47 protein-coding genes and 4 pseudogenes (1 of these 51 running past the window's edge) are annotated in these 57,671 nt (G+C 71.9%); 27 read left to right on the forward strand and 24 right to left on the reverse strand.

Annotated features, from left to right (window positions below):
* Positions 1-157: 157 nt before the first annotated feature.
* From ACIBAF_RS31240 to ACIBAF_RS31260, 5 genes are all read left to right on the forward strand, one after another.
* On the forward strand, positions 158-400 hold the full coding sequence (locus tag ACIBAF_RS31240; protein ID WP_399467525.1) for a hypothetical protein: 243 nt from the start codon (positions 158-160) through the stop codon (positions 398-400).
* A 217-nt stretch (positions 401-617) separates the two neighbouring features.
* A complete protein-coding gene (locus ACIBAF_RS31245; protein WP_399467526.1) occupies positions 618-2,057 on the forward strand; it encodes a hypothetical protein in 1,440 nt (479 codons plus the stop codon).
* Positions 2,054-3,205, forward strand: coding sequence for an ARPP-2 domain-containing protein (locus ACIBAF_RS31250; protein WP_399467527.1), 1,152 nt, complete (start codon positions 2,054-2,056; stop codon positions 3,203-3,205). The genes ACIBAF_RS31245 and ACIBAF_RS31250 overlap by 4 nt, the downstream gene beginning before the upstream one ends.
* Positions 3,206-3,303: 98 nt before the next feature.
* Positions 3,304-3,723 (forward strand): hypothetical protein, encoded by a 420-nt coding sequence (locus ACIBAF_RS31255; protein WP_399467528.1) that lies wholly within the window; start codon positions 3,304-3,306, stop codon positions 3,721-3,723.
* A gap of 115 nt (positions 3,724-3,838) precedes the next feature.
* A complete protein-coding gene (locus ACIBAF_RS31260) occupies positions 3,839-5,599 on the forward strand; it encodes an NlpC/P60 family protein (RefSeq protein WP_399467529.1) in 1,761 nt (586 codons plus the stop codon).
* An 81-nt stretch (positions 5,600-5,680) separates the two neighbouring features.
* On the opposite strand, the gene ACIBAF_RS31265 is transcribed toward ACIBAF_RS31260, so the two are convergent.
* The 3 genes from ACIBAF_RS31265 to ACIBAF_RS31275 form a co-directional block, all read right to left on the reverse strand.
* Positions 5,681-6,259: a dihydrofolate reductase family protein gene (locus ACIBAF_RS31265; protein ID WP_399467530.1), complete on the reverse strand. Its 579-nt coding sequence runs from the start codon at positions 6,257-6,259 to the stop codon at positions 5,681-5,683.
* A 189-nt stretch (positions 6,260-6,448) separates the two neighbouring features.
* Positions 6,449-7,297: a Rieske 2Fe-2S domain-containing protein gene (locus ACIBAF_RS31270; protein ID WP_399467531.1), complete on the reverse strand. Its 849-nt coding sequence runs from the start codon at positions 7,295-7,297 to the stop codon at positions 6,449-6,451.
* A 161-nt stretch (positions 7,298-7,458) separates the two neighbouring features.
* Positions 7,459-8,247, reverse strand: a complete 789-nt coding sequence (locus tag ACIBAF_RS31275) for a sugar isomerase domain-containing protein (RefSeq protein ID WP_399467639.1) — start codon at positions 8,245-8,247, stop codon at positions 7,459-7,461.
* Positions 8,248-8,437: 190 nt separating this feature from the next.
* Between ACIBAF_RS31275 and ACIBAF_RS31280 the strand changes: the two genes are divergently transcribed.
* The 6 genes from ACIBAF_RS31280 (at position 8,438) to ACIBAF_RS31305 (ending at position 17,920) form a co-directional block, all read left to right on the forward strand.
* Positions 8,438-9,322, forward strand: coding sequence for a MurR/RpiR family transcriptional regulator (locus ACIBAF_RS31280; RefSeq protein WP_399467532.1), 885 nt, complete (start codon positions 8,438-8,440; stop codon positions 9,320-9,322).
* Positions 9,323-9,428: 106 nt separating this feature from the next.
* Positions 9,429-13,694, forward strand: coding sequence for an NEW3 domain-containing protein (locus ACIBAF_RS31285; RefSeq protein WP_399467533.1), 4,266 nt, complete (start codon positions 9,429-9,431; stop codon positions 13,692-13,694).
* Positions 13,695-13,891: 197 nt separating this feature from the next.
* On the forward strand, positions 13,892-14,497 hold the full coding sequence (locus tag ACIBAF_RS31290) for a peptidyl-prolyl cis-trans isomerase (RefSeq protein WP_399467640.1): 606 nt from the start codon (positions 13,892-13,894) through the stop codon (positions 14,495-14,497).
* Between the two features lie 155 nt (positions 14,498-14,652).
* Positions 14,653-16,023 (forward strand): extracellular solute-binding protein, encoded by a 1,371-nt coding sequence (locus ACIBAF_RS31295; protein WP_399467534.1) that lies wholly within the window; start codon positions 14,653-14,655, stop codon positions 16,021-16,023.
* Positions 16,023-17,045 carry a carbohydrate ABC transporter permease gene (locus tag ACIBAF_RS31300; protein ID WP_399467641.1) on the forward strand — a complete coding sequence of 341 codons (1,023 nt, stop codon included), beginning with the start codon at positions 16,023-16,025 and terminating at the stop codon, positions 17,043-17,045. Before ACIBAF_RS31295 ends, ACIBAF_RS31300 begins: the two co-directional genes overlap by 1 nt.
* Complete coding sequence (locus ACIBAF_RS31305) at positions 17,042-17,920, forward strand: carbohydrate ABC transporter permease (RefSeq protein ID WP_399467535.1); 879 nt, start codon at positions 17,042-17,044, stop codon at positions 17,918-17,920. The genes ACIBAF_RS31300 and ACIBAF_RS31305 overlap by 4 nt, the downstream gene beginning before the upstream one ends.
* Here the strand turns inward: ACIBAF_RS31305 and ACIBAF_RS31310 are convergent.
* Positions 17,884-20,187 (reverse strand): glycoside hydrolase family 3 N-terminal domain-containing protein, encoded by a 2,304-nt coding sequence (locus ACIBAF_RS31310; protein WP_399467536.1) that lies wholly within the window; start codon positions 20,185-20,187, stop codon positions 17,884-17,886. The two genes, ACIBAF_RS31305 and ACIBAF_RS31310, sit on opposite strands and share 37 nt — an antisense overlap.
* Positions 20,188-20,209: 22 nt before the next feature.
* Complete coding sequence (locus ACIBAF_RS31315; RefSeq protein WP_399467537.1) at positions 20,210-21,232, reverse strand: N-acetylglucosamine kinase; 1,023 nt, start codon at positions 21,230-21,232, stop codon at positions 20,210-20,212.
* An 8-nt stretch (positions 21,233-21,240) separates the two neighbouring features.
* On the opposite strand from ACIBAF_RS31315, the pseudogene ACIBAF_RS31320 reads away from it, so the two are divergent.
* Positions 21,241-22,526 (forward strand): annotated as a pseudogene (locus ACIBAF_RS31320) (glycosyl hydrolase).
* A gap of 19 nt (positions 22,527-22,545) precedes the next feature.
* Here ACIBAF_RS31320 and ACIBAF_RS31325 read toward each other — a convergent pair.
* Together ACIBAF_RS31325 and ACIBAF_RS31330 are read right to left on the reverse strand one after the other, a co-directional pair.
* Positions 22,546-24,039, reverse strand: a complete 1,494-nt coding sequence (locus ACIBAF_RS31325) for a glycoside hydrolase family 3 N-terminal domain-containing protein (protein ID WP_399467538.1) — start codon at positions 24,037-24,039, stop codon at positions 22,546-22,548.
* A 108-nt stretch (positions 24,040-24,147) separates the two neighbouring features.
* The gene (locus tag ACIBAF_RS31330; RefSeq protein WP_399467539.1) at positions 24,148-25,941 is read right to left on the reverse strand and encodes a helix-turn-helix domain-containing protein; all 1,794 of its coding nucleotides are present in this window, start codon (positions 25,939-25,941) and stop codon (positions 24,148-24,150) included.
* Positions 25,942-26,103: 162 nt separating this feature from the next.
* Here ACIBAF_RS31330 and ACIBAF_RS31335 point away from each other — a divergent pair, with 162 nt between their 5' ends.
* The 4 genes from ACIBAF_RS31335 to ACIBAF_RS31350 are packed head-to-tail and all read left to right on the forward strand — an operon-like array spanning position 26,104 to position 30,805.
* On the forward strand, positions 26,104-27,861 hold the full coding sequence (locus ACIBAF_RS31335; RefSeq protein ID WP_399467540.1) for an FAD-dependent oxidoreductase: 1,758 nt from the start codon (positions 26,104-26,106) through the stop codon (positions 27,859-27,861).
* 18 nt (positions 27,862-27,879) lie between these two features.
* Complete coding sequence (locus tag ACIBAF_RS31340; protein ID WP_399467541.1) at positions 27,880-28,749, forward strand: dioxygenase; 870 nt, start codon at positions 27,880-27,882, stop codon at positions 28,747-28,749.
* Positions 28,750-28,759: 10 nt separating this feature from the next.
* Positions 28,760-29,839: a maleylacetate reductase gene (locus ACIBAF_RS31345; protein ID WP_399467542.1), complete on the forward strand. Its 1,080-nt coding sequence runs from the start codon at positions 28,760-28,762 to the stop codon at positions 29,837-29,839.
* Positions 29,840-29,893: 54 nt separating this feature from the next.
* Positions 29,894-30,805: a YceI family protein gene (locus ACIBAF_RS31350; protein ID WP_399467543.1), complete on the forward strand. Its 912-nt coding sequence runs from the start codon at positions 29,894-29,896 to the stop codon at positions 30,803-30,805.
* Between the two features lie 34 nt (positions 30,806-30,839).
* Here the strand turns inward: ACIBAF_RS31350 and ACIBAF_RS31355 are convergent, their stop codons facing one another.
* Positions 30,840-32,072, reverse strand: coding sequence for a PP2C family protein-serine/threonine phosphatase (locus tag ACIBAF_RS31355; protein WP_399467544.1), 1,233 nt, complete (start codon positions 32,070-32,072; stop codon positions 30,840-30,842).
* 362 nt (positions 32,073-32,434) lie between these two features.
* On the opposite strand from ACIBAF_RS31355, the gene ACIBAF_RS31360 reads away from it, so the two are divergent.
* Complete coding sequence (locus ACIBAF_RS31360; RefSeq protein ID WP_399467642.1) at positions 32,435-32,719, forward strand: SHOCT domain-containing protein; 285 nt, start codon at positions 32,435-32,437, stop codon at positions 32,717-32,719.
* A gap of 203 nt (positions 32,720-32,922) precedes the next feature.
* The gene (locus ACIBAF_RS31365) at positions 32,923-33,924 is read left to right on the forward strand and encodes an Acg family FMN-binding oxidoreductase (protein WP_399467545.1); all 1,002 of its coding nucleotides are present in this window, start codon (positions 32,923-32,925) and stop codon (positions 33,922-33,924) included.
* A gap of 99 nt (positions 33,925-34,023) precedes the next feature.
* Here the strand turns inward: ACIBAF_RS31365 and ACIBAF_RS31370 are convergent.
* The 3 genes and pseudogenes from ACIBAF_RS31370 to ACIBAF_RS31380 form a co-directional block, all read right to left on the reverse strand.
* Positions 34,024-34,251, reverse strand: a pseudogene (locus tag ACIBAF_RS31370) (NAD(P)H-binding protein); the annotation flags it as partial.
* On the reverse strand, positions 34,252-35,763 hold the full coding sequence (locus tag ACIBAF_RS31375; RefSeq protein WP_399467643.1) for a sensor histidine kinase: 1,512 nt from the start codon (positions 35,761-35,763) through the stop codon (positions 34,252-34,254). It lies immediately after the preceding pseudogene.
* Positions 35,764-35,819: 56 nt separating this feature from the next.
* On the reverse strand, positions 35,820-36,569 hold the full coding sequence (locus tag ACIBAF_RS31380; protein WP_399467546.1) for a response regulator transcription factor: 750 nt from the start codon (positions 36,567-36,569) through the stop codon (positions 35,820-35,822).
* A gap of 241 nt (positions 36,570-36,810) precedes the next feature.
* On the opposite strand from ACIBAF_RS31380, the gene ACIBAF_RS31385 reads away from it, so the two are divergent.
* A complete protein-coding gene (locus ACIBAF_RS31385; RefSeq protein ID WP_399467547.1) occupies positions 36,811-38,163 on the forward strand; it encodes a ferric reductase-like transmembrane domain-containing protein in 1,353 nt (450 codons plus the stop codon).
* A 7-nt stretch (positions 38,164-38,170) separates the two neighbouring features.
* Positions 38,171-38,668 (forward strand): FMN-binding protein, encoded by a 498-nt coding sequence (locus ACIBAF_RS31390; RefSeq protein ID WP_399467548.1) that lies wholly within the window; start codon positions 38,171-38,173, stop codon positions 38,666-38,668.
* Between the two features lie 39 nt (positions 38,669-38,707).
* Here the strand turns inward: ACIBAF_RS31390 and ACIBAF_RS31395 are convergent, their stop codons facing one another.
* Positions 38,708-40,426: a GAF domain-containing protein gene (locus tag ACIBAF_RS31395; RefSeq protein ID WP_399467550.1), complete on the reverse strand. Its 1,719-nt coding sequence runs from the start codon at positions 40,424-40,426 to the stop codon at positions 38,708-38,710.
* A gap of 599 nt (positions 40,427-41,025) precedes the next feature.
* Here ACIBAF_RS31395 and ACIBAF_RS31400 point away from each other — a divergent pair.
* From ACIBAF_RS31400 to ACIBAF_RS31410, 3 genes are all read left to right on the forward strand, one after another.
* Entirely contained in the window at positions 41,026-42,237 is a 1,212-nt protein-coding gene (locus ACIBAF_RS31400; protein WP_399467551.1) for a globin domain-containing protein, read from the forward strand.
* 41 nt (positions 42,238-42,278) lie between these two features.
* Positions 42,279-42,677, forward strand: a complete 399-nt coding sequence (locus tag ACIBAF_RS31405; protein ID WP_399467552.1) for a hypothetical protein — start codon at positions 42,279-42,281, stop codon at positions 42,675-42,677.
* A gap of 170 nt (positions 42,678-42,847) precedes the next feature.
* Positions 42,848-44,419, forward strand: a complete 1,572-nt coding sequence (locus tag ACIBAF_RS31410; protein WP_399467553.1) for an oleate hydratase — start codon at positions 42,848-42,850, stop codon at positions 44,417-44,419.
* Between the two features lie 87 nt (positions 44,420-44,506).
* Here the strand turns inward: ACIBAF_RS31410 and ACIBAF_RS31415 are convergent, their stop codons facing one another.
* The 5 genes from ACIBAF_RS31415 to ACIBAF_RS31435 form a co-directional block, all read right to left on the reverse strand.
* Positions 44,507-44,896: a universal stress protein gene (locus ACIBAF_RS31415; RefSeq protein ID WP_399467554.1), complete on the reverse strand. Its 390-nt coding sequence runs from the start codon at positions 44,894-44,896 to the stop codon at positions 44,507-44,509.
* Positions 44,897-44,981: 85 nt separating this feature from the next.
* The gene (locus ACIBAF_RS31420; RefSeq protein WP_399467555.1) at positions 44,982-45,422 is read right to left on the reverse strand and encodes a pyridoxamine 5'-phosphate oxidase family protein; all 441 of its coding nucleotides are present in this window, start codon (positions 45,420-45,422) and stop codon (positions 44,982-44,984) included.
* 124 nt (positions 45,423-45,546) lie between these two features.
* Positions 45,547-46,221, reverse strand: coding sequence for a helix-turn-helix domain-containing protein (locus ACIBAF_RS31425; RefSeq protein WP_399467556.1), 675 nt, complete (start codon positions 46,219-46,221; stop codon positions 45,547-45,549).
* Positions 46,222-46,239: 18 nt separating this feature from the next.
* Positions 46,240-47,310, reverse strand: coding sequence for a zinc-dependent alcohol dehydrogenase family protein (locus tag ACIBAF_RS31430; RefSeq protein ID WP_399467557.1), 1,071 nt, complete (start codon positions 47,308-47,310; stop codon positions 46,240-46,242).
* Positions 47,311-47,487: 177 nt separating this feature from the next.
* A complete protein-coding gene (locus ACIBAF_RS31435; protein ID WP_399467558.1) occupies positions 47,488-48,513 on the reverse strand; it encodes an Acg family FMN-binding oxidoreductase in 1,026 nt (341 codons plus the stop codon).
* Between the two features lie 261 nt (positions 48,514-48,774).
* On the opposite strand from ACIBAF_RS31435, the gene ACIBAF_RS31440 reads away from it, so the two are divergent.
* Both ACIBAF_RS31440 and ACIBAF_RS31445 read left to right on the forward strand, forming a co-directional pair.
* The gene (locus tag ACIBAF_RS31440) at positions 48,775-49,356 is read left to right on the forward strand and encodes a hypothetical protein (RefSeq protein ID WP_399467559.1); all 582 of its coding nucleotides are present in this window, start codon (positions 48,775-48,777) and stop codon (positions 49,354-49,356) included.
* Positions 49,357-49,456: 100 nt separating this feature from the next.
* A complete protein-coding gene (locus ACIBAF_RS31445; RefSeq protein ID WP_399467560.1) occupies positions 49,457-50,155 on the forward strand; it encodes a universal stress protein in 699 nt (232 codons plus the stop codon).
* A gap of 63 nt (positions 50,156-50,218) precedes the next feature.
* On the opposite strand, the pseudogene ACIBAF_RS31450 reads toward ACIBAF_RS31445, so the two are convergent.
* From ACIBAF_RS31450 to ACIBAF_RS31480, 7 genes and pseudogenes are all read right to left on the reverse strand, one after another.
* Positions 50,219-50,556: pseudogene (locus tag ACIBAF_RS31450) on the reverse strand (universal stress protein); the annotation flags it as partial.
* A 313-nt stretch (positions 50,557-50,869) separates the two neighbouring features.
* Positions 50,870-51,793, reverse strand: coding sequence for a DUF1918 domain-containing protein (locus ACIBAF_RS31455; protein WP_399467561.1), 924 nt, complete (start codon positions 51,791-51,793; stop codon positions 50,870-50,872).
* A 52-nt stretch (positions 51,794-51,845) separates the two neighbouring features.
* Positions 51,846-52,304: an Hsp20/alpha crystallin family protein gene (locus ACIBAF_RS31460; RefSeq protein ID WP_399467562.1), complete on the reverse strand. Its 459-nt coding sequence runs from the start codon at positions 52,302-52,304 to the stop codon at positions 51,846-51,848.
* Positions 52,305-52,377: 73 nt separating this feature from the next.
* Positions 52,378-52,665 carry a DUF1876 domain-containing protein gene (locus tag ACIBAF_RS31465; RefSeq protein WP_399467563.1) on the reverse strand — a complete coding sequence of 96 codons (288 nt, stop codon included), beginning with the start codon at positions 52,663-52,665 and terminating at the stop codon, positions 52,378-52,380.
* Between the two features lie 11 nt (positions 52,666-52,676).
* A complete protein-coding gene (locus ACIBAF_RS31470) occupies positions 52,677-54,023 on the reverse strand; it encodes a nicotinate phosphoribosyltransferase (protein WP_399467564.1) in 1,347 nt (448 codons plus the stop codon).
* Positions 54,024-54,064: 41 nt separating this feature from the next.
* A complete protein-coding gene (locus ACIBAF_RS31475; RefSeq protein WP_399467566.1) occupies positions 54,065-54,547 on the reverse strand; it encodes a hypothetical protein in 483 nt (160 codons plus the stop codon).
* A gap of 247 nt (positions 54,548-54,794) precedes the next feature.
* Positions 54,795-55,582 (reverse strand): annotated as a pseudogene (locus ACIBAF_RS31480) (universal stress protein).
* Between the two features lie 200 nt (positions 55,583-55,782).
* On the opposite strand from ACIBAF_RS31480, the gene ACIBAF_RS31485 reads away from it, so the two are divergent.
* Positions 55,783-56,652: a universal stress protein gene (locus ACIBAF_RS31485; RefSeq protein WP_399467567.1), complete on the forward strand. Its 870-nt coding sequence runs from the start codon at positions 55,783-55,785 to the stop codon at positions 56,650-56,652.
* Positions 56,645-57,671, forward strand: partial view of an AAA family ATPase gene (locus ACIBAF_RS31490; RefSeq protein WP_399467568.1) — the 5' portion only. Its footprint extends 494 nt past the window's final position; only the first 1,027 of its 1,521 coding nucleotides appear in the window; it begins with the start codon at positions 56,645-56,647; the stop codon falls past the right edge of the window. The genes ACIBAF_RS31485 and ACIBAF_RS31490 overlap by 8 nt, the downstream gene beginning before the upstream one ends.

Below are 57,671 nucleotides of genomic sequence, written 5' to 3' on the forward strand. Positions count from 1 at the left end.
GCGAGTACTTTCTGGGGGCGGCCATGGTCGATGTTCCTCTCATGAGAACCATCTGACCCTCTGTCAACACACTCCGCATCTCGGGGGAACCTCAGACCAGGGCTACTCGGGCGACCAGCACGAGTTCCGGGTCGGCGTCGGAGGTCAGGTCGCGGTCATGTGGCACGACGAGTACCCGGACCCGGGCGAGGAGACGCGGCTGACCGCCACCTCGCCGGCGTTCACCGGGACGCTCCACCTCCGCCACGACGACAGCAAGGGCGCCGACGGCGACGACCCGCGCTTCTTCGGCACGGCCACCGTCCGCTCCGACCTCAAGCCCGGCCGCTATCCCGTGACGATCGTCGCCCATCACGGCCGGGTGAAGAAGACGGAGTACGTGACGGTGGCGGCGCGGTAGGCCTCGCCGCCACCGGGCCCATGGTGCGCGTCTGGGAACCGCCCCCTGCCAGCGAGGTGAGAGGAAGTCAGTAGAGGGCTTGTGGCCTGCTCTGTTACGGTCCAGTGGCCGGCCGCGGGACTCCGGTGCGACTTCCGGAACCTGCCTATGAAGCAATGATTCGCAGCTCGTGCCCCCATTCCCCGGCCGGCGTCCGCACTCCTGGGGAGAGATCCGGATGGATTCGTACGGCGACCTCGTCGCAGCCGACGATGTGCTGCTCTTCGTCAACGCGGCGATCACCTCCACCGGACAGCGTGAATTCCACAGCGACGCGGGCGAGCAGCGGCTGTCCTTGGACTTTCTCCATGCGTACATGCTGGGGAACTACCGCGACCTGTATGCCGGGGTCCTCGCGCTCGACATCAACGACTACAACGCGGTCCTCATCATCCGACGGCTGCTGGAGACCACCGGTGAGGCCACTGCCGACCAGCGCCGCAGCGAGGGCCGTCTGATCGCGGCCCGTCTTGCGACGCTGCCGCCGCAACGCGTGTACGGACTGTTCGACGCCCTGCGCAGGGCCAGGGTGAACAACCGTCGCAGCCGCGCGATCATGCGTGACTGGCTGTCCGCCCGCCAGGACCTGGCGTTCGATGCCGTGAAGTACCGCAGTGGCCTCAAGCGAGCCCTTCGCCATGCACACCTGGTCCCCGCCACCGAAGAGTTGGGGACGTTCGTGTTCGCCCCGCTGGCCCGCCCGCGCTATGAGACACCCCTCCTGGAGACGTGGCGCCGCGCGCACTACGAGCAGGCCGCCCTGTATGAGCTGCCCTATACGGTCGCCGAGGGCTTCGCCGCCAAGCACGGCATTCCCCGGGCTGTCTTCCTGGAGCGCATAGCTCCACGGATGACCCGTCTGGAGACCTTGCGGCTGCAGGAGTCCGCGCACAAACGTGGGTCCACAGAGCTACGAGCGGACCTTGCGGGGATGCCGCTGACCCGTTTGGCGACCTATGTGCTTTCGCTGCCGGTCGAGGATCGTCGGCGCCGGCGCACCGAGTTGACCCATGCCCTGGAGTCGGCCGCCGACCGGGTGGCCGGCTCTCACCGCAGGAGCTGGGGCAAGGTCACCGCGGTGCTGGACGACAGCTTCTCCGCCTTCGGTTCGGTGCACAAGCGTCGTCGACCGCTGGCCGTGGCACTGGCCTGCCATTATCTGCTCGCGGCCCTGGCCGGCGACTACACCGGGCTGTGGACGTCCGGGCGAACCGACGCGTTGCTGACCTATCCGTACGGACCGACGCCGCTTGGCCGGCGGATCCTCGACGCGCTGGACACTTCCCCGTCCAGGCTGGTGATCGTCTCCGACGGATGGGACAACGCGCCTCCCGGCCTGGCCGCCGAAGTGCTGCGCATCTGGCGGACCCGGCTCGACCCCGAGCGTCGCACCAGCATCGTGCATCTCAACCCCGTCTATGACGCGGCCGGTTTCGATGTGCGTCGGTTGTCCACGACGGTGCCCACCGCGGGCATCCGTGACGCGGAGGACCTTCCCGCGTTGGCGGAACTCGCCCAGTTCGCGGAAGGACGCACCGGCCTGGCCGAACTGATCACTTACATGGACGCGCGCGCGGCCCGGACGATGAGCGAACACCACCAGGAGCGGGCGCGATGACCACATGGGACCTGACCGGCCTGGCCACCCGCCCCTCCCAGGTCTGGAATGCCGTGCGACTGGTGCCGCTCGTACGTGACGAACCTGTCGACGATCTCCGTCTGCGCCCGCAGCTCTACGGTGATGTGGCCGGGCTGGTCGAGGTAGGACCGCGTCGCGCCTATGTCTCCTACATCCCGCACGGATTCGTCGCTGCGTGGACTGATGACGGCACGCCGGCGGCCGCCTACGGCACCCAGCTCTCCGCCGACGGCGACTCGGCTCCCGCCGCCACGATGGGCCTGCGCTTCCACCGCAGAATGGCCCGCCGACAAGCCAAGAACCGGCTGCGGTTCCTCCCCATGCACCTGGCGCTGGAAGGCTACCTGGCACTGCACTTCGGCGGCCCCTCCCTCGCCTGGGAACAGTGGTCGCAGCGTGCGATCCGCCAAGGACTCTCTCCTCGCGCCGAGGAAGCCTATCTCGGTGCTGACGTACGCGGGCTCGCCGACGCACTGCGCGTCTTCGAGATCCACCCCGACCAGTGCGGCGTGATGGTCTACGTCGCCGACGCGCTCGCTGCCGCGTTCGCGGTCCCGCATCCCGACGACTACCGGGCACTGCACCCAACGCTCCTGCAGGACCTGTACGGCGAACTGATCCACCACTACGCCACGCTGATGCCGCCGGTGCCGGACTTCCGGGCCCGCATACCCGACTCGCAGATCCGCTCCCTGGCCCACCTGCGCACGGCGGTCGTCGAACAGGAACATGCCTGGACGCATTTCCACGACACGACCCTGGCGACCGGCCTGCTGGAACACGCGTACACCTGGCAGTCGGTCTACCGGATGGGACGCTTCACGCTTTCCCGCTTCCTGCCGTCGTTCCGTCCCAAGCAGGAGAACCACATCGGTGAGGCCATCACCGACGACAGGGGCAGGGTCGCCTACTTGAAGACGTTCCGCCTGTCGGAGAACCAGGTTCGCCGCGGTCACCTGCTCAGCAGGCTCGCCGCCAACGACTGGCACCTGGCGGACACCGCGGTCGATCTCGGTGTCGGCGAGGCTCAGTTGGGGCTGCGGCTGGAGTCCGCCGGCTTCGGTTTCCTGCTCCGCCAGGACGTCTTGGACGGATACCGCAAGCAAGGACGAGCCCGAAGCGGATGAGCGCGCCAACAGCCGTCCTTCGTCGGGGTTGACGCGCGAGGGCTGCGGGCAACCTTGTGGCGTCATCCCGCGAACTCGCACCGAAGGAGACTTACATCGTGTTGCGCCGATGTGCCCTCACGCTCTTCACCGTGGCCGGCCTGACCATGTCCGCGGCACTGACCGCACCGGCCGTCGCGGCGACCCCGGCCACGGCCGCCGCCTACGCCCCCACTCCGGTCTACGTCTCCGACGGCGCCGGGAGTTACATCTCGGGCACCCTGACCTGGTACAACCGGTCGGTGGTCTTCACCGGGACGTTGAAGTCCGTCGGCTGCCGCAGAGCGTGGTACAGCGTGTTCGACGGCTACGCCAACCCTCTTGGCGCCAGGAGCAGCAGTACGCACTGCAACACGGTGACGTCGGTGCCCGCCACTCTTCCCGCGGATGTCGTCGGCGGCGGCTCGTACGTCGGGGTCTGCCTTGACGATGCGAACGGCAAGCCGGTGACGTCGTGCGGCGTCTACTTCCGGCCGTGACCGGCAGGGTTGCGGGCGACCTGACCCGACGGCATCTGCTCCTGCACCCCGCCGAGTTGCACCGAAGTCGGGGGTGCCGCGACGCATCGACGGGCGGCAATGAATCATGTGACACATGTCTGACACATCTCGACGAAGACTCCTCGCCGCCTTCGCGGCCTCTGCCGCCGCTGCCCCGCTCACCGGTCTGGTCGCCGCCGCCCCGGCGCGTGCCGCCGCGGCGGCGGACGTGCCGGCCTTCCCGGTGCCGGGCGGCCTGTCCTCGGCCCGTTCGTGGGTGACGATGTCGCCGCTGGGCGCCTCGCACTTCGCCCCGGTGGCCCTCACCACCCCCCTCACCACCACCGTGCTCTCCGGCACCCCGGCCCGCACCGAGGTCACCTCCGGCGGCAAGCGCGTCGCGCTGCTGACGCACGGCGCGCGAACCGTCGTACTGCCCGGCCCGCCGCGGACGTTCGCGGAGAACAAGCGGCCCTTCGTGGACGACTTCCAGCGGACGCTGCCGGGCCTCACGCCGGACGGTGAGGACCCGGTGTACTGGGGCGCCTCGCCGGGCGGCGGCACATGGATCACGTCCGAAACCTTCAAGACCGACTTCTCGGTGGCGCCGGGCACCGGAATCATCGACCTCACGACCGCGGGGTACAGCCGGCACGCCAGCCTGCGCGACGACGAGATCACCGACGTCGACGTGCGCTGTGCGGCCAGGTTCGACAAGGTCCCGACCGGTCAGGCCTGTTCGTTCGCGCTGACCTTCGGCTACGGCAGCACCCAGAACCACTACCGGGCACGGCTGTCCTTCCTCACCTCAGGGTCGGTCGAGATGCGGTTGGAGAAGGAGGTCAACAACGACGTGACCTCGCTGGCAACGGCGGTCTCACTGGCCACGGGCGTGCCGGCGGGCACCGACTGGACGATCCGGGTGCGACGGGAGGGCACCCGAATACAGGCGAAGGCCTGGCGGTCCGCGTCGGCGGAACCGTCTTCTTGGGCCTTCGACATCACCGACTCCACGCCCTCGTTGACCAAGGGCCGGGTGGGCCTGCGCGCCTTGGCCAACGAGGGCTGCACCAACCTGCCGGTCCGACTGTCCGTGAGCCGCATCGAGGTGGACGCCGCGAACTGGGCGGTCCTGCCGACCGTCACCCACGGCGACTGGGTGCGCCTGCTGCCCGAGCCGTTCGACGGCGCCTGGACGGCCGCGTTGGAGCAGACGATCAGCGGCTGGGCCGGATCCACCGTCCCGGACGTCCTCGCGTACGCTGCGATGTTCCTCGGCGGCGCTCCGACGGTCACGGCCGGCGCCGGACCGGCCCAGGGCAAGCAAGTGCTGGGCGAGGCCGGGTACGGCTATCTCGACGCACGGGGCTACCGGCTTGAGGGCGCCGACTTCCACGAGTACATGAAGGTGGGCTGGACCTTCCCGGACGGCACGTACAAGGGGCCGTCCAGCAAGCAGGTCGGCAACCTCGACTGCTCGGGCTACACGCGCATGGTCTACGGCTACCACCTCGGCGTGCCCCTGGCCGCCGAGGAGGACACCTCGGGCACCCGGATCCCGCGCAAGTCCCGGCACATCGCCGACTACGCACCGGGTGTGGTCATCGACCGCGCTACCGGGACCACCCCGCCCGCCGCGGCCCTGCTCCAGCCCGGCGACCTGGTGCTGTTCAACGCCGACTCCAGTGACGACGTGGTCAGCGTGACCGTCGACCACGTCGGCATCTACCTGGGTCTCGACGACGGCGGCAAACGACGCTTCCTGTCCAGCCGCAAGACGGTCAACGGGCCCACGATGTCCGACCTGGGTGGCGCATCCCTGCTCGACGGCTCGGGGACGTACGCCAAGACACTGCACACCGTACGCCGGATCTGAACCGGGCCAGGCGGCGTACTCCGACACCGGGTCGGCGTACGCCGCTCACGGCGTTCTTGATGAGACGAACTCAACGGCCTTTCACACATGCAGGGTGGGTCGGTAGACGAGCTCTTGGGTGTGGCCGTCGAGTGTGCGGTGCTCGATCAGCTCGAGGTCGAAGTCGCGGGCCCCGTGGAAGATCGGGTCCAGCCCGGTCTGACCGGTGATCACAGGGAAGAGCGTGACCTGGACGCGGTCGACCAGACCGGCGGCCATCAGCGCCCGGTTCATCGACAGGCTGCCGTGCGAGCGCAACGGGACCTCGGACTCCTTCTTGAGTCGGGCGACGACGTCGACGGCATCGCCGCTCACGACGGTCGCGTCCGGCCAGTCGAGGGAGCCTTCCAGCGTGGTCGACACCACCGTGGCCGGCAGGCTCCTCATCCGGGTGACCCACGGGTCGCGCACCTCGGACTCCTCGGTGCTCGAGGCCAGCATCCGCGCGAACGCCCGATACGTGTTGGCCCCGAAGACCATCCGCTGCTCCTCGCCGTACAGGGCGAGGCGGTGGTCGAGCAGCTCGGGGCCTTGCTTGCCCCAGTATCCGGTCCAGTTGCCGCCGGCGGCGCCGTAGCCGTCGAGGCTGGAGAAGACGTCGAAGGTGTAGGTGGCGGTCATGGTGCTCTCCTCAGGTGCGGTTGATCGCGCGTTGGAGACAGAGACCGCAAGCCACGGCAAAACTCATCGTCCTTGGTCTCCTGGCGTCCGGCTTCCTCACACGGTCCTGATTCCAGGCCGTGATCACCGGCTCGATCAGCGCCCCTTGCTCGTCGGCGACCGGGACGACCCGTCCCCGCGACCGGCTCCTCACCCGGCGGTGCGGGAGCGCACGTGCACGCGGCCGTCCTCGACCTTCACGTCCCACAGAGGCTGCGCCACCGACGCGGGTCCTCGGACCACCTCGCCGTCCGCGAGCCGGAAGGTGCTCCCGTGCCAGGGGCAGCGCAGGCAGCCGTCGTCGAGTCCGCCCTCGTCGAGCGGCCCTCCGGCGTGTGTGCAGGTCGCCGAGAGCGCGTAAAGCCGCCCGTCGTGCCGGACCAGCACCACCGGCACTCCGTCCGCGGTGACGCGAAGCGGCAGCTCGTCCGCCAGGTCGGATTCGGCCGCCACGTCCGTCCAGGCCGTGACCGTCTCCTGGAAGGCGGTGTGGTTCACGCCGACGCCTCGGACGTACGTCAGGTGGCCGCCCAGGTACGCCGCGCTCAGAGTGAGGCCGAGCCCCATGCCGCTGAGCATGGCCCCGGCGCCTCGGCGTCCCCGCCGTCTGGCCAGCCAGGAGGCTGCCTGCAGGACCGTCGCGGTGCCGTTGCACGCCCCGTGGACCAGGCCGACGCGCTGCGCCGCTCCATAGGTGTCAGACCAGTCGGACGCCCCAGCAGCAGCGGTCGGCACGGCTGCGGCCAGGCCCAAGCCGACGAGTCCCCGGGCCGCTCGCGCGCCGTGGGCGCCGGCCACCATGTCCATGAGGGAGGCGATGCCCCAGGCGCCGATCGGCACATCGGACAGCGCCGGGTGCAGGGGATGGCCGAGCCAGGAACCCGACAGGGCGTTCTTCACCGCACGCGACCCGGTCACCCGGGCCACCCGGCCGGCGACGGTGGCACAGGCGCCGTCCAGCGCCTCGAGGTCCTCGACTTGTTTGACGAAGTTCCGCATCAGGGTCACTCCTTGTCGCACGCAGACAGGGCGAAGGCCGCTCGGAACACCTCGTCCCCCATCGTCGCACCCGGGTGCGACCGCAGCCATCCGGGCGATCCACCGCCCTGACCCGCACCGTCACCGCGGTCGGCACGGTGACCGGCGCCGTGGCGGGGAACTCAACTCGCGGTGCGCCGGATCCGTCCGGCATACCGCTTCTCCAGTTCCAGGTTGCTCTCGAAGCCTCCGGGGACGTTGGCGGAGACGTAGACCGGGGGCCGGTCGCCGGAGGCGAGGAGCTGGGCGGCCGTCTCGGCGACCGTCATCTGGACCAGGAGTACGCCGGTCAGCGTGGACAGGGCACAGACCGAGCCGCCGCCGGGGAGTTCGAGGAGGGCGTCGCCGCGCGGGGCAGCGTTGTCGAGGACCACGTCGGCGAGGTCGGCGAGCTTCTTGCCGCTGGGGTGGGCGGCCGGCACGGACCGGGTGTGGCCGAGGGAGGTGATGGCCAGGAGGCGGTGGCCGTGCTCCTTGGCGTGCAGGGCCATCTCGACGACGACGTTGTTGACGCCGGAGTTGGAGACGACGACGAAGAGGTCCTGGGGGCGGGGGGCGGCGAGTTCGTAGAGGCGGGCCGCGATGCCGGGCTGCCGTTCCAGGAGCGGGTCGTCGAGGGCGCCGGGGTGGTCGCCGCCGTAGAGGACGAGGTCGGCCATGCTGAGGCGGTTGGTGGGTACGAGGCCGCCCGCGCGGCCGGCGAGTTCCAGGACGAGGGCCTGGGAGTGGCCGGTGCCGAAGGCGTGCACGACACCGTCCTCGCGGACGCAGTCGGCGATCAGTGCGGCGGCGGCTCGCACGTCGGCGCGCGCGGACTCGGTGAGGCTGTTCAGAACGGCGAGGCTCTCGCGCGCGAAGCGGTCCGCGCTCACCGGTTCGGTCACGGACTCATGGGCGGACTCGACGGACACCTGGCGCTCCCCGCTGGTGGACAACTGGTGGATTGAACCACCTTATGTATGAGTGCAAGTGAATCAATAAACCACACGCCTTATGTCATGGGCAATGACACGGCTGACGCGGCTGGTCCCCGGCCACGGGAGCGAGCCTCGGTCCTGGCATTCAGGTATCGTGCCAATGGGTGGCTGGTACCTTCTCTGTATGCCCTCGACCGATGTCACCACCCTGATCCGCACCGAGCTCCCCCGGCTGGCCGGCTCCCTGCGGAAGGTCGGCGAGCTGATCCTGGAGGATCCGGCCGCCGTCACCCACTGCTCGGCCGCGGAGCTGGGTCGCCGCACCGGCACCTCCCAGGCCACGGTCACCCGGTTCTGCCGGGCCATCGGCCTCGACTCCTACCAGCACCTGCTGATCGAGCTGGCCCAGGAGCGCGGCCGGGGCGAGTCCTCCGACTGGGGCAGCGCGGAGATCGGGCCGGACATCTCGCCCGACGACAGTCTGGAGCGGGTCGTGCAGGTCGTCGGCACCGCGGACCTGCGAGCGATCCAGCAGACGATCGACCGGATCGACCTGGACGCGATCGAGCGCGCGGCGCAGGCCGTGGCGCGCGCCCGGCGCATCGACGTCTACGGCGTCGGCGGCAGCGGCGCGGTCGCCCAGGAGACCGAGACCCGGCTGTTCCGCATCGGCTGCGCGGTGCGCGGCTGGACCGAGGTGCACGCGGCCACCACCTCGGCGGCCCTGCTCACCCCGGCGGACGTGGCGATCGGCATCTCCCACTCCGGCGCCACCCGGGAGACGATCGAGCCGTTCGAGCTGGCCAAGGAGCGCGGCGCCACGACGGTCGCCCTGACCGCCGACTCGCGTTCGCCGCTGGCCCGGGCCGCCGACGTCCGGTTGATCTCCTCCTCTTCGGAGACCAGCTTCCGCACGGGCAGCATCGGCGCCCGCCACTCGGCGCTGATGCTCATCGACTGTCTCTACGTCCGGGTCGGCCAGATCTCCTACCAGCGGGCGAGCGCCTCCCTGGCGCTGACCGACCACATCGCCGGGGCGCACGCCGTGAAGTCCCGGCGGTCCCGCTGAACCGACCGGCCCTGCATGGATGAACCAACCAAGATGACGACAGATGGTTGATTGAACCACCTCTCGATGCCAGGATGGGGCTCCGCCGCGCACTCCTAGGAGCCCCATGCGTGTCATCTCCGTCGCGTCGACCGAGCTCTTCACCGGCACGCGGGACCAGCCGCGCCAGGTGGTCGCCGTCGACGTCGAGCACGCCCCGGGCCGGCCGGTTCGGCTGAGCGTGGCAGGCCCGGGTGTCCACAGCGTCGGGGAGACCCTGGTCACCGTCGGCGAGGACGGCACCGCACACGCCGAGGTACCCGTCACCGTCGACGGGCTCGCACCCGGCGACCGCCGCGAGATCACCGTCACGGCCTCCGACGGACCACAACTGGCCAGGCGCACAGCCGAGTTCACAGCTGCGGAGCCCGGTTGGACCATGTTCATGGTCAGCCACTTCCACTACGACCCCGTGTGGTGGAACACCCAGGCGGCCTACACCGAGACCTGGGACGTCGCCGACGACCCGGCCGTCACGGGCCTGCCCGCCCGCACCTTCGACTCGCGCGGCCAGAGCGGGATGAGCCTGGTCCGCGCCCACTGCGACCTGGCCCGGCGCGATCCGGCGTACACGTTCGTGCTCGCCGAGGTCGACTACCTCAAGCCCTACTGGGACGCCTTCCCCGAGGAGCGGGCCTTCCTGCGGCAGCTGATCCGCACCGGCCGGGTCGAGATCATGGGCGGCACCTACAACGAGCCCAACACCAACCTCACCGGCGCCGAGGCGACCGTGCGCAACGCGCTCTACGGGGACGGCTTCCAGCGCGGAATCATCGGAGCTTCTCCTCAGACCGCGTGGCAGCTGGACGCCTTCGGGCACGACCCACAGTTCCCCGGGCTGATGGCGGACGCGGGGATCTCCTCCAGCTCGTGGGCGCGCGGCCCCTTCCACCAGTGGGGACCGACCCTGTCGGTGTTCGGCGAGGAGCCCCGCGATCCCCGAAGGATGCAGTTCCCGGCCGAGTTCAGCTGGATCGCCCCCTCCGGGCGCGGGCTGTTGACCGCCTACATGGTCAACCACTACGGGGCCGGCTGGGCCATCGACAACGCGCCCACGCTGCCCGAGGCGGAGGCGGCCGCGCTCAAGCTCTTCCAGGGGCTGAAGAAGGTCGCGCTCACCCGCAACGTGCTGCTGCCCGTCGGCGGCGACTACGCCCCGCCGTGCCGCTGGGTGATGGCCATCCACCGCGACTGGAACGCCCGGTACGTCTGGCCCCGCTTCGTCAGCGGAATCCCCCGGAACTTCTTCGCCGCCGTACGCGCGGAGCTGGAGCGGGAGGGTCGCACGGCGTCCCCGCAGACCCGGGACATGAACCCCGTCTACACCGGCAAGGACGTCTCCTACATCGACACCAAGCAGGCCCAGCGGCACGGCGAGACGCTGCTCGCCGACGCCGAGGCCTGGGCGACCCTCGCCTCCCTCGTCGTCGGGCGCCCCTATCCGGACGCGGCCCTCGACAAGGCCTGGCGGCAGCTGATCTACGGCGCCCACCACGACGCCATCACCGGCTCCGAGTCGGACCAGGTCTACATCGACCTGCTCACCGGCTGGCGGGAGCTGTACGACCTGGCCCGGGCGGTGCACGACGACGCGACCGACGCGCTGGCCCGCCGGGTCGTCCCGCTGCCCGGCGGCGCGCCCGACCTGGTCGTCTTCAACTCCGCGACCTGGCAGCGTCAGGACGTGCTGACCGTCGCCGACCCGGGCCTGGTCCCCGTCGACCTCACCGGCCTGCCGCTGCCCGCCGTCCGCGAGGACGGTCGGCTGCGGGTCGTCGTACCGGACGTGCCCGGCATGGGCCTGAAGGCTCTCCCGCTCGCGGAGGGACGGGCGCCCGGCTGGACGCCCGGCGAGGGGACGACCATCCGCAACGAGTTCTACGAGGTGACGGTGGACGCAGCGCGCGGCGGCGGTGTCAGCAGCCTGCGGGCGCTCGCCGAGGGCGGCCGGGAGCTCCTGCGCGCCGGGGACATCGGCAACGAGCTGGTGGTACAGGAGGAGTATCCAAGGCACCCCCGCTTCGGCGAGGGCCCCTGGCACCTCACCCCGACCGGCGTCACCGCCGCCCGCAGCCGGGACATCACCGCTGACATCGATGTCGAGCACTCGCCGGCCGGCTCCCGCATCACCGTCCGCGCCGACCTGGGACCGTTCCGCTACACCCAGGGGCTGACACTGTGGGCGGGCGTGGACCGGCTGGACGTGACGACGACCATCGACGGCTACGACGGCGCCGACCGGCTGATCCGGGTGCGCTGGCCCTCCGACGTGCGCGGCGGGCTGCCGGTGCACGAGGTCGCGGACGCGGTGATCGGGCGGGGTTTCGGGTTCGTGGAGGTGGACAGCGAGCGATTTCCCTGGACGTTGGACAACCCCGCCAACACCTGGTTCGGCCTCGGCTCCACGGCCCGGGTCGCTCTGCACGACGGCGCCGGCGAGTTGCTCGGGCACCGGTCGATCGGCGTCGCCGAGCTGGTGTTCAGCGGCTGGGACACCGCCGGCGAGCTGGGCGCCCCTCTCTCCGCGGCACTGGTGCGCGCGGGTGTCACGGCCACCTCGACGATCGCGGGCGGCCCCCGCTACGGCGATCTGGAGGTGGACTCCAACCTGCCCGACATCCGGATCGCCGTCGGCGGCCCGGAGCGCAACGCCGTGGTCGCCGAGGCCCTCGGCTGGGATCCGGCCGCCGCCCGGGAGCTGCGTCGCCGGCTGGCCGAGGAGGGCCTGGCCTCCGTGTGGGTGGCGCCGCGCGCCTCGCTGCGCGAGGAGTGGGCGCCCGGCGCCGACCTGCGCGACCTGGAGCGGCTGCCGCTGCTCGTGGTGGCGGGCGCCCGCCCCGAGGACGACGCGAAGGCCGTCGACGCGCTGGTGGCCGACCTGGACGACGCCACCGTACGGGCCACCGCGCCCGGCGCCGGAGAGGCGCTGCCGCCGGGCGACGCCTGGGACGGCCGCGGCTTCGCGATCCTCAACCGGGGCACACCGGGCTGTGTGGTCACCTCCTCCGGCGACCTCTACATGTCCCTGATGCGCTCCTGCACCGGCTGGCCCTCCGGCATCTGGGTCGACCCGCCCCGGCGCACCGCGCCGGACGGTTCCGCCTTCCAGTTGCAGCGCTGGTCGCACACCTTCGAGTACGCGGTCGTCGCGGGCGAGGGCGACTGGCGGGACCTGGGCTGGCCGCGCGCCGGACACGCCTTCAACCACCCCTTCACCGCGCGGCTGCGCAAGCCCTGCGAGCCACCGGCCGACCTGCCGAGGACGGTGGCCCTGCTGACGCTCCAGCCCGAGGGCCGGGTGTCGCTGGACGCGCTGAAGCCGGCCGGCTCACCGCTGGCCCGGGGCGGCGCCGCGCCCGTGGACCCGGCTCGGGGGGTCGTCGTACGGGCGCACGAGGTGGACGGACGTCCTGTGCGGGCACGGCTGACGGGTCCCTCGGCCTGGACGCAGGGCATTCGGGCGGACGTACTGGAGCGGCCCGGGGAGCCCGTGGCCCAGGGCGCGGACGGCGCGCTGGAGCTGGACCTCACGGGCTTCGAGGTGGCCACGGTGCTGGCCTCGCCGCTGGGCGCCCGGCGGGCCGGGGGTCCCGGTGTCGCAGCGCATGAACCCGCCCAGCCGGTGCACACCCGCTACTGGCTGCACAACTCCGGCCCCGCGCCCCGGGGCAACCTGCCCGTGGCCGTCTACCTCTCCCCCGCCGTGCTCACCGCCGACGGGCCGGTCACAGCGACGCTCCGGGTCTCCTCCGAGCTGACCGACGCGCCCGTGTCCGGCACGGTCGCCCTGGAGGCGCCGGACGGGTGGACCGCCGAGCCCGCCGAACTGCCGTACGCGCTCGGCCCGGGCGGCTTCACCCTCACCGAGGTCACGGTCACGCCCCCGCCGGACCCGGCGCCCGGCCGCTACGCGCTCGCGGCGCGGCTGGCATACGGCGGACAGACGTACGAGGACACCGTCGCGCTGGACGTACCGGGCACGTCCCCGGTGGGCGAGCCCGACGGCCGCAGCGGCCCGGGGCTGGCGCTGGAGCTGGGCGTCGACCGGGTCGAGGTGCGCCGGGGCGAGCGGGTGCGGGTACCAGCGCGCGTGCGCAACACGACGCGGGGGCCGTTGAGCGGAACGCTGTGGGCGGTGTCGTCCTGGGGCACGTGGGCCGGAGTCGGGCCGGCCTGCCAGGGGTTCGCCCTGGCCGCCGGGGAGAGCGCGGTGTGCGAGGTCGAGGTGGACGGCTCGGCGGTGCCGCCGGGGTCGTACTGGCTGATGACGAAGGCCGGCTGGCACGGCTGCGTGTCCTACACGGAGGCGGTCGCACTGGAGGTGACGGCGTGAACGGGCCCGCGGCGACGGGGGGCGGTGGGGCGGCGCCCGAGCGACGCGCGGCCGGAGTCGGAGTCGGGGTCGGGGTCGGGGTCGGGCGCGAGGCTCCGCCCGGGCGGCGCGCGAACGCGGTGCCCGGCCCCGACCCGCACACCCACCCGGACGAACGGCGGCACAGGCACGCTGCGGCGAATCCGGGCCACGCGGCCGTGGTGGGCGGGGACGAGATTCCCGTGGCCCGGGTCGAGGCGCTGCTGGCGGCCGTGCCGGCTCGGGACGGGGAGGTGCGGCCGGAGGTGGCGCGGGTCGGGCGGCAGCGCAGACGGTGGGCGACGCAGGTGGTGATCGCCGACGAACTCGCCCGGCGGGCCTGCGCGGAGCGCGGCCTCGCGCCGCCGGACGAGGTGTCCCCGGAGCGGGTGCTCGCGGTGTCCGGGACCGATGTCGCCGACCTGGGGAGCATCGTCGCCGTGGCGCTCGCCCACTCCCCGGCCGCGCGCCTGCTGCTGGCGTCGCTGGAGTCCGGGCAGAACGTCCCGGAGCGGGCCGTGGAGGACTACTACGGCCGCAATCGCGACCGGTTCCTCACCCGGGAGGCGCTACGGCGCGGCATCGACCCCTACAGCGCCGCGGGACCCGCCGACTTCCTGCCGTACGCGCAGGTCCGCGACGAGATCGCGCGGGAGCTGCGGCGGGCGGCGGCCCGGCAGGCCTTCTTCGACTGGCTGGACCGCGCCCGGGCCGGCGTGGAGTACGCGCCGGGGCACGAGCACCCGGGCGACCCGTCGCACCCCGACCACGAGCACCGGCACTGAAACGCCCCGGTAACCGCCCGGGACCGAAAAGCAACACGGCAAACCATTGACCTCCGATGAATTCTGGTCCACCTTTTCATCAATCGGAGTCCAAGTTGGTGATTTGAACCAACCCGGCAGCCGAACCAGCCCGCTGACGGATCGCAGGAGGCAACATGCGCGCGGGAAGACTCACCGGAACCGTGGCGGGCGTCATAGCCCTCGCCCTGACCGCGGCCGGCTGCGGCCTGTCGGGCGGCTCCGACAGCGGGGACGCCACGGCCGGCGGCTGCAAGGTCGACCAGGGCAACGTGGGCTCCGGGAAGCTCACCGGGGACGTCAAGGGGACGATCACCTTCCAGACGACCAACCTGAAGAAGGACTTCGGGGACTTCTTCAACGGGGTGATCAAGGCGTTCGAGAAGGCCAACCCCGGCGCCTCGGTCAAGTGGATCGACGACCCCGGCGACAACACCTTCACCCAGCGCACCGTCGCCGACGCCCAGGCCTGCACGCTGCCCGACGTGCTCAACCTCAACGCCGAGACCGGCACGGCCCTCACCAAGGCCGGCTACCTGCTCAACCTCGGCGTCAAGGACCCGGACGCCGCCCGGCCGTTCGTGCCCGCCTTCTGGAACTCCAGCACCATGAAGGACTCCTCGGGCATGCCGCAGCACACCGTGTTCCCCTGGTACACCGGCGGCATCGTCCTGACGTACAACACCGACCTGCTGCAGAAGGCCGGGATCGACCCGGACAAGCCGCCGACGACCATGTTCGGTCTGTTCGCCGACTACGAGAAGATCGCCAAAGCGTCCGACGGCAAGTACTACGCGACGATGGCCAACCCGGTCTGGCGGATCCCGGCCGACTTCGACCAGATGAACATCAAGGTGATCTCCGACGACGGCAAGACCGCCGTCTTCGGCGACGATCCGAGGACCACGCAGTGGGTCGCCTGGATGGCGAAGCTGTACAAGGAAGGCGCGATGCCGAAGGACTCGCTGTCCTCCAGCAACGACCCCTCCACGCTGTACAGCCAGGGCAAGGTCGCCTACGGCTCGACGAACCCGAGCTTCGTCCGCTTCGTGCAGCAGAACAGCCCCTCGGTCTACGCCAAGACCGGCGTCGGCCAGCAGCCGTTCGACGCGCTCGGCCACACCACCGGCGCCCCGCAGTACATCTCGGTCGCCGCGACCAGCAAGCACGCACCGGTGGCGCTCGCCTTCGCGAAGTTCCTGACCAACGCCGAGAACCAGACGGCCTGGTGCAAGGACCCGAAGGTGGTGATCTTCCCGACGACGACGGCGTCGCTGGACGACCCGTTCTTCCAGAAGGTCAGCGGTGACGACCCGTTCTCCGAGGCCCGCAAACTCGTCGCCGAGCAACTCAAGACCGCCACCGCCTACCAGACCATCCTCTCCCCGGCGGCGCAGAACGCGATCGTGGCCCAGGTGCAGCTGGCCATGCAGGGCAAGAAGAGCCCGGCACAGGCCGTGAAGGACGCCCAGGAGAAGGTCGACGCGCTGCTGAAGCAGGCAGGCTGATCGTGACGACCCAGACCGTGAAACCGGTGTCCGTGCCCGGTACGGAGCGCGCAGTCTCCGTGCCGGGCCCGGCCCCGTCCCGCGCCCGACGCCTCGCCCGGGCCCTGCTGCCCGGCCCCGTCCCCGGCGCCAACGGAGCGGCGCTGTACCGCCGTTGGTGGCTGCCCTGGCTGTGGACCGCGCCCGCAATCGTCTGCGCGGTGGTCTTCGGAGTGTTCCCGTTCCTCAACACGGTCCTGCTGTCGTTCACCGACGCCAAGCCGCTCGGGGGCGCCGCGAGCTTCGTCGGGCTGGACAACTACACGCGGATGCTGGACGACTCGGACTTCTGGCTGGCGACCCGCAACAGCGTCCTGTACGCGCTGATCGTCGTCCCGCTGATGGTGCTGCTGCCGCTGCTTCTCGCCGTCCTGGTGGAGAAGAACCTGCCCGGCATCGGTTTCTTCCGCTCGGCCTTCTACACCCCTGTCCTCGCCTCCAGTGTGGTCGTGGGTCTGAGCTGGCAGTGGCTGCTGGCCGACGACGGTCTGGTCAACACCTGGCTTCAGAAGGCCCATCTGATCAGGAGCGCCATCCCGTTCCTGTCCGACTCGTGGCTGATCCTGCTGTCCGCGATGGGCCTGACCCTGTGGAAGGGCCTCGGCTGGTACATGGTCTTCTACCTGGCCGCGCTGGGGAACGTGCCCAAGGAGCTGCACGAGGCCGCGTCCATGGACGGCGCCGGCGCCGCGCGCCGCTTCTGGCACATCACCGTGCCCGGGGTGCGGCAGGCCATGATGCTGGTCGGCACGCTGACCGGCATCGGCTCGCTGCGGGTGTTCACGGAGATCTACATGCTCGGCAGCTCCACCGGCGGGCCCGGCGGCGCCGACCGGACCCTGCCCTTCTACATCAAGGACGTCGGCCTCGACCCGATCACCGGCAACGCCGGGTACGGCTCGGCGGTCAGTGTGGCGCTGTTCCTGCTGACGCTGGGGCTGACCCTGCTGGCGCAGCGGCTGACGAAGGAGGACGAGTCATGACGACCGCAGTCGAGAAGCCCCGGCGGCTGCTGCCGCGCTGGCGGGACTACGGCCGCCCCCGTGAACTGGTCGTCCGCTATCTGCTGCTGCTCTTCGTCCTCGGCATCACCGTCGGCCCGCTGGTCTGGCAGCTCCTGGCCTCGTTGAAGAGCACCAGCGAGGACGTCTTCGGCTCGAACGCCACGCTGCTGCCGCACCACCCGACCCTGCGGGCCTACCGGCAGATCTTCGAACAGGTGCCGGTCGCCACGTACATCAGGAACAGCGTGATCGTGGTCGTGCTGTCGATCGGCAGCCAGTTGCTGTTCTCCACCACGGCCGGCTACATGCTCTCCAAGCCCGGCTGGAAGGGCCGCAAGGCGGTCTGGGTCGTGCTGGTCGCGTCCATGATGTTCCCCTTTGAGTCGATCATGGTGTCGCTGTTCCTCAGCATCCGGGACCTGGGCCTGGTCGACAGCGTGGTGGGCGTGTGGCTGCCCGGGTTCGTCGGCGCCATCAACGTCCTGCTCATGCGCGGCGCGTTCCTCGCGGTACCGCGCGAGATCGAGGACTCGGGCATGCTGGACGGCGCGAACGAGTGGCAGCGCTTCCGGTATCTGTACCTGCCGTCCGCCTGGGGCGCGATCCTGGTGGTCGTCATCAACACCTTCATCAGCGCCTGGGACGACTTCCTCTGGCCGCTGATCGTGCTGCGCTCCGAGGACCACATGACGCTGACGCTGGGTCTCTCCCGGCTGCAGAGCTCGTCGTTCGGCTACGACCAACGGGTGGTGATGGCCGGTTCGGTGATCTCCGTGATCCCGGTGCTGGTGCTGTTCGTGATCACGCAGCGGTGGTTCTACAAGGGCGTCTCGGCCGGAGCCGTCAAGCTCTGACCGCTCTGACGGAACACCAGCGGCACGGCGGTCAGCGCCTCCCGCGCGGAGGCCGCCACCCGGATCTCCACCGCCTGCGAGGGCACGACCGTCTCCAAGCCGGCGCCGACCAGCTCGAGTCGGTCGGCGCCGAGGCGTATCGCGACCGTACGGCACTCTCCCGGAGCGAGCCGCACGGCCTCGAACGCCCGCAGTTCCAGGGCGCGCGGCCAGACGGGCGTGCGCAGCCGGCGGACGTAGAGCTGGACGACGGTGCGGCCGGGCCGGGCGCCCGTGTTGGTGACGTCCACCTCGACGGTGTGCCCGGTCAGCCGGGGCGGGCCGTGGTGGAAGCTCGTGTACGACAGCCCGTGCCCGAAGGAGTAGAGGGGGTCGGCGTCGCCGTCCGCGTAGGAGCCGTACTCGGTGTCCTTGTGGTTGTAGTAGGCGGGGAGTCGGGCGGCCGAGCGCGGGACGGAGACCGGGAGGCGGCCGGCCGGTTCGGTCAGTCCCAGGAGCACCTCGGCGATCGCCTCGCCGCCCCACGGGCCCGGATACCAGGCGGTGATCAGGGCGTCCGCGGTGTCGGGTACGACATGCGGGCGGCCCTGGATCAGGACGACCACGGTCGGCGTGCGCGTGGCGACGACGGCGTCCAGCAGCGCGTGCTGGGCCTCCCCCAGCCGCAGCCCGGCGAGGTCGACGCCCTCGCCGCAGGTCATCTCGGACACGACCGTCCGCGCGGCCCCGTTGACGTCGAACTCCGTGCCCGGGGTGCGGGCGCTGCTGCCGCCGAGCACCAGCACGGCCAGGTCGCAGGCGGCGGCCGTCGCGACCGCCTCGGGGATGTGGGTGCGGTCGTCGCCGGTGAGGGCCGCGCCCCAGGCGTGGCGGACGTCGGTGCCGGGCGGGGCCAGGCGGCGCAGTGCGTCGAGGACGCTCACGCCGGCGCCGGGGCGCTGCGGGGCGGTGTAGTCGCCGAGTTGGTGGGCGGTGGTGGCGGCGTGCGGGCCGAGTACGGCGACGCGCCGCACCGAGGGACCGATCGGCAGGGCGCCGGCCCGATTGTGGAGGAGGGTGACGCAGGCGCGGGCGAGGTCGGTGCTCAGTTCCCGTCCGGCGTCCGCGGCGACCGGCGCGCGGTGCGTGTAGGGCTGTTCGAACAGGCCGAGGCGGAATTTCAGGCGCAGCACGCGGGCGACGGCGGCGTCCAGGGCGGCCTCGCTCGCCAGGCCCCGCTCGACGGCCTCCGCCAGGTGCGTGAAGCCCTCGTCCCAGAGGCTGAGGTCGACGCCGGCCTCGAGGGCGAGGGCACCGGCCGAGACCTTGTCGCCGGTGATGCGGGCCAGCCGGTCCACGGCTAGCCCGTCCGCCATGACCAGGCCCTCGAAGCCCCAGCGGTCGCGGAGCAGCCCGGTGAGGAGGGCGCGGTTGCCGGAGCAGGGCAGTCCGTCGACCTCGTTGTAGGCGGCCATGACGGCGGCGGCCCCGGCACGGACTCCGGCGTGGGCGGCGGGAAGGTGGATCTCGTGCAGTTCGCGGGGGCCGAGCTCGGACTCGGCGGAGTTGCGGCCGCCGACGGTGGCTCCCTGGCCGGCGAAGTGCTTGAGGACGACAGCAGCCTTGTCGGGGGCGAGGAACTCCCCCGTGCCCTGCATTCCGCGGACCAGTGCCTCCGCCAACCGGGCCGCGAGGTGAGGATCTTCGCCGAAGCACTCCTCGGTGCGGCCCCAGCGCGGGTCCCGGGCGATGTCCAGCGCGGAGACGAGCGCCAGGTGGCCGCCCCGGGCGCGCAGTTCGGCGGCGGCGTGCGCGGCGGCGCGCTCGTACAGGGCGGGGTCCCAGGTGGCGCCGACGGCCAGGTTGGCGGGGAGGACCGTGCCGTCGAGGGCCATGTGGCCGTGCGGGACCTCCTCCACGAACAGGGCGGGGATGCGCAGGCGGCTGTGTTCCAGGACATGGCGCTGGACCAGGTCGGCGAGGTCGGCGCTGTCCGCGCTGCCCGGCCCTTCGCGGTGCCCGATGCCGGACCACGCGTCGGCGCGCATCAGCCCGTACAGGGCGCCGAGCCCTTCGAAGCGCTCGGTCTCGGCCCGCAGGGCCTCGGTGATCCGGAACGAGCCGTCCGGGGTGCGACGGTAGGCGTGCCAGCCGTACATCCGCTGGTTGAGCTGGCCGGCCTTTTCGCGCAGGGTCATGCGGCGGAGGAGGTCGGTGACGCGGGCGTCGAGGGTGGCGGCCGGGTCGAGGTACGGGTGCGGGGCTACGGCGGGGTCCTGAAGGGGCATGGGGATGTCCTTGGGGCGTGCGTCAGCGTCTGGCGCCGTGGGCGAGGCGGGCCAGGGCCACGGCGCCCGGGGAGCCGTCCGACACGGGGGTGACCGTGAGCGCGAGGTGGGCCAAGCGTTCGGTCAGGGGGCTGAGCAGGGGGCCGTGCGGGGCGAGCAGGCCGCCGGTGACGACCAGCGGTTCGCCCGGACGCGGCGCCAGTGCCGTCACCGTCTCGGCGAGCGCGCCGGCGGCCTCCCCCAGGATCTCGGCGGCGACGGCGTCCTTCTCCTCGGCGGCCCGGACGACCAGCGGCGCGTGGTCGGCGAGCCGCACCGGCGGCCGGTCCATGACGGCGGGCAGCAGGTGCGCCCGGTAGGCGGTGCGTGCGGTCGTGCTCCAGGCGACGGCGTCCGTCACGCCGTAGGACTCCGGGGGCAGGACCTTCGGCGGCAGTCCGAGTGCCTGCCCGACCGCGCGGGCGACGACGGTCGCGGCGCCCCGTCCGTCGGCCGCTCGCAGGGCCGCCCGTACGGCCGCGCGGCCGATCCAGAAGCCGCTGCCGTCGTCGCCGAGGAGCCAGCCGTCGCCGCCGGAGGTCGCGGTCGGCGCCCGTGCGGCGATCCGGGCCGCGACCGCGCCGGTGCCGGCGACCAGGACCAGACCGTCGGCGGGGTGGCCGGGGGCGGCGGCGAACGTGGTCTCGATGTCGCTGTGGACGTCGACCGTGGCGGCGCCGATGCCCAGCCTTGCCAGCGCGGTGGACAGGGCCGTGCGGGCCCGCACCCGGCCGGGTTCGTCGGCTCCCTGTCCCTGGTGGCCGGCGCCGGCGAAACCGCCCGTCACCGCGACCACCCGGCCGCGCAGCGGTGCGGGCACGGCCTGCGCGAGCGCCTCGGTGAGGTGGTCGGCGAGGTCCGGCCCGGGGACGGTGAGCGCGTTGGCCGGCCCGGACGCGCCCTCGGCCAGCGCGCGGCCGTCACCAAGATGTGCCAGGAGGGCGCGGGTACGTGTGCCACCCGCGTCCAGACCCACCACCAGACCTTGGTTCAAATCACTATTCATTGATCCTCATGGTGGTTGATACATTCGCCGAAGACAAGGTCCGGGCCCGTTTCACGAGGAGGACGTCATCGACACGCCCGCGCTCCGCTTCGGTGTCAACTACACCCCACGCCAGGGCTGGTTCCACGCCTGGCACGACTTCGATCCGGGGCTCGCGCGCGAGGACCTGACGCAGATCGCCGGGCTGGGACTGGACCATGTCCGGGTCTTCCACCTGTGGCCCCTGCTCCAGCCCAACCGCACCCTGGTCCGCCCGTCTGCCCTGGACCAGCTCGTCCAGCTGGTGGACCTGGCGGGCGAGTGCGGTCTGGACGTCCTGGTGGACGGCGTCCAGGGCCATCTGTCGAGCTTCGACTTCTACCCGGAGTGGACGCGCAGCCGGCACCACCGCAATGTGTTCACCGACCCCGAGGCGGTCGAGGCGCAGGCGGTGCTGCTGCGCACGCTGGGCCGCGCCCTGGCCGGCCATCCCCGTCTCCTCGGCCTCCAGCTGGGCAACGAGCTCAACAACCTGGTCGAGCACAACCCGGTGTCGGTGACCGAGGTGGACCTCTACCTGGACACCCTGCTGGCCGCCGCGCGGGACGGGCTGGGCGAGGACGCGGGCCTGGTCACGCACTCGGCGTACGACGCCGCCTGGTACGGCGACGACCACCCCTTCACCCCTGAGGCCTCGGCCCGCAAGGGCGACCTGACCACCGTCCACCCGTGGGTGTTCTCCGCGGACTGCGCCCGCCGCTACGGCCCCCGCTCGCCGCAGGTGCACCATCTCGCGGAGTACGGCACGGAGCTGGCGGCGGCCTACGCCACCGACCCGGACCGGCCGGTGTGGGTCCAGGAGACGGGCGCGCCCGAGCCGCACATCCCGGCGGCCGACGCACCCGACTTCGTCCGCGCTACGCTGCGCAACGCGGCCGGCTGCGCGCGGCTGTGGGGAGTCACCTGGTGGTGCTCGCACGACGTCAACCGTGCCCTGGCCGACTTCCCGGAGCTGGAGTACACGCTGGGCCTGTTCGACTCCACGGGTCGCCCCAAGCCGATCGCGGACGCCCTGTCCCAGACGGTGGCCGAGCTCCGCGCCGCCCCCGGCTCTCCCCCGCCCCGCGCCACGGCCCTGGTCCTGCACTGCACCCCGTCGACCCGCTCGGTCTCCGGTCCGGGCGGCACGTTCTTCGAGGCCTGGATGCGCCTGCGCCAGGAGGGTGTCCGCCCGGCAGTGGTCCTGGCGGAGCGGGCGCAGGACACCGCGTATCTGGCGGCAAGGGGGATCACCGAGCTGATCGACGCGGAGTGAGCCGACCGGGATCCCCCGGTCAGGACGTGCGCCCCGTCAGCACCTCCGCCACCGCCCGCAGATTGACCCGCCCCCTGCCGTGCGCGCATAGCGCGCCGCCCGGTTCCGGCAGCCCGGTGGACACCAGCAGGGCGTCCGATCGCGCGGCCAGCAGCGCGTTCCGCAGGCGCCCCTGCCAGGGATGCAGCCCGGCATCGCACACGGCGACGACCAGCGGCCGCCCCTCCGCGGCCCGCAGCACCTCCTCCACGACGGTCCCGGCGTCTTCGGGCTCCCCGGCGACCGCCGTGCCGGTGGCCGTGGGGTCGAGAAGGCGCCACTGCGTCAGGAGGTCCTCGCCGCCCCAGTGGAGGGCGGGATGCGGAGGCGGGAAGAGGTCGACGACATGGGCGCCGGGCACCGGTCGCGGCAAGGGTCCCGCGCCCCGCACGGCCCGCCGCGCCGCGGTCAGTCCTGCCTCCGCGTCCCACGCGGCCGCCTCACCCGGCCGGTAGGGCGCCGCGTACCGCAGCGCGAGCCGCCGCACCCGCTCGGCGGCCTCGGTGACGCGCTCGGGGGCCAGTTCGCCCGACCGTAGCGCGTCGAGCACGGCGTCCCGGCAGGCAAGGGTGACGTCCAGGTCCGGTACGGCGACGATGACCTGGTCGGCTCCCGCCGCGAGGGCGAGACGGGCGCCGGCCGCCTCGCCGTAGCGGTCGGCTATGGCCTTCATCTCCAGCGCGTCGCTCACCAGGACGCCGTCGAAGCCGAGTTCGCCGCGCAACAGCTCGGACAGGATGCGCGGGCTGAGGGTGGCGGGCCGGTCCGGGTCAAGGGCCGGAAAGACGACATGCGCGCTCATCAGCATGGGCACGCCCGCCTCGACGGCCGCCCGGAAGGGCGCGAGGTCGAGCCGGTCGTAGGGCCGCGGATCGACCGCGAGTTCGTGGTGGCTGTCCGTGACGGTCCCGCCGTGGCCGGGGAAGTGCTTGGCGCAGGACGCCACCCCGCGTGCCTCGGTCGCCGCGATCCAGGCACGCAGGTGCCGGGCGACCAGCTCGGGGTCGGCCCCGAAGGCGCGGGTGCGCACGATGGGGTTCTCGGGCCGGCTCTGGACGTCGGCGACGGGGGCGTAGGAGGCGGTTATGCCGAGAGACAGCAGATGTCCGGCCAGGGCGTCGGCGCAGGCTGCGGTCAGTGCCGGGTCGTCGGCGGCGCCGAGGGCCCAGGAGCCGGGCACTTCAGGGGCGCCCGCCGCCACCAGATGGCCGATGCCGCCGCCCTCGTTGTCGATGGCGATGAGCAGGTCCGGGCGCAACGCCCGTAGCGTGCCGGTGAGTCGGCGGACCTGGTCGGCGTCGCGGACGTTGCGGGTGAACAGGATGACCCCGCCGAGGCCGCGGTCGACGAGCCGTTTCAGGGACTCGGGGACGGTCGTCGTACCGCGGAAGCCCGCGACGAGGCAGCGATGGGCTGCCTCGTCGAGGGCCGCGGGGAGTACCGGGTCGGCGAACCCGGGGGCGGTGTGCGTCACCTCCGAAATCCTCTGGCTCACCGAGCCGAAAGTCAACATCGTGACGGATGAACGATTCATTCGACCCGCCGGGACCCCTCGGATCTTTCGGCATCCGCAGGGACGCCGTCAGTTCCGATCGAGCTGGTATCCCTGCAGCTTCCGGTACAGCGTGGCGCGGGCGATGCCGAGGGCCGCCGCCGTGCGGGCCTTGTTGCCGCCGTGGCGGTGCAGGGCCTCCACGATGGCGGCGCGCTCGGCTTGCTCCATCGGGCTGAGAGGCCGAGACGCGGGTCCCTCACGTACGGGGTCCGGGAGCTCGGCGCGCCGGACGGGTCCTGTCGTGCGCCGTTGTTCGGCCAACGCCCGCACCAGGTGCGCGAGTTCGGTGACGTTGCCCGGCCATGGGTACTGCTCCAGAGCGCGCAGGGCGTCCAGCGTCCAGGTGAGTGGGGGCTGTCCGGCGGAGGGCCTGGGCGCCAGGGCCGTGAGCAGCTCCCTGATGTCCTCGCGCCGCTCGCGAAGCGCGGGGAGGGTGACCGAGCGCGCTGCCAGGGTGTCCAGGAGCCGTTGGAGACAGGGGCCCGGCGGCGTTCCGGGGGTGTAGGTGACGAGCAGAGGTACGTCTGGATGCGAGGCGAGCAGCGAGTTGAGGGCTGCGGTGCCGGCCTGCGCGAGACGCTCGACATGGCGGACGAGGAGTCGATCACCGTTGATCAACGCGGCGAAGTCCGCGGGGAGTTCACCTTTCGCCGCGTCCACGACCAGGGAGCCCGCCATCAGTTCCCGTGCCAGCGAGGTCTTCCCGGTGCCGCGCTCCCCGACGAGGAGCAGGGGCCCGCGCAGACTGGTCAACTCCCTCGCACGGCGGACGGCATGGCGCCAGGGCACCGACCGACCGGCCGGCCCCGCACTCACCCGCACGGTCGGCGGCACGGCCGTGTGTCGCACCTGCTCCAGCACGGCGACCACACCGATCACCGACTCCTGACGGGACACAGGGGTGACGGTCGCGGTACAACCCGTGCCGGGCGCAAGCGGGATGGGGTACCTGGCACCTGACGCCGGGTCGACCGGCGCTTCGGGCCCGTCGACAGGGTCGGACGCCGTGTGCGAGCCGTTCCCGGCCGAGCCCCGGAGCAGGGCGAGCGCGCTCCGCTCCAGCGCCTCCAGTCCCTCCGGTGACAGCAGTCGCCCCGCCGCCTCGCTGACGAGCCGGTTGCGTCCGTCGAAGGCGACGACCGCGCCCTCTCGCTCCCCCACCGCCCGCAGATACGCGTCCAGCAGGATCCGTTCCGCCGCCTGTGACCGTGCGAGGAGTTCCGCTTCGACGGCGCTCGCCACAGCCTCGGCGAGCGGGGCGCCCGGATGCGGTGAGCACTCGGCGCACAGCCGGGAGGTCACGGTCACCGTGCCCAGCGTCCGGCCGGTCTCCGGCGCCCGTATCGGCACGCTGACCGCCGAGAGGTCCTGCCACGAGTCGAGGAAGTGCTCGGGGCCGTGCGCCTCGGCGCGGCGGCCGGTGCGCCGGGCCAGGGCGGCGCTGTTGTGACCGACCAGTTGCTCGGAGAGGTCGGTGCGGGGGCCGTCCGGCGCGCATCCGGTGATCCACAGGACCCGCAGCCGCTCGTCGGTGAGCAGGAGCGCGCCCTGGCCGGCGTCCAGAGCCGGGGCGATCCGTTCGAGTGCGGGCCGGGCCGCGGTCAACAACGGGGATTCGGCCGACCGCACGGAAGACCGAGGGGCGTCCGGCGCGGGGCCCCGCACGTCGTACCGCACACCGAAGAACCGGGCGCGCTTCCATCCGGCGACCACTTCTTCCGGTATCCCGTCCGGCAGTCGCCGTCCCTGCAGGAACAGCTCGCGGGCGCTGCGCAGCGCGGCGAGCGGAGGGCGGGCGGAGGGGTGCTCTGCGGTGGTCACGGCACGGCACACCCTACCCGGATCGGTTGAATACGCAACAACCATGGGCCTCCGTGTGCTGTGCCACGACCCACTGTCTCCAATTGAGACACCCACGCTCCCGCGCCCACCCACATGATCTTGAACAGTCGGCGCCTGTCCTCATTCCCTGGAGCGTTCCCCGTGCACACCGTCGAGCCCGATGTCGTGACCGACGTACTGATCGTGGGCAGTGGCCCCGCGGGCGCCTCCGCCGCGCTCGCCCTGAGCACCTACGGCGTACCCAACATCGTCGTCACCCGCTACGCGAGCCTCGCCGACACGCCGCGGGCGCACATCACCAACCAGCGCACCATGGAGGTGCTGCGCGACCTCGGCGTGGAGCAGGAGGTCGTCGCGAAGGCCACGCCACAGCAGCTGATGGGCGACACGACCTTCTGCACCAGCCTCGCCGGCGAGGAACTCGGCCGGGTCCGCTCCTGGGGCAACGACCCGCTCGTCCAGGCCGCGCACGAACTCGCCAGCCCCACCCGCATGTGCGACATGCCCCAGCACCTCATGGAGCCGGTGCTCGTCGACGCGGCGGTCGCGCGGGGCACACAGCTGCGCTTCAGCACGGTCTACAAGTCCTTCGTCCAGGACGCCGACGGCGTGACGGTCACCGTCCAGGACCGGCTGCGCGGCGACGAGTACACGATCCGGGCCAAGTACCTGATCGGCGCCGACGGCGGCCGCTCGCAGGTCGCCGAGGACGCCGGGCTGCCGATGGGCGGCCAGATGGGGATGGCCGGCAGCATCAACATCGTCTTCGACGCAGACCTGTCGAAGTACACCGCCCACCGGCCGTCCACCCTGTACTGGGTGCTCGCCCCGGGCGCGACCGTCGGCGGCATCGGCGCGGGCCTGGTGCGTTGCGTCCGGCCCTGGAACGAGTGGATGATCGTCTGGGGGTACGACGTCACCGCCGGCGCCCCCGACCTGACCACCGAGTACGCCGAGTCGGTCGTCCGCAAGCTGGTCGGCGACGACGAGATCCCGGTGACCGTCAAGTCGTCCTCGGCCTGGACCGTCAACGAGATGTACGCCGAGACGTACTCCAACGGCCGCGTCTTCTGCGCCGGGGACGCCACGCACCGCCACCCGCCGTCCAACGGCCTCGGCTCCAACACCTCCATCCAGGACTCCTACAACCTGGCGTGGAAGCTCAGGCTCGTCCTCGACGGCACCGCGTCCCCGAAGCTGCTGGACTCCTACACCGCCGAACGAGCCCCGGTCGGCAGGCAGATCGTCACCCGCGCCAACAAGTCCATCGGTGAGACCGCCCCGATCTTCGAAGCGCTCGACGGCCTCTCCCCGCAGACCCCCGAACAGCTGTGGGCCAACATCGCCGCCCGCAAGGACGACACCGAGGCGGCTCAGAAGCAGCGGGCCGCGCTGCGCGAGGCGATCGCGTACAAGGCGTACGAGTTCAACGCCCACGGTGTCGACCTCAACCAGCGCTACGCCTCCGCCGCGATCATCCCCGACGGCACGCCCGACCCCGGTTTCGACCGCGACCCCGAGCTGTACCACCAGCCGTCCTCCCGACCCGGCGCCAAGCTCCCGCACGCCTGGCTCACCGCCGGCGCCCGTACCCTGTCCACCCTCGACACCGTCGGGCGGGGCCGTTTCACCCTGATCACCGGCATCGGCGGCGCGGACTGGCTGCGGGCGGCCCGCGCCCAGGACCTGGAGATCGCCGCCGTCGTCATCGGCCCCGGCCAGGAGTACGACGACCCGTACGGCGACTGGGCACGGCTGAGCGGGGTGGCCGACGGCGGAGCCCTCCTCGTACGGCCGGACGGGTACGTCGCCTTCCGGCACGCGACGGCGGCCGCGTCCGGCGAGGACGCCGAGCGGTTGCTGACCGGTGCGGTGCGGCGGATCCTCGGGCATGGCTGACCGGAAGGACTCCCACACATGAGCACTGAATTCACCACCCGTCTCACCGAGGCGGTCGTCGACAGCTTCGAGGGCACGTCCGACCCCCGGCTGCGCGAGCTGCTCGCCGCCCTCACCCGCCATCTGCACGCCTTCGTCCGCGAGACCGAGCCGACCATGACGGAGTGGGAGCGGGCCATCGGCTTCCTGACGGCGACCGGTCAGACGTGCACCGCCACCCGGCAGGAGTTCGTCCTCCTGTCGGACGTGCTCGGCGTCTCCATGCTCGTCGAGACGATCAACGGCGACGGAGGCGGGGACGCCACCGAGTCGACCGTGCTCGGCCCCTTCCACATGACCGAGTCCCCGGTCCGCGACCTCGGCGCCGACATCGACCTGGTCGGCGGCGGTGAGCCGTGCGTGGTCAGCGGGCGGGTGCTGTCGCAGGACGGCGCCCCGTTGCCCGGCGCGGTCCTCGACGTCTGGCAGGCGAACCCCGAGGGCTACTACGACGTCCAGCAGCCCGACGTCCAACCGGCGGGCAACGGGCGCGGACTGTTCACGGCGGACGACGAGGGCCGCTTCTGGTTCCGCACCTGTGTGCCGAGCCCGTACCCGATCCCCACGGACGGCCCGGTGGGCGGCCTGCTCAAGGCCACCGGACGGCACCCCTACCGTCCGGCCCACATCCACTTCATCGCCTCCGCCGACGGGCACACACCGGTCACCACGCACATCTTCGTGGCCGGCGGCGACCACCTCGACTCGGACGCCGTGTTCGCGGTCAAGGAGAGCCTCGTCCAGGACTTCACCGAGACCGACGACCCTTCCCTGGCACGGGAGTTCGGCATCCCGAACCCGTTCCGGCACGCCCGCTTCGACCTCGTGCTCAACCGAACCCGGTCATGAGGGGGTTCTCATGAGAGGGTTCACCGGCTTCGCGTACGAGGCCCAGCCCATGCGGGTCGTCCTGCGGCCCGGCGCCTCGGTCACCGCGACCCCGCAGGAGGCCGAACGGCTCGGGTTGCGACGGCTGTTGGTGGTCAGCGGCCCACGGGGCGCGCAGACCGCCCGGACCGTCGCGGACGCCCTGGGCGCAGCCTGCGCCGGGCTGCACGCCGAGGCCCGGATGCACGTGCCCGCGGAGGTCGCCGACCGGGCCGTGGCGGTGGCGCGCGAGGCCGGCGCCGACGGCTGCGTGGCCGTCGGCGGCGGCTCCGCCATCGGCCTCGGCAAAATGATCGCGCTGCGCACCGGCCTGCCGCTGATCGCCGTGCCGTCGACGTACTCCGGCTCCGAGATGACTCCTGTCTGGGGTCTCACGGAACACGGCGCCAAGCGCACCGGCCGCGACCCGTCGGTCCTGCCCCGCAGCGTCGTCTACGACCCCGAGCTCACCCTGTCGCTCCCGGTGCCCCTCTCGGTGACCAGCGGAATCAACGCGGTGGCGCACGCGGCCGAGGCCCTGTACGCGCCGGACGCCTCACCGCTGGTGTCACTGATGGCCGAGGAGGGCGTACGAGCCATGACGGGCGCCCTGCCCCGAGTGGCGGCCGACCCCGCCGACCTGGACGCTCGCGGCAGCGCCCTCTACGGGGCCTGGCTCTGCGGCGCCGTCCTCGGCACGACCACCATGGGCCTGCACCACAAGGTGTGTCACGTTCTCGGCGGCGCCTTCGGCCTGCCGCACGCCGAGACCCACACCGTGGTCCTGCCGTACGTCCTCGCCCACAACGCGCCCGCCGCACCCGAGGCCATGACGGCGCTCGGCCGCGCCCTGGACACCGACGACGCGCCGCACGCCCTGTGGCACCTCTCCGACCGCCTCGGCGCGCCCCGCTCCCTGGCCCGACTCGGCCTGAACGAGGCCGACCTGACGGTGGCGGCGCACGCGGCGGCCGGCCAGGCGTACCCCAACCCGCGGCCGGTCACCGTGGCGGGCGTCCTCGACATCCTGCGAGCTGCGTACGAGGGCGACCGGCCACAGACAAAGCTCTGACCGATGAAACCGATTAAACCGACGAAGCCCGATGAACCCGAAAGGTGAACCCCCATGCCCCTCGGACTGCTCCGGCGGCGACTCAAGAGTGCCCCCGGAGGCGCCACGGGATCCACGCTGCCCATCCCGACCGGCGCGGGCATCGTCGTCCGGGAGGTCCTGGATCCGGTGAACCAGCCCCTCGGCGCGGCGGAGGTGACGGTGACGGAACTCCGCAGCCACCAGGTCTCGGCACGCGGCACCACGGACCCGTACGGCTGGTTCCTGGCCGTCCTGCCGCCGGGCGGCTACCGGCTGCTGATCACGGCCGAGGGGCTGGAGCCGCACAGTGAGACCGTCGAGGTGGTCGCCGAAGCAGGCCTGTCTCCGCAGCGCGTGTGGCTGCAGCCGGGCCGCCAGGCCGAACTCCCGGTCCCCGGCACCTGGCTCTTCGACCCGCCGCACACGGCGATCCGCTTCATCGCCAAGCACGTCGGCATGGCCCATGTGCACGGCCGCTTCGAACGCTTCGAGGGCGGCATCCAGGTCATGCGGGACGTGGCCGACTCCCGGGTCCATGTGCGCATCGACGCGTCGAGCATCACCACGGGCAACAACACCCGGGACACACACCTGCGTTCCGCCGACTTCCTCGACGTCGACAACTTCCCGTACATCGACTTCCGCAGCACCCGCTTCGCCTACCGGGGCGGCAGCAAGTGGTCCCTCCTGGGCACGCTGACCATGCACGGCGTGAGCCGGTCGATGTCGCTGGACACGACCTATCTGGGCATGGTCAACGGCGGCTACGGCGAGGAACTGCGCTGCGCCGCCCTGGCCAAGGCGGAGCTGCACCGCGAGGACTACACCCTCAACTGGCGCTCGATGCTGGCGCGCGGCATCGCGGTGGTCGGCCCGACGGTCCAGCTGGAACTGGACGTCCAGGCGATGTACCGCACACACGACACACCGACTCCGCCGGAGTAGGGGCCGCCGACGGCCGAGCCGCGGACGAGGAGGGTCACAGGCGGATGACCACCAGCGCGGTGTCGTCGGTGGTTTCGGTGGAGGGAAGCAGATCGGCCAGCAGGGCGTCGGCCAGAGCCTCGGGGTCGGACTGCCCGTGGCGGACGAGGGAGTCGGCGAGGCGGGCCAGACCGACGTCGATGTCCTCATGGCGACGCTCGATCAGGCCGTCCGTGTACAGGACCAGGGTGGCGCCCTCGACGAAGGCCACACTGGCCTCCGGCCGCGGGACGTGGTCGGGGCGCGCGCCGAGCGGCGGGTCGGTCGCCTGGTCGAGAAAGGTCACCGTGCCCTCCGGGTCGAGCAGGGCGGGTGGCGGGTGGCCCGCGCTGCTGTACGTGATGATGTGGGTGGCCCAGTCGATGAAGGTCTTCACCACGGTGCTCGACTCGGCGCCGTCGACGTGGCGGGCATACAGTCCGAGGGCCTCCACGGCGCGGGCGGGGCCGTCGGCGACCCGGGCGGCCGCGCTGAGCGCGCTGCGCAGCTGCCCCATGACACCGGCCGCCTGCAGGCCGTGGCCGACGACGTCGCCGACGGCGACCGCGATGCGGTCGCCGGGCAGGTCGACCAGGTCGTACCAGTCGCCGCACACGTTGAGGGTGCCGACGGCGGGCCGGTAGCGGACGGCTGCCCGGTGGTGTCCGACCGGCGTGGGGGCGGGCAGCATGGCCGCCTGCAGGGCCAGGGCGACCTCGCGGTCATGCGCATGGGCCAGGCGCAGACGCTCGTTCACGTCCTGTAGTTCACGGGCGCGGGTGTACAGCTCGGCCTCGAGCACGCGGGCCCGGCTGCTGTCGCTGCCTGTGCCGCCGCGGGCGCGGATGAGCTCGGTGACCTCCTCCACCCGGTGCACGATCAGCACCACCTCCCCGTCCGGGCCCAGCACGGGGGCGTTGACCGGGCTCCAGAAGTGCTCCACCCAGTGGCCGGGCCGCGCGTGGTCCTCGATGTCGTAGCGCAGCAATGCCATGGTGTCGCGCTCTCCGGTGGCCACCACACGCAACATCGACGCCTCGGTCTCGCGCATGCCGGCCGCGGCCGCGTCGTTGGGGTTCTCGGGGAAGACGTCGAAGATGTACCGGCCCAGTAGCTGCTCGCGGGTGCGCCCGGCCAGCCGGAGGAAGTCCTCGTTGGCGTCGGCGTACACCAGGTCGGGGGTCAGCAGAGCCACCATGCCGGGGAGGGCCCGGAACACCGCCGCGTAGTCGATCCGCGGTTTCCTCATGTGCTGCCCGCCTCGGTGCCGCCCGTCACTGTGCTGTCCCACCATAGGAGTGAAAGCCCCACCGCGCCCGGCACTGCCCCTTCCGGCCCATGACAGTCACCTGTGCGGCCCCCTTGCGACGGGGCGGCGCCCCCCGGGGGATAGGCGGTGCCCCAGCCGGCAGCCAGTAAAGGGTGGACACCCGATGACGGCCTTCCCCTGCGCTGTCCGGTCCGGTCCCGCAGAGTCAGGGACCAATGTCCCGCCAGGTCTGGGCCCTTCGGCCCAGGACGGACGAGTGGACCTGGATGACGGTGGAAGTGGCGCACCGGAACACCGTGTGTGAGACCTGCGCCCGGTGCCCCGTGAGGAAGTGGGTGACGATGATGTTCTGGTACGGCCACGATCCAAGTGGATGGGGCTGGGTCGCCATGTCGGTCGGCATGGTCTCCTTCTGGGCCCTCCTCGTCGCCCTCGGCGTCCTGCTGTTCCGAGCTTTGTCGGGGTCGGCCGAGCCCCGGGCGACGACTGGTCCCGAACAGCGCGGGCCCGTCGCCGAGCAGGTCCTCGCCGAACGGTTCGCCCGCGGAGAGATCGAGGAGGACGAGTACCGCCGCAGGCTGACCGTCCTGCGTAGCGGAGACGGCCCCCAGCCCAGCAAGAGATGATCAGGAAATCCGCACCGTGCCAGGCTCGCGGGGGCCTTGCGCCGTCCACTCCACGTTTCCGGTCGCGTTTCCGGTCGCGTTTCCGGTCGCGCTTGTGGTCCCACAGCCGCCACCGCACGCGCCCAGGACCGCCGTGGAATAGTGGAGGAGACGGATAGCGCCCTTCCGTGAATGGCCGGTGGCCTTGAAGGGAGGCAGGTCCGGTGTCTGTGAGCGCACTCGAGACCGCAACCGTGACAGCGTTGGTCGAAGACGCCGCGGCGGCTCCGTCCATGCACAACGCGCAGCCGTGGAGATTCCGGTTCCTGCGCGCAGACAGCGCGTTCGAGGTGTACTCGGATCTCGAGCGGGCCATGCCGCGGGCAGACCCCACCACCCGGGGTCTTCACCTGGGTTGCGCCGCCGCCCTGTTCAACCTGCGTGTCGCCATCGCCCACGCCGGCTGGGCAACAGCCACCGAGCTGCTGCCTGACCCCGCGGACCCGCGCCTGCTCGCGGTGGTGCGGTTGACCAGCCCGGCGCTCGCGGCGAATGGCGTCGCGGAGGATCTCGCCCCGCTGTATCCGGCGATCAGCCACCGCCACACCAGCCGTCAGCCCTTCACCGACGAGGCGATACCCCAGGCCATCAAGGATGCACTGAGCGCCGCCGCGCTGCTGGAGGGTGCGCGGCTGCTCTTCCCCGACGCATGGCATGTGCACACACTCCTGGACCTCGTGCACGACGCCGAGGGGCGCGATGCCATGGATGCCGCGGCGTCCGAGGAGCTGAGGCACTGGACCCGGGTGGGCCCGGAGGCTGCGGAAGCGGCGAGGGACGGGGTGCCGGAGTACGCCTTCGGCCCTCGCAGGCTCTACGGCAGAGCGCCCGTGCGTGACTTCGCCGGCAGGGGCGTCGTTCCGGGCCGTGCGGCCGCCGCGTTCGAGAACGCGCCTCAGCTCGCCATACTGGGCACCACGAGCGACCGGCCCAGGGACTGGCTCCTGGCGGGCCAGGCCATGGAACGCGTCCTGCTCCAGGCCACCCTCGACGGGCTGGCCACGTCCCTCACCTCCCAGGCCCTCGAATGGCCAGAACTCCGATGGATCGTGCGCGACCCGCAGTCGGCGATGGGATTCGTCCAGATGGTGCTCCGGCTCGGATACGGCCTCGCGGGCCCCGGCACACCGCGCCGCCCCGTGGATGCGGTACTCGAGATCGCCTGAGCTCGGATACAACTCGCTTCGGCGTCGAAGGTGGGCCGGGGCAGACTTGTCATCACCTGAAAGTCGGCCTTGAGACCCGGCTCGACGCGATGGACGAGGTCAGTCGGTGATGACGGCGTCGCGGTGGGTCCACTCGGGGCTGTGGGCCGCCTTGTGCATGAAGGCGGCGACGTCCGCGCGACTGATCTTCGGGTTGCCCTTCATCGGGAGCCGGTCGCCGGCGCGGTAGGCGCCCTTGGCGGGGCCCTTGGTCAGCAAGGTCGGGTAGACCAGCGTCCAGTCCAGGCCGCTGGAGCGGATCGCCTGCTCGGAGGCTTCCTTGTTCGCCTAGATGTTCCTGCCGGTGGGGAGCCGTACGGCGAAGGTGGTCGAGCCAGGGCCGCTGTCCAGGGTGACGCTGCCGCCGTGGGCCTCTGCCACCGCCGCCACGATGGACAGGCCGAGGCCGGTTCCGGTGCCGCTCTCCACGCCGTCCGTACGACGGCGGTCCCCGTGACTGAAGCGCTCGAAGACCCTGGGCTGGACGTCCGCGGCGACGCCGGGGCCGTCGTCGTGGACCTTGAGCACGGCCATGCCGTCCGACCTCTCCAGCGAGATGGTGATCGTGCTTCCGACGGGGGTGTGCAGTCGGGCGTTGGCCAAAAGGTTGGCCAGCACCTGATGGAGCCGGTGAGCGTCGCCCGGCACCGTCACCGGTTCCTCGGACAGTTCCAGCGTCCAGCGGTGCCCGGGGCCCGCGGCCTGCGCGTCCGTCACGGCGTCCAGGACCAGACGGGTCAGGTCGACGGGCAGGCGATCCAGGGGGCGGCCCGCGTCGAGGCGGGCCAGGAGCAGCAGGTCGTCGACCATCTCGCCCATGCGGGACGCTTCGGCCTCGATGCGTTCCAGGGCCCGCGCCACCTTCGGCGGCACCGGGCCGGGGTGCAGCAGCGCCAGTTCCGCGTGGCCCCGGACCGACGCCACGGGCGTACGCAGCTCATGGCTGGCATCGGCGGCGAAGCTGCGCAGTCGTTCTTCGCTCGCGTGCCGTTTGGCCAGCGCATCCTCGACGTGGCCCAGCATCGTGTTGAAGGCGTCGGCGACCCGTCCGACCTCACTGCGCGGGTCCGCCTCGGGGGCGCGTGGCCAGAGTTCCACCTCACCGCTGGACAGCGGTAGTTGGCTGACTTTCGTGGCGGTCGCGGCCACTCTGCTGAGCGGTCGTAGCGACCAGCGAACCCACAGCGCTCCGGCGAAGCCGGCCGCGGCGAGCGCGGCGCCGAAGACGACCGCGGCAACCAGTTCCAGCCGGTGGACGGTGGCCTCGACGGGTTCCGTGGGCAGCCCGGTGATCAGGACGTCGCCGTCCCTGCCCTGGACCGCCATCACGCGGTAGTCGTCCAGCGCGGACAGGTCGATCGTGTGGCCCCGGCCGTCGGCCGGCACCGAGGCGAGCGTTCGCCTGTCCCCCGCTCCGAGCGGAACGGTCTGGGCGCCCGCGCCCGTGCTGGAGCCCACCACCGCGGCGTTGGTGACCGTGTCGCCGACGAGCCGGGCTCCGAAGGTGCCGACGGTCTGACGGCGGGTGTCACCGTCGCCGTTCTCGTCGCCGATGGGGGTCCCCCCGGTCGAGTCCTTTCGAGACTGGGGGAGGTCCGAGGGCCGGGTTCCGCCGTGCTCCAGGCTCGCCGGGAACCGTACGCCCGTCTCGCGCAGCTGCTGGTCGAGACGGCCGGTGAGAAAGCCGTTCAGTTCCAGCACCGCCGCCACTCCGACGGCGGCACAGCTGACCGCCAGCAGTACGACGAGGCCGGCGGTGAGCCGCGCCCGCAGCGTGTGCGGCCGGGGGAAGAGCGACAGCGCCCGCCGCAGCCCGCGTCGGAGCGGATGGCGCGCGAGCCGCTGCCTCAGCGGCCTCACCGGGTCACCGGCTTGAGCACGTATCCGGCGCCCCGCACCGTGTGGATCATGGGCGGGCGGCCCGCGTCCACCTTCTTGCGCAGGTAGGAGATGTACAGCTCGACGACATGGGCCTGCCCGCCGAAGTCGTAGGACCACACCCGGTCGAGGATCTGCGCCTTGCTCAGGACGCGTCGCGGGTTGCGCATGAGAAAACGCAGCAGTTCGAACTCCGTCGGGGACAGTTCGACGAGTTCGCCACCGCGGGTGACCTCGCGGGCTTCCTCGTCCATGACCAGGTCGCCGACGGTCAGCCGTGGCCCGTCCGCCGGCTGGCGGGCCATGCCGGCCCGGCGCAGCAGTCCGCGCAGGCGGGCGACGACCTCCTCCAGGCTGAAGGGTTTCGTCACGTAGTCGTCGCCGCCCGCCGTGATGCCGGCGATACGGTCCTCGACCGCGTCCCGTGCGGTCAGGAAGAGCACACACACGTCGGGGCGTACGGCACGCAGCGAGCGCAGCACGGCGAAGCCGTCGGTGTCCGGGAGCATGACGTCGAGGACGATGGCGTCGGGCAGCAGTTCGCGTGCCTCGGTGACGGCGGAGACGCCGTCGCCCGCCGTGCGTACCTCCCAGCCGTCGTAGCGCAGGGCGCCGGAGAGGACCTCGGTGAGGTCGGGGTCGTCGTCGACGACGAGGACCCTGAGCGGGGTGCCGTCGGTCCGGGTCAGTGCGGGGCGGGCGGAGCCGCGGGGGCGGGGAGTGTTCATCTCAGGTACCAGGATGCGGGGTCGCCGCGTCCGGAGCTGCCTTCTCAACCTCTGAGTTCGCTCTGAGTCCGCTCTGGGTCCGCCGTGCGGCCGGTCGGCGCCGATCACCCGGGCGGGCCTCTGACCTGCGGCGGGGCCGCTTCGGCCGCCGCGGCGCTGAGAGCCGGCTCAGAGGTTGGGTCGGCACAGTTGTCCTTCCGGACGGCCGAAGCGGCGTACGGACAGCCGAAGGGACACACGGATGACGACGGTGTACTCACAACCCAGGGTCGCCCCCGCGCCTCCTGCGCCCGGGCGTTCCCCCGTGGGCCCCGTGCTCGCCGTGCTGTGGGGCGGGGCCGCTGCCGTGGTCGCCCTGTGGTGGTACGACACGGGGTCGGTCGTCGGCGCCGCGGGATGGCTGACGGGGGCCGGGCGGATCGCTGGACTGCTCGGCGGGTACGCCTGCGCCGTCCTCGTCGGTCTGATGGCCCGCGTGCCGCTCCTCGAGCGGCGGATCGGGACGGACCGGGTGACGCGCTGGCACGCGATGGCGGGCCGCTACACGATCTGTCTGCTGGTGGCGCACGTCGTGCTGATACTCCTCGGGTACTCCGCCCAGGACGGCTCCTCGATCGCGCACGAGGCGCTCACCGTGGTCCTGGACTACCCGGAGATGCTCAAGGCCACGGCCGGGACCGTCGTCCTGTTCGCGGTCGGGATCGTCTCGGCCCGCGCGGTACGCCGCCGGATCAGCCACGAGTTCTGGTACTACGTGCACCTGCTCACGTACGCGGCGGTCTTCCTCGCCTTCGGCCACCAGCTCGCCCTGGGGTCCGACTTCGTGGGCAGCCGTCCGGCCCAGGCCGCCTGGTACGTGCTGTATCTGGGCGTCGCGGCCCTGGTGGTGTGGTTCCGGATCCTCGCCCCGGTCCGGCTGAACCTGCGGCACCGGCTGCGGGTGGACTCCGTGCACCGGGAGGCGCCGGGCGTGTACTCCGTCGTCGTCCGCGGCCGACGGCTGGACGAGATGGGCGCGCGGCCGGGGCAGTTCCTTCGCTGGCGGTTCCTCACCGAGGGCATGCGCTGGACCTCCACGCCGTACTCCCTGTCGGCTCCGCCGCGCCCGGACCTGCTGCGCATCACCGTCAAGGCGCTCGGCGACCACAGCGCCGCCGTCGGCCTGCTGCGGCCCGGCACCCGTGTATGGGCGGAGGGACCGTACGGGGCGCTGACCGCGGACCGGCGCAGCTCGCACAAGTCCCTGCTGATCGCGGGCGGTGTCGGCGTCACACCGCTGCGAGCCCTGTTCGAGACGCTGCCCGGCGACGTCACCCTCCTCTACCGCGCCCGCACGGCCGAGGACCTCGCCCTGGGCGGAGAACTGGAGGCCGTCGCACAGTGGCGTGGGGCGAAGGTGCTCTACGCGCTCAACGGCCCGCACGGCCGACGCCCCGACCTCACGGCCGCTGCTCTGCGGGAGGCCGTGCCCGACCTCGACATCCACGACGTGTATCTGTGCGGCCCCCACGGGTTCGCGCAGGACCTGTACCGGGCACTGCGCGCCGCCGGGGTCCCCGACCACCGCATCCACCACGAGTCCTTCGAGCTGTGAGGCCGTCTTGCACACGTTGAGGAAGAACCGTCCGCTGCGCCGCGTCGTGCTGGCCGGCGCCGCCACCGTCTCCGGGATGGTGCTGCTGCTGTCGCTCAAACCGCACACGCCGACGCCGGCCGTCACCGGGGCGGCGTCCTCCCCCGCGCCCTCCGGCAACGCCAGCACACCGAGCGGGACGACCGGATCCGGCGGGACGGACGGGTCGAGCGGATCCGCCGCCACGGGAACCCAGACCCTCACCGGGGACTCCGTCCAGACCCGCTGGGGCCCCGTCCAGGTCCGTGTCACGCTCAAGGACGGCAAGCTCACCGACGTCACCGCGGTCGCCTACCCCCAGGAGAACCCACGGGACCAGCAGATCAACAGCTACGCCATCCCGCAGCTGACCAGCGAGGCACTCACGGCGCAGAGCGCCGACATCGACACCGTCTCCGGGGCCACATACACCAGTGACGGCTACCGGCAGTCGCTCCAGTCGGCCCTGGACTCGGCAAGCCGCTGACCCCTGCCCGAGAAATCCGGCTGACCGTGCGGTCACGTCCTACGCCTTCCGCAACGGCACCCGCCACATCAGCGTGGTGCCGCCGTCCTCGGGTTTCCCGAGCTCCAGTCGGCCGCCCAGTTGCTCGGCCCGCTCTGCCATGTTGCGCAGCCCGCTGCGGCGGCCGTCGGCCGGGATGCCCACGCCGTTGTCGGAGACGGCCAGCCGTACCTCCCGGCCGTCCGTGGCCAGGACCACCTCGGCGCGGCTCGCTCGGGCGTGCCGGGCGATGTTCGTCAGGGCCTCGGAGAGCACGGCCACCACGTGGTCGGCGGTCTGCTTCGGGACGTCGGTGTCCAGCAGGCCTTCCATCCGCACACTCGGGGCGAAGCCCAGGACCGGCGCCGCCTCCCCCACGACCCGGACGGCGCGGGCCCGCAGACCGGCCTCCCCTGCGCCGTCACGGGTGCGCAGGCCGAAGATCGTCGACCTGATGATCTTGATGGTCTCGTCGAGGTCGTCCACCGCGCGCGCCACGCGCTCGGAAGCCCCTTCGTGCTCGATGAAACGGCCGGCGCTCTGCAGGGTCATGCCGGTGGCGAACAGCCGCTGGATCGCCAGGTCGTGCAGGTCGCGGGCGATCCGGTCGCGGTCCTCCAGCACCGCGATCTGCTCGGCGTCCTCGCGGCGTTCCGCCAGCTCCATCGCGACGGCGGCCTGCGCGGCGAAGGCCTGCAACGTCTCGGTCTCCGTAGCCGAGAACGCCGGCCCACCGGCCTCTCGCGCCAGCAGCACCACGCCTCGTGGGCCCGCCCCGTCCGTGCCGATGGGCACGGCCACGGCGGGACCGAGTCCACCGAACCGGGGAGGCTCGAGGGAGATCCGTTCGTCGTGGCCGACGTCGGCGCTGGTGACCGGAGCCGCGCCGGCGAAGGCCAGTCCCATCAGGCTCTTGTCCATGGACAGTACGAGCCCTCGGTGCGCCTCGGCGTCCATCCCGACGGCGATCTCCACAGCGAGCGCCCCGGTGTCCTCCATGGGCAGCGCGACCGCGGCCAGGGCCGACTGAGTGATCTCGCCGGCTCGCTCGGCGATCAGTCCGAGGACATCGGTGCGCGCACCGCCGGACATGAGGCTGTGGGTGATCTCCGCGTTCGCTCGCAGCCAGCGCTCGCGCTGCCGGGACTCGGCGTACAGCCGGGCGTTGTCGATCGCGACGCCGGCCGCCACGGCCAGTGTCAGCGTGACCGAGACGTCCTCCTCGTCGAACTGGGCGCCGCCCCGTTTCTCGGTCAGGTACAGGTTGCCGAAGACCTGGTCGCGCACCCGGATCGGGACGCCGAGGAAGGTGTTCATCGGCGGGTGGTGGGCCGGGAAGCCGTACGAGGCCGGATGATCGGAGATCTTCGCCAGCCGCAGCGGCTCCGGGTGCCTGATCAGCTCCCCCAGAATGCCGTGGCCCTCCGGATACGGTCCGATCCGGGCGATCTGCTCCTCGCTGACCCCGACCGTGTGGAACGCGGACAGCCGCTTGCCGTCAGGACCGATCACACCGAGCGCCGCGTACTCCGCGTCGACGAGCGCCGCGGCCGCCTCCACGATGCTGCGAAGGGCCTGTTCCAGGTCCAGCTCCCGGCCGACCGCGAGCACCGCCTCCAGCAGGCTGTGCACTCGGTCCCGGGTGCCGCGGGCCGCGTCCAGCCGCGCCTGCAACTCCTCCAGCAGCTCGTCCAGTCGTAGCTGAGGCAGCCGTACGCGGGCCTCCTCGGGGCTTCCCACCGGTACTCCTCCAGGTCCCCTCAACGCTCGGACGCCCACCGGTCCGATCATGTGCCACGTTAATGCTCGGCCGGAGCGCGCGGTAGCGACTCGGGCCGAGTGCCCGGCGCTTCCCGCCTGGGCCGATCAGCCCCGCGGAAAGGACCGACAGCCCCTGCCCCCTCCCGTTCCCGCGGTCCGACGCTGGAGCTGCACCCAGCCCGCAGACCGACGGAGGAGACCGGTGATCAGCGGACTGTCCGTCGTGGATCACGACGACAAGGCCGTGGGAGTGATCTCCGGGACCGATCCGATCCGCCGCCAGGCGACCCGGGCCACGGACGGCCGGGCACGGTGTCCACGCACCGCCGCCGCTCCGACCACGTGCCGGCGACAGCGGTGCACAGGGGGCACCCGGCCATCGCCGCACGGCCGTCCGGCCCATATGGAGCAGATCCCACGGGGCCGATGCGCCCGAGTGATGGGGCCCTTCGGCCCTGCTTCGACCCGTAGGCCCCGAACGGCGCCGGAATGCGGACCCGCGCCTGCTACACAGAAGACGCCACCGCCCGAGGCGACGCGGCGCCCCTTCCCTTCATCCACCCCTTCCGGGAGATTCCATGCTGTCCGCAGAATCCGCCGCCCTGGTCCGGGCCACCCTGCCCGCCGTGGCCGGAGCGCTCGACGAGATCACCGCCCGCTTCTACGCCACGATGTTCCACGACCGGCCGGAGCTGCTCGACGGGATGTTCAACCGCGGCAACCAGGCCAGCGGCGCCCAACGCCAGGCTCTGGCGGCGTCGATCGCCGGATTCGCCGGCGCGCTGCTGGAGCATCCCGAAGCGCGGCCGGACGCTCTGCTGTCCCGGATCGCCCACAAGCACGCCGCCGTCGGCGTCACCGACGACCAGTACACGATCGTGCACAAGTACCTGTTCGGCGCGATCGCCGAGGTCCTCGGCGACGCGGTCACCCCCGAGGTGGCCGCTGCCTGGGACGAGGTCTACTGGCTGATGGCCGGTGCGCTGATCAGCCGCGAGGCCCTCCTCTACCAGGACGCGGGAGTTCAGCCCGGCGGGATCTGGCGGCCCTGGACGGTCGTCGAACGCCGTACCGAGACCGCCGACGTGGTCTCCTTCCTGCTCCGCCCCGCCGACGGCGAACCCGCGCCGCGGGCCCGGGCGGGCCAGTACGTGAGCGTCCGCGTGGCCATGGCCGACGGAATGCACCAACTGCGCCAGTACAGCCTGTCCTCGGCCCCGGGCGGAGAGCTGCGGCGGATCACCGTGAAGCGGGTCACGGGCGACGCCGACGGCCCGGACGGCGAGGTCTCCACCCTGCTGCACGACACCGTCCGCGAGGGGGACGAACTGCTGCTGTCCGCGCCGTTCGGCGACGTCTTCCTCGACGACGGGGCCGACGCCGCCCCGCTCGTACTCGTGTCGGCGGGCATCGGCTGCACCCCCATGACGGGCATACTGGCCCACCTCGCGGCCCTCGGCTCGACCCGCCAGGTACTGGTCCTGCACGCCGACCGCTCCCCCGCCGACCACGCCCTGCGCGCCGAGACACACCACCTGGTCGCTCAACTGCCGGGCGCCCGCGCCGTCTTCTGGTACGAGCACCCGGGAACGCAGGAACCCGACGCCCGCACCGGCCTGATGGACCCAAGCGGCGTCGAACTCCCGGACGGCGCCTCCGTGTTCCTCTGCGGGCCGCTGCCCTTCATGCGGGACGTGCGCGGCAGGCTGCTGAGCGCCGGGGTCCCCGCGCGGCGCATCCGCTACGAGGTCTTCGGCCCCGACCTGTTGCTGCCCGGCACCGCGGTCTGAGCCACGTCGAACGTCCTGACATCCCCACGGAGGAACCCCTGATGAACAGCGACGACACCCAGGCGAAACCCACGGTTCGGCTGCGCTCCGACGGCGCGGTGGACGAGGAGACCCTGGCATACGCCCGTACGAAGATCGACGCCGTGGTGGGCCGGACCGGCCTGCCCGCCGTCTCCGGCGAGGTGCGCGTCGTGCGGGCGGCCGCACACCACGTCGACCGCCCATGGTCGGCCACGGCCGATCTGCGCGTCGGCGGACGCCAGGTGGTCGTGACGGCCGAGGAGGCCACCGGCACGGCGCTCGTCGACCGGCTCCAGGACCGGCTGCGGCGCCAGACGGACAAGGCCGCCCAGGCCTGGGACGACGGACATCGCACGACGGCCCCGCCGTGGCGCGGCGGAAACCTGCCCCCGGCCGCGGAGGACCCGGGCGCGGCGTGAACCCCGCCGGACAGCGGCCCGGTCGGTGACGTGCGCCGACCGGGCCACCCCCTTCGAGGGCCGTCCGGACCTGTCTGGTGACCATCGGCCCACTGACGAGAGTCCTGCCGATCGGAAACCGTGGGACACCCCCGGTTCCCGATCGACCGGCTGGAACGAGGAGTTGCGTGATGGCGAAGGCATATCTGGTGGGCAGCGGCATAGCGGCACTGGCCGCGGCCGCGTTCCTGATCCGCGACGGCGGCTTCGAGGGATCCGACATCCACCTGTTCGAGGAAGGCCGGACCATCGGCGGCAGCCTGGACGCGGGCGGCACGCCGGACACCGGTTACAGCATGCGTGGCGGGCGGATGTTCGAGGCCGAGTTCCGCTGCACCTACGACCTGCTGTCCGCGATCCCCACCCTCGACGACCCCGCCGTCTCCGTGACCGAGGAGATCCTGGCCGGACACGAGGACTTCGCCTGGGACGACATCGCCCGGCTCGTCGACGGGAACGGCAAGATCATCGACACCACCTCGATGGGATTCTCCGAGCGCGACCGGCTGGAACTGGTCCGCTGCCTGGCCACCCCCGAGGGGCGCCTGGACGGTAAACGGATCACCGACTGCTTCGGCGAGCACTTCTTCACCACCAACTTCTGGTTCATGTGGTGCACCACGTTCGCCTTCCAGCCCTGGCACAGCGCGATCGAGTTCCGTCGCTACCTGAAGCGCTTCATCCATCTCTTCCCCGGCTTCGCCACCATGTCAGGCATCCACCGCACCCGCTACAACCAGTACGACTCCATCGTTCGGCCCCTGACGGCCTGGCTCCGTGAGCGCGGCGTCACCCTTCACACGGGCTGCCGAGTCACCGACCTCGGCTTCACCCCGGGCGTCCGCAGCGGCACGGTCGACACCCTCCACCTGAGCCGGAACGGCCACGCCGAGAAGGTCCCCGTCGCGCCCGAAGACCTGGTCATCGTCACCAACGGCTCCATGACGGACGCGTCCAGCCTCGGCTCCCACACCGCCGCGCCTCCGCCGGCCCCACACCGCTCGGACGCCTGGCTGCTGTGGCACCGGCTCGCCCGCGGACGCGAGGGCTTCGGCAACCCGGCCGCCTTCGACAAACACCGCAAGGAGTCCCGCTGGGAGTCGTTCACGGTCACCTCGAAGGACCCCGCCTTCCTCAGGGCCCTCGAGGAGTTCAGCGGACGTCCGGCCGGCAAGGGCGGCCTCATGACCCTGACCGGCTCCCCGTGGCTGCTCACCATCGTCGCCAACCGCCAGCCCGTCTACCGGGACCAGCCCGAGAACGTCGGCGTCTGGTGGGGCTACGGTCTGTTCCCCGACCGTGCGGGCAACCACACACCCAAGCCGATGACGATGTGCTCCGGCCGGGAGATCCTCGAAGAGGTCCTGCACCACCTCCCCTTCGACGAGCGGACGACGGCCCAGGTCCTGGAGACCTCCACCGTCGTGCCCTGCGTGATGCCGTACATCACCAGCCAGTTCCTGGCTCGTCGCCGCGACGACCGGCCCGAGGTGGTCCCGAAGGGATCGGTCAACCTCGCCTTCGTCGGACAGTTCGCGGAGGTACCGGACGACGTCGTCTTCACCGTCGAGTACTCCGTGCGCACGGCCTGGACCGCGGTGGCACAGCTTCTGAAGCTGGACAGGCACCCGCCGGAGGTCTACAAGGGCCACCACGATCCCCACGTGCTGGCCGCCGCGCTGGAGACCATGCATCGCCGGTAGCCCGCCCGAGGGGGGGAGGGACATCCGACCCCCTCGTCAGGGACCTTCGGAACCAGCGGGAACGCTGTGGCCCGAGGGAGAGTGGCATCAGGAGCGGCGCCGATCCCCCGCGGCGTCGCTCCGTCCACATGGTCCGGCCGCACATGGCGGCGGGGACGGAGAACTGTGCGCCGCGCCGGTCAGACCGCCCGAGTCGCGTGTTCCCACGACCGTCAGGTCCGCGACCGCGCTCTCCCGCGCCAGCGCGTGCACCGCGTCGCCCTCCACAGCGACGGTCTCCACGGCGACGGTCCCCACCGGCAGACCCGGATGCCGCCGCCGTATCCGCGACGCCGCGGAACAAAGGACCGGTGCGGCCTCGGCACGGTCGGAAACCGCGTACAGCACGCGCAGGGCGACACCCTGCAGTTCGGCCTCCGCCACGGCCCAGTCCGACGCCCGTACCGAGATCAAGGAACCGTTCACTCCAACGGCCATGTGACGCAAGGTCAGGGCCGTCCCTCCCCTGCAGGCGCCGAGCGGGCCCGACCGAGCGCCGAACGGCCTTTGAGGCACGGGTCGTTCAGAAGGCAGGGGCAACGCCGTACAGGGTCCGTCCGGCTGCGAGTTCGCGACCGGTGACCAGCTCCGGATCGATGCGCACGAAGATCTCCTGCGGCGCCGGCGCCCAGGAACGCGGACCGGTGCGCAGCAACCGTTCATGCTCGGCGAGGTCGGTGATCAGACCGGCGGCTCCGGTGACCACGACACTCCATCCGGAGTGCGTGGCCGCGTCGACCTGGTCGGCCTCGAAGGCGACCACCGCTCCGTCGACCGCGCGCACCAGGTCCGAGGCGGCCGAGGTGCGCACCAGCACCGCGCCGTCGCGGTCCAGAGCGAAGTTGACCGGCAGGACCGCCGGCAGGGCGTGCCGTGTGTACACGATGCGTCCCACGGGCGCCTTGGCCAGCAGGCGCAGGCACTCCTGCCGGTCGAGTTCGCGGAATCCGTCGTTGGCATCCATCTGCCTTCTCGTCCCTCACCTGATGAGTCGGGGTCGCGCCGGCCCGCCGTCAAACCGTCGTCGAACCGTGGGGAGCCCCCGGCCGGGGACCATCGGTCCCTGGCCGGCCCGGGAAAGACCCGGTTCAGACCGTGATGCGGCGTCCCGTGACGGCGTACGGTTCGACGCGCACCCACAGGTCACGCCGGCCGCCGGCCCAGGGCGTGCTGTGGGCCTGCCGCGCGAGCCGTTCGGCCTCGCCGGGGTCCGTCACCATGCGGGCGTTGCCGCGCACCAGCACACTCCACCCCTGGCTGAACGCGTCGTCGATGCGATCGATCTCGAAGGCGACCCTGCTGCCGACCCCCAGCGACGGCGTCGCGCCGCGTGCGGTCCTGAAGACGATCGTGCCGTCGACGACGCTGTAGTTGACAGGGACGATCACCGGGCCCTGGGCGGTGGACACCGCGAGCCTTCCGACGCCGTGCGTCGAGAGCAGGTCGCCGCACTCGGTCCTGCTCAGCTCGGTGAACGCGGGAGTGCGCCCGGCCTGTCCCGGGCCCGGTGGCCGATCGACGTCCCCTCCGGTGAGCGCCGCGAGCGTGGTCTCCAGGGCTCCCGCCAGTCTGAGCAGCGCGCCTTGGCCCGGCGCGGCGACGGCATGCTCCTCCAGGTGCTGCAGATAGCCGGGGTCCATGCCCGCACGGATGGCCGTCTCCTGGCGTGACAGCCCCAACTGGGCCCGACGGGTGGCAAGTCGACGCCCCAGGTCCCCCGAGGGCGGTCCCTCCGTCATGTTGGCCTGCTTCGGTTCGACCATGACCTTCACGTCCTCTCGTCAGGTCGCCCGGACAGCGACCTCCTCGTGCGACTGCTCGCCGAGGACCACCTTGAGGGCACCCGTGTCGGCGGCCCGGGCGAAGACGTCGTACGCCTCCTCCATGCGGTCCAGCGGAAAGGTGTGGGTGACCAGCTGCGCCGTGGGCAGCCTGCCCGCCGCGGCCATGCGCAGCAGGGTGGGCGTGGAGTGGGTGTCCACCAGGCCGGTCGTGATGGTCACGTTCTTGATCCACAAATCTTCCAGGTGCAGCGTGGCGGGCTTGCCGTGCACGCCGACGTTGGCCACGTGGCCGCCGGGCCGCACCATGCGCGTGCACAGCTCGAAACTCTCCGGCACCCCGACCGCCTCGATCACCACGTCGGCGCCGAGCCCGTCGGTGAGATCGGCGATCAGCTGCTCCGGATCCTCGCGAGCATCGGCCACGGCATCGGCGCCGAGCCGTTTGGCCGCCTCCAGCCGGGACTCGACCAGGTCGACGGCGACGATCCGCTCAGGCGCGAACAATCGAGCGGTGGCGATCGCCGCGAGACCGATGGGCCCGGCCCCGACGACGGCCACGGTGTCGCCCGGACGCACTCGCCCGTTGAGAACGCCCACCTCGTAGGCGGTCGGGAAGATGTCCGCCAGCAGAACGGCGTCCTTGCTCTCGACGGCGCCGGGCAGAGCGTGCACCGACAGGTCGGCGTACGGGACGCGGACGTACTCCGCCTGCGTGCCGTCGACCAGATGGCCCAGGATCCAGCCCCCGCCGCCCCGGCACTGACCGTAGCCGCCCTCACGGCAGTAGCGGCAGCGGCCGCAGGCACTGATGCAGGAGACCAGCACACGGTCCCCCGGACGCACGGTCCGCACATCGCCGCCGACCTGCACGATCTCACCGACGGCCTCGTGGCCCAGGACCGTGCCCGGGCGCACCTCGGGAACGTCGCCCTTGAGGATGTGCAGGTCCGTGCCGCAGATCGTGACGGCGCCCACCCGCACGACGGCGTCGGTAGGCTCTTTCAGCTCAGGGTCCGGGACCTCCTCCCAGGCGGACTGCCCGGGGCCGTGGAAGACGAAGCCTTTCATCTCGCTCCTCACCGTCCCTCTCTTCGCATGCCGAGTTGCCCTACACATCCAGCTTGTCCGGTAATCGGCTGGTCCGCTTGGGCCGTCCGGCCCACCTCGCCCGCCGGACGGTCCTTCCCCGCACGCGGCGGCCGGTGACCCGGCCGACGCGGGGATCGCGAACCCCGTCTCCCGCCGTCAGCCGAGTCCTCGCGGGTGCGCGTCCGGTGCTTCGGCGACCTCCCGCAGCACCCGCCTGACTGCGCGGCGAGGTGTGGCCGGACCATCCGGACCGTAACCGAGGCGTATGAGCAGCTGCGGATGTGCGCTGCCGTCACAGGCGGCGACCAGGCTGTCACGCAGGTCCTCCCACTCCACCGCCTGATCCAGCACGGAAGCGCGCAGGCCGTACGCCGTCGCGACGAGCCAGACGCGCTCAAGGGCCTGGCCGGCGCGCAGCCGGTCGACTCGCCGATCGTGTTCGGTCGTCAGCAAGGCAATGGACGGGTCCGGTTCGAAGGGCCGTGCGGTGAGTCGTTCCGGATGCCGCTGCGCGGTGAAGTCTCGCAGCGGGATCCGCTCCCGGGCGTCCTGCGGGCCCAACGCCGTTCGCGGCAGACCTGTGTCGGGCGTCGGCTCCAGATCGCGGTGCACCCATTGACGGCCCTCGGCCGCCCGGTCGGCATCAAGGCGGTTGCGCCGTTCGGCCTCCGCCGTCAAACGCATGAGCCGAGTCGTCTCGGCCGCTCCGCAGAAGCGCAGTGCCGCGCCTTCCGCACAGGCCACCGCGCTGAGTTCGTCGCGCACGGCCACAGGGAGCGGTCGGTCCGAGAACGGGAAGCGACTGCTGTGCCTGCGCCAGATCGCCTCGTAGAGGTCGGCGCCTCGCTCCTCCCCCTGGTCGGCCATGAGCTCGGCGAGCCGCACGGTGGCGAGCAGGCCGGGGTCATCATGGCGGGGCAGCAGTCGGGTGACGGGCGACCAACCGAAGTGGGCCAAGGCGACCCGCAGGTTGAACACGCAGGCCCCCACGGAAAGGAGCACGGCACGGCCCGTGGGGTCGACGTGCCGCATGTCCCGTCCGGGAGCGGCCCGCACCTGGAACGTGAGCGTGTCGGAGTCCAGCCGGAAACGCCACGGCTGGATGTTGTGGATCGAGGGCGCGGCGACCGCGGCGGAGACGCAGGTCTCCACAAGCGCGGCGTCGAACGCTGTGCTCTCCATCGTGCCCTCCCCGTACTGGGCGTCGGGCGGCAGGTGCCGTGGACACGAGCATGGGCGCCTCGCCGCTCCGTCGGCAGGGGCCGTCGGTCCTGTGCCGGGGGCCGGCCGGGCCTCACGGCACCTTGGGCCGAACGGCCCGGCCCGACATCGGAGTTGGTCCCGAGCGGCCCGCGGGGACACCTGGTCGGCCCATGTCGCGGCAGGCTCGTGGCTGTCACCTTCGAAAGCGTCACCACGACGACGAGGAGGAGGTGCGGACCGATGACCAGGAGCGAGAACACGAGGAAACGGCTGTGGCGGTGGCGGAACAACCCGCTACGGCGGCGCGACGACATCGTCGAGGCGTGGATCGTGCTGGCGGTGTGGGCCGTCGTCGCCGTGGGTGGCACGGTCGCGGGGCTGGTGACGGCCCATGCCGCACTTGACATGTTCGCGCATCAACGAGCCGACCGGCAGGCGGTCCGAGCCGTCCTCCTGAACGACGTGCCACGCCCCGCTCTCGCCATGGGCGGCAGCACCGACCGCAGGATGACATCCGTGAGCTGGATGACGCCCGAGGGCGCGACCCGTACCGGCCGAACGCTGGTGGACACAGGCCTCAAAGCCGGAGCACACATCAGGGTCTGGCAGGACGGCCAAGGCCGTCTCACCGCCGCGCCGCCGACCACAACGGAGGCGACGATCGAGTCGGGCTTCCTCGGCATCGCGGCCGCGGCCTCCCTCGCCGGCCTGGTGTTCGGCACCGGAGCGGTCGTCCGGTGGCGGCTCGAGCGGCGCCGTATCGACCAGTGGGGCCGGGAATGGGATCTGGTGGGACCGCAGTGGGGCCACAAGACCGGCTGACCGCGCCATGGAATCCGAGCTGCGGGCCGAGAGCCACGGCCCGTAGCTTGTGCCGCGTGTCCGAGGCGCGGGTCGCTCCGCGCCGGAAAGGCAGACTGTGATGGAACGAATGATCCTCGCCTGTGCCGACCCGTCGGCACGCGACCACTCCGCCGTCGTCGAGTGGGCGCGGGAGGAGGCGCGGCTGCGCCGACTGCCGATGCGTGTCGTTCTCTGCCCACGCCCGGAGGCCGGCATGACGCACATCGTCGTGTGCGCCATGCCCTGGGAGGCGGCCGCCGACGGTCGGCCGCTCGACTCGTGCCTTCCGCCGGCGGGCGGGGTCCCGGACCGTCCACTGGTGGCAGTTCCCGACGGCCCCGCGTCCTCCTGTCGTTCCGGGAAGGTCCTCCTCGGCGTGGACGCCCGCGACCCTTCGGACAGCGCCATCCGCTTCGCCTTCGACAGTGCCCGCATCCGCGGGGCACGCCTGCACGTCGTCCACGCCTGGGCACTTCCTTCCGATGCCGCCGCGTGGCCGTTCGACGTTCCGGAGAGGGAACGCGCGACCTGGGAGGACCACGAGGTCCAGCTGCTGGCCGACGTGCTGCGTCCGTGGCGCGAGAAGTACCCGGAAGTGGCGGTTCAGGAAGACGTCCTCCTCCTCGAGCCGGCTCAGGCGCTGCTCCACCATGGCGAACACGCCGCACTCGTCGTGGTGGGCGGCAAGCCCGGTACCGAGTGGGGCGAGGTCGTGCCGGCCCTCCTGCGCGAGGCCACACACCCCGTGGCTGTGGTGCCGACGCGGGCGCAGGCGTGATCGATGGCCGGGCCCGGCTCATGGCCCTCGTCAGCGAACACACCTCACCCGGCCAGGTGTTCAGCTCTTTCCACGGACCGCGAGACTGACCGAACCCAGGAGCAGTCCGGACACCTCCCCCCGGCCGCGTTCCCCCACGACCAGGGCGAACGCGTCGGGTGCCGCGCGCAGCAGTGCGGAGACGGCGTCGTCGCGCAGGAGGCGACGATGTTCTGCGCCATCACGTCTCCGGCGCGACGACCGGTGGTGAACGACGGCAGGGTTCGCTCGTCACGCTCCCACCGGAAGACATGGACCAACGACAGCGGCAGTCCGTGCCGCGCCGCCTCGTCCACCGCCCAGTCGACCGCCAGCAGGATGGAGTCCGATCCGTCGACGCCCACGACCAGCGGGAGTTCCATCGCCGCCACCACCTTCCCGTACGGCTGCTGAGACCCCCTGTGACGCCGCAGCCGAGATGGAGGCCGCGAGCGTCGGGGTCGGAGTGCGGCATGGTGCGCTCGAAGTCGGCACGCACTTCGAAGGTGCGGGTGTGCCGGAGGTAGCGGAAGAGCCAGGGCTGAGCGTTGTGCATCGACGGGGCGGCAGCGGCGTCCCGGACGAAAGCCGCCACCTCCTCGTCGGACGGTTCTCGTGGGTTCACTGGAGACTCCCTCACACGTGTCGGCGCGCCGGACGGGGCCCGCTCTCCTCGCGGAGACCGGCCCGGACCGCCTACTGGTCTGCCGCGGTGATCCGGCGGCCGGTGAGGCTCGTGGGGCGGATCGACACCCACATCTCCCGTTCGCCGCCCGGCCAGGGTGTGGTGTGGGCCCGCTCGGTGAGCCCGCGCACGGCGTCGGGTTCCGTGACGACGCTCGCGGGTCCGACGGCGAGCACACTCCAGCCCTGGCTCAGGGCGTCGTCCACGTGGTCGACCTCGAAGGCGACCTCCGTTCCGACGGCCGCCGAGGGCAGCGTGTCGGGGGCGGTCCGGAAGGCGATGGCGTCGTCGACGACCTCGTAGTTGACAGGGACCACCGCCGGGCGGCCGTCGGGCGCCGACACCGCGACGCGCCCCACGCCGTGGGTGGACAGCAGGGCGCGACACTCGTCCGGGCCGAGGTCCTGAAGCCGCGGATGCAGCAGCGCGTGGCCTCGGCCCGGTGGCAGGTCGACTCCTCCTCCGCGCAGAGCGGCGGCGGTCGTACCCAGTGCGTCGGCCAGCCTGATGAGAGCCGCCATGCTCGGGTCGGCGGGGTGCTCCTCCAGGTACGCCAGATAGCCGGGCGACATCCGTGCGCGCCGGGCCGTCTCCGCGCGGCCGAGTCCCTGTCTGCGGCGCTCGGCGGCCACCCGTCGGCCGATGTCGCCGGGGTTGGCCGCACGGGCCGCCGGCATGCCCGGGGAAGCGGCCCCCGCCTCGCCGGTGTCCGGTGCGGCGGGCTCATGAGCCGTCCCGGGCTGTCCGTGCTCCAGGTGGTGGATGTGCGCGTCGGGGCCGGGGAACACGAGCGTCACCTCGTCCGTGTCCGACCAGCGCACGTCGTACGGCGGTGTGCCGTCCGCGTGGTGGAGTCCCACGATCTCCCCGTCGCGCCGGGCGGCGTCGGACTTCGTGCTTTCGACGACGAGTTGGTCGCCGAGATGAGCTCGCATGGCGGTCGCCCTCTCTTGCGGATGGTGCTGTGTCTCGCGTGGGTATCCGGGCTCAGCCGGTGATCTCGATGCGCTGTGTCTGCCCCTTCTCGGTCTTGGGGACCCTGACCGTGAGGACGCCGTTGGTCAGTTCCGCGCTGATGTGCTCGGTGTCGGCGTTCGGCGGCAGCGTCGCGCGGTAGTCGAACTGGCCGATACGGCGGGTGTGCCGGCGGACCGCCCCGGTGCGCTCCCGCTGCCTGACCTCGCCGTGGACGTCGAGCTCGCCCTCGGAGACCTCCACGGTGATCTGGTCCTTGTCCATGCCGGGCAGCTCCAGCTCCACCAGGTAGGCGTCCTCGGCGTCCTCGATGTCGGCCATGGGCGCCCAGGGCTCGGTCCCGCCGGAGGCGGGCCATCCACCGCCGGTGAAGGCCGCGTGCATCAGCTGGTCCACCCTCGTGCGGAGGTCGTCCAGCTCACGCAGGGCGGCGGGAAGCGCGCCGCTGCTGTGTCGTGCGGGGTGTGTCATGGGTCCCTCCTCGGTTTCACGAACTTCGGCTTCAGACAGGGCCTTGTGCCGTTTCAGGTCTCTTGTTTCGGGTTCACAGGGACCACGCGGCGTTCTGGCGCGCGCTCGGCCGGGGTGTGTCCATTCCCTCGATGTCGCGCTCGGCGACTCGCAGCAGCTGCCGGGCCAGGTCGTTCAGCGCGCGTCCGGCCGCCAACTCGTCCCCGATCTCCGGGATGTTGGAGTCCGCCGGATGGCAGTGCGCGGCTCCATGAGCGGTGAGCTCCGTGGAGCCGGTGTCCAGCACCAGACGGGCCTTCGTCGTACCGTCGTCGTCCTCGAAGAGGTGGAGACGGACCTTCCATTCCAACGTGTGCGGCATCGCTTTCCTCCTCATGTCGGTACCGACCGATGTGGTGCGAGCTGCTCCTCGATGCCGTGCCGGACACGGGCGGTGAGCGCGTTCAGCCGCTGCGAGGTCGTGGCGCGGGGCGCGACCGGCGCCCGGACACGGCGTGCCGCGGAGGGCAGACTGCCCAGGTCCGCGGCACATCTGGCCCGGCACTCGTCGAGCGTGGACCGCCCGCCGGTACGCCGGCCGTTCTCCATCACCGTGTGCAGCAGCGCGACGCCGTCGGCCGGTGGCCGCTCGTCGGCGAGAGCGATCACGTCCGTACATCCGGGACGGCGGAACACCTGTTTGGGACCGGGCGCCGTCACCTTCGCCGACGACAGCTTCATCACCGGGCGGCCGTCGTACTCCACCATCTTGTAGGCGGAGTCCAGATACGGGGCGTCGGCCGACACCCCGACGCGCGTACCGACGGCATACGTGTCGATCGGTGCTCCGGAGCGCACCAGGGCGTCCACGGCGTACTCGTCGAGACCGCCGCTGGCGACGATCCGCACGCCCGGCAGTCCGGCCCCGTCGAGGATCGTCCGTGCGCGTGCCGCGAGGTCTGCGAGGTCGCCGCTGTCCAGCCGTACGGCGCAGCCGGGCCCGCGGTCCAGGTCCCGCAGGACATGTGCCGCGACACGGACGCCCTCCTCTGTGTCGTAGGTGTCCACCAGCAGGGTCACGGGGCCGGGGTGGCAGCGGGCGAAGGCTCGGAACGCCTCGTTCTCGGAGGGGAACGCCTCCACGTAGGAGTGGGCCATGGTGCCCACTGCGGGTATGCCCAGGGCGGTGGCCGCGGCCACGTTGCTGGTGCCGGCGAAACCGGCCAGTGCGCCGAGGCGAGCGGCCTCGAAGCCTGCTTGCGGGCCGTGGGTGCGCCGCAGGGAGAAGTCGACGACCGGGTGCCCGGCCGCGGCGAGCACACAGCGCGCGGCCTTCGAGGCGATCGCCGTCTGGTGACTGAGCAGGTTGAGCACGTACGTCTCCACAAGTTGCGCCTGCGGGAGGGGGGCTGTCACCTCCAGCAGGGGCTCGCCCGCGAGCACGACCCGCCCTTCCGGCACCGCCCGCACCCAGCCGGTGAACGCCAGGCCGAGGAGGGGCTCCAGATCCTGTGGCGGGCGGTGCAGCGCGGAGGCGAAGGCGTCGACGTCCTCGGGGCCGACACGGAAGCCGGACAGGTGGTCCAGGGCGGACTCCAGTCCGGCCGCTGTCAGGAAGCCGCGCCCGGGAGGCAGGTCCCGGACGAACAGGCTGAACGTGGCCGGGGCCGTCATCCCCTCCCGCAGGTAGGACATGGCCATCGTCACTTCGTACAGATCGGTGGTCGTCGCGTCCGACATCAGTGCACCTCCTCGCGTGGGCTGCGTCCGGTCGCCGGTCGTCACCGGCGGAAGCGCGCGGACCACAGCGGCTCCGCCCGCTCCCACTCGGTGTCCCACTGCGCGTACCTTCGGCGGTCCAGCAGCAGGCGCGTGCCCGCCCAGAGCCCATAGGTCCCGAAGGCCACGCCGAACGCCGCCGCTGTGCCCATCACCCAACCAGTGGCTGTCGCGTTGAGCGCGCTCTCCGGCGGACTGGTGACGGTTCCCTTCCGGTCCACCCACACCCGTACGGCGGCGCCCTTGGACGTCCCCGGCTCCACCAGGGCCGCTCCGGTCCGCACGATGCCTCCGGCGTCGGTCCAGCGGACCTGCGCCGGCCGCTTCGCCAGGCTGTTCTTCTCGCGCCGGACGTCCTCGGTCAGCCGGGCGGTGACCTCGTGCCGTTCCGCAGCCTGGGCCCGGACGGTGCGCATCGACGCCCCGTACGCCGTCGTTCCCGCGCTGTAGGCGGCTACGGGCAGCCCGAGGACGAGGACGATCATCAGGAGGTGACGGAACCACCATTCGAATCTGTCGGACGGACGCCTCAGCGGATTCACGCGCGGTGGCATGTGCTCGCTGCGCGGCGAAGGCGGACCGGATGTGTACGGGGATCCTTGGGCGTTCATAGGTCGTCCTCCAGCGGGTGCTGGTCGCCCCCCACTCCTGGTCCAGTTTCGGACACCGACGGGTTGGGGTCCTGGGCCGAAGGTCCCTGGCGGACCGGCTTCCGGCCCCGGGAGCCGTACCTCACGTCTGGGGCACAACCGCGACTGGACAGGGCGCGTGGTGCAGCAGCGCGTGGTTGACCAGGCCCAGTCGCAGACCCATGTGGCCCTGCCGTCTGCACGCGCCGACGACCAGCAGGTCCGCCTGCGACGCCGTGTCCAGCAGCGCCCGGCGAGCCGGGCCTTCGATCACCGGTCGGTACACCACGGGCTCGCCGGACGGCTCCGCCGCATCACGAAGCGCGTCGTCGAGTACCTGGGCCGGAGGGCGCCGGGGCGCCTCGGGGGCGTACCACTTCGGGTGCGGAGACACCGCAGGACCACCGGATCGGCGGCTCCAGGCGTGCACCGCCACCAGTGGACAACGCCGCACGCGCGCCTCCCGGCACGCGAACCGCACGGCCGTGCCACTGCCCTCGCCCTCCTCGACACCGACGACGACGCTTCCGAACCGGGCCTGTCGGTGCTCCGCCGCGCCGCGCACCACGACGACCGGACAGTCCGCCCGCACCGCCACGGCCAGGCTGACCGCGCCCAGCAGCATCCCGGCGAGATCGCCGAGCCCCCGGGATCCGAGAACCAGTGCGAAGGCGTTGCGCCCCTCGTCGACCAGCGCGGCGGCGGGGTCCTCCCGCAGCACCTCGCTCGACAGCCGCACCGAGGAAGCACGTTCCCCGGCACGGAGCGAAGCCGTGGCGATCACGTCCGACGCCTCGCACTCGCCGGCCGCTGCGTGCAGGAGGCGACCCAGTCCGCGGCCTCCAGGCTCACCTCGGATCCGTCGACGCCGACCACCAGGGGAATCGTCACCGTTCCGGTCTCCTCTCGTACCGGATCCGCGTTCTCCGAGCTCCCGTCCTCCCTGGTCCACATGCGCGCCGGAGGGGATTGGGGTACTTCTCGAAGGGAGAGAACTCACCACGCCCGGCATGCCGGCGACACCCGGACCAGTGCGCCACCGGACTCGTTCACCGTCATCTCCAGCTTCGTACGAGACGGAGGCCGCCGCCATGCAACCAGCGATCACCGTGGGCCTCGACGGCTCACCCGAGAGTCTCGCCGCCGCCCGCTGGGCCGCCGACGAGGCCGAGAATCGGGGGCTCACCCTGCGGCTGCTGCACGCCTGGCCGCTGCTGGCGCCTGAACCGGCCCGCGTCACCGCCGAAGTCGACCAGAACTACTGGGCGAAGCGTCTGGTGCACACCGCTCAGGCAGAACTGCGGGCACACCACCCGGACCTGGTCGTCGTCGGGAACCTGGTCGCCGAGGACGCCCAGGAGGCCCTGCTCCAGGCGGCCTCGGAGTCCGAGATGCTCGTGCTCGGCTCCCGGGGGCTGGAAGCCGTCGAAAGCTACTTCATGGGCGACGTCAGCATGCCGGTCGTGGCGCGTGCCGAGCGACCGGTCGTCCTGGTCCGAGCGGAGCCGACGGCGGAGGGACCAGCCCCCGCGGCCGCGGCTCGCGTGGTGGTGGCGTTGAAACTGCACGACTCAGGTGAGGAGTTGCTCGACTTCGCCTTCCACACCGCGGCGGCCCGGGGCGTTGCGCTGCTGGCCGTCCACGGGCGCAGCGTGCCGCTCCACGCGCGCACGCCCTGGGGTGCGGACCACGAGGTCGCCGAGGAGATGACGAGGAAGACGCAGAAGGAGCTGAGCAGGGCGCTCCGGCCCTGGCACGAGAAGTACCCGCAGGTGGAGGTGGCCGACAGCATCCGTCTGGCGAGCCCCGCCAAGGCCGTCGTCCAGGCAGCCGAGGGCTCCGCGCTGCTGGTCGTCGGCCGACGCGCGCACCGGCACGGTGTGGCACCGCACCTGGGCCCCGTCGCCCACGCTGCCCTCCATCACGGACGCTGCCCCGTAGCCGTCGTCCCCCATGACTGAGCCAGGCCGTCCGGGCCACCAGCCGCCGCGGGCGGAGGTGTGCGAGACCCACACCGCGATCCTGTTCTTCGCCGGCGACCGCGCCTACAAGGTCAAGAAACCCGTGAACCTGGGCTTCCTCGACTACACCGAGCGGGCGGCACGCCGGACGGCGTGCGAACGCGAGGTCGCTCTCAACCGCCGCTTCGCGCCGGACGTTTACCTGGGCCTGGGCGAGGTCTTGAGTCCTGACACCGAGGCGCCGGAACCGATCGTGGTGATGCGCCGTATGCCGGCAGACCGACGCCTGTCCCAGCTGGTGCGAACAGGCGCCCCGCTCGACGACGAGCTGCGGACCGTGGCCAGACGGCTCGCCACCTGGCACGCCGAGGCGCCCCGCGCCCGGGACGTGGACGAACAGGGCACGCGGGCCGCGCTGTCCTCGCGCTGGGAGGCGAGCTTCGCGCAGATCCGCACCCTGACCGGCGAGGGCTCCGTGCCCGACGGGATGCCCGAGGTCGAACGGCTCGTGCGCCGCTACCTCGCCCGGCGCGAGCGGCTGTTCGACTCCCGCATCGAGCAGCGGCGGGTGGTCGACGGCCACGGAGACCTGCTCGCCGAGGACGTCTTCTGCCTCGACGACGGACCCCGCGTCCTGGACTGCCTGGAGTTCGACGACCGCCTCCGCTACGTCGACGGTCTCGACGACGCCGCCTTCCTCGCCATGGACCTCGAACAACTCGGCGCCCCGGATGCCGCGGCCCACTTCCTCGCCCGCTACAGCGAGTACTCCGGCGACCCCGCGCCCCCGTCCCTGTGGCACCACTACGTCGCCCACCGCGCGTTCGTCCGAGCCAAGGTGTCACTCATCCAGGCGGGCCAGGGAGCGCCGGGCGCGGAGCCGGCGTCACAACGGCTGCTCTCGACCACCCTGCGCCACCTACGCACCGCCGCCGTCGGACTGACCGTCGTCGGCGGACCGCCCGGCAGCGGGAAGTCCACCCTGTCCGGTGCACTCGCCGACCGGCTGGAGGCCACCC

The organism is Streptomyces sp. NPDC051677 (genome assembly GCF_044453465.1).
In the GTDB taxonomy this organism is placed as follows: domain Bacteria; phylum Actinomycetota; class Actinomycetes; order Streptomycetales; family Streptomycetaceae; genus Streptomyces.

Coding starts and splice junctions, on each gene's coding strand:
- ACIBAF_RS31240 (WP_399467525.1), top strand. CDS start 158: ATGTGGCACGACGAGTACCCGGACCCGGGCGAGGAGACGCGGCTGACC.
- ACIBAF_RS31245 (WP_399467526.1), top strand. CDS start 618: ATGGATTCGTACGGCGACCTCGTCGCAGCCGACGATGTGCTGCTCTTC.
- ACIBAF_RS31250 (WP_399467527.1), top strand. CDS start 2,054: ATGACCACATGGGACCTGACCGGCCTGGCCACCCGCCCCTCCCAGGTC.
- ACIBAF_RS31260 (WP_399467529.1), top strand. CDS start 3,839: ATGTCTGACACATCTCGACGAAGACTCCTCGCCGCCTTCGCGGCCTCT.
- ACIBAF_RS31265 (WP_399467530.1), bottom strand. CDS start 6,259: ATGACCGCCACCTACACCTTCGACGTCTTCTCCAGCCTCGACGGCTAC.
- ACIBAF_RS31270 (WP_399467531.1), bottom strand. CDS start 7,297: ATGCGGAACTTCGTCAAACAAGTCGAGGACCTCGAGGCGCTGGACGGC.
- ACIBAF_RS31280 (WP_399467532.1), top strand. CDS start 8,438: ATGCCCTCGACCGATGTCACCACCCTGATCCGCACCGAGCTCCCCCGG.
- ACIBAF_RS31285 (WP_399467533.1), top strand. CDS start 9,429: ATGCGTGTCATCTCCGTCGCGTCGACCGAGCTCTTCACCGGCACGCGG.
- ACIBAF_RS31295 (WP_399467534.1), top strand. CDS start 14,653: ATGCGCGCGGGAAGACTCACCGGAACCGTGGCGGGCGTCATAGCCCTC.
- ACIBAF_RS31305 (WP_399467535.1), top strand. CDS start 17,042: ATGACGACCGCAGTCGAGAAGCCCCGGCGGCTGCTGCCGCGCTGGCGG.
- ACIBAF_RS31310 (WP_399467536.1), bottom strand. CDS start 20,187: ATGCCCCTTCAGGACCCCGCCGTAGCCCCGCACCCGTACCTCGACCCG.
- ACIBAF_RS31315 (WP_399467537.1), bottom strand. CDS start 21,232: ATGAATAGTGATTTGAACCAAGGTCTGGTGGTGGGTCTGGACGCGGGT.
- ACIBAF_RS31340 (WP_399467541.1), top strand. CDS start 27,880: ATGAGCACTGAATTCACCACCCGTCTCACCGAGGCGGTCGTCGACAGC.
- ACIBAF_RS31345 (WP_399467542.1), top strand. CDS start 28,760: ATGAGAGGGTTCACCGGCTTCGCGTACGAGGCCCAGCCCATGCGGGTC.
- ACIBAF_RS31350 (WP_399467543.1), top strand. CDS start 29,894: ATGCCCCTCGGACTGCTCCGGCGGCGACTCAAGAGTGCCCCCGGAGGC.
- ACIBAF_RS31355 (WP_399467544.1), bottom strand. CDS start 32,072: ATGAGGAAACCGCGGATCGACTACGCGGCGGTGTTCCGGGCCCTCCCC.
- ACIBAF_RS31360 (WP_399467642.1), top strand. CDS start 32,435: ATGATGTTCTGGTACGGCCACGATCCAAGTGGATGGGGCTGGGTCGCC.
- ACIBAF_RS31380 (WP_399467546.1), bottom strand. CDS start 36,569: ATGAACACTCCCCGCCCCCGCGGCTCCGCCCGCCCCGCACTGACCCGG.
- ACIBAF_RS31385 (WP_399467547.1), top strand. CDS start 36,811: ATGACGACGGTGTACTCACAACCCAGGGTCGCCCCCGCGCCTCCTGCG.
- ACIBAF_RS31400 (WP_399467551.1), top strand. CDS start 41,026: ATGCTGTCCGCAGAATCCGCCGCCCTGGTCCGGGCCACCCTGCCCGCC.
- ACIBAF_RS31405 (WP_399467552.1), top strand. CDS start 42,279: ATGAACAGCGACGACACCCAGGCGAAACCCACGGTTCGGCTGCGCTCC.
- ACIBAF_RS31410 (WP_399467553.1), top strand. CDS start 42,848: ATGGCGAAGGCATATCTGGTGGGCAGCGGCATAGCGGCACTGGCCGCG.
- ACIBAF_RS31415 (WP_399467554.1), bottom strand. CDS start 44,896: ATGGCCGTTGGAGTGAACGGTTCCTTGATCTCGGTACGGGCGTCGGAC.
- ACIBAF_RS31420 (WP_399467555.1), bottom strand. CDS start 45,422: ATGGATGCCAACGACGGATTCCGCGAACTCGACCGGCAGGAGTGCCTG.
- ACIBAF_RS31425 (WP_399467556.1), bottom strand. CDS start 46,221: ATGGTCGAACCGAAGCAGGCCAACATGACGGAGGGACCGCCCTCGGGG.
- ACIBAF_RS31430 (WP_399467557.1), bottom strand. CDS start 47,310: ATGAAAGGCTTCGTCTTCCACGGCCCCGGGCAGTCCGCCTGGGAGGAG.
- ACIBAF_RS31435 (WP_399467558.1), bottom strand. CDS start 48,513: ATGGAGAGCACAGCGTTCGACGCCGCGCTTGTGGAGACCTGCGTCTCC.
- ACIBAF_RS31440 (WP_399467559.1), top strand. CDS start 48,775: ATGACCAGGAGCGAGAACACGAGGAAACGGCTGTGGCGGTGGCGGAAC.
- ACIBAF_RS31445 (WP_399467560.1), top strand. CDS start 49,457: ATGGAACGAATGATCCTCGCCTGTGCCGACCCGTCGGCACGCGACCAC.
- ACIBAF_RS31455 (WP_399467561.1), bottom strand. CDS start 51,793: ATGCGAGCTCATCTCGGCGACCAACTCGTCGTCGAAAGCACGAAGTCC.
- ACIBAF_RS31460 (WP_399467562.1), bottom strand. CDS start 52,304: ATGACACACCCCGCACGACACAGCAGCGGCGCGCTTCCCGCCGCCCTG.
- ACIBAF_RS31465 (WP_399467563.1), bottom strand. CDS start 52,665: ATGCCGCACACGTTGGAATGGAAGGTCCGTCTCCACCTCTTCGAGGAC.
- ACIBAF_RS31470 (WP_399467564.1), bottom strand. CDS start 54,023: ATGTCGGACGCGACGACCACCGATCTGTACGAAGTGACGATGGCCATG.
- ACIBAF_RS31475 (WP_399467566.1), bottom strand. CDS start 54,547: ATGATCGTCCTCGTCCTCGGGCTGCCCGTAGCCGCCTACAGCGCGGGA.
- ACIBAF_RS31485 (WP_399467567.1), top strand. CDS start 55,783: ATGCAACCAGCGATCACCGTGGGCCTCGACGGCTCACCCGAGAGTCTC.